This window comes from Lysinibacillus sp. GW823-FHT06C08 (assembly GCF_058795135.1).
The window spans coordinates 113,033-167,358 of the sequence record NZ_JBXAHN010000002.1; the positions used below are offsets into that span (position 1 = coordinate 113,033).

A 54,326-nucleotide genomic window follows, 5' to 3' on the forward strand; every position below is an offset into this window, starting at 1 on the left:
ATTACAGCTTTTCAAACCCATTATTTTTGGCCATCATTGGAACATGATGTTGGGGAAGTATGGAGGGTATTGAAAAATGGAGGAAAATTTATTGTCATCGCCGAGTACTACAAAATGAATTACCATATGGAGGCTTTCCAAACACCCGCAGCTATGAAAGAATTATTGAAACAAACCGGTTTCCAAACGGTATATATAAGTGAAAAAACAAGTAAAGGATGGCTATGTATTACGGCCATTAAATAATACATAAACGTGGGAGGTTATACGGTGAAAAGATGTTCATGGGTCAAGCTAGATCAGCCGTTATATGTAGATTACCATGATAAAGAATGGGGAGTACCCGTCTATGATGATCAGCATTTATTCGAGATGCTTTGTTTAGAGGGAGCACAGGCAGGACTTAGCTGGTGGACGATTTTACAAAAGCGAGAGGGCTATCGAGAGGCATTTGATCATTTCGATGCTAAAAAAATTATCCTTTATTCAGAGGACAAGCTTTTGGAATTACAGCAAGACACACGGATTGTGCGCAATAAATTAAAAATAGCTAGCGTTGTGACGAATGCGAAAGCATTTCTACAAATACAAGAAAAATATGACTCGTTTTCTGAATATATTTGGGGGTTTGTCGATCATCAACCAATCATAAATGAATGGCCATCTATGGCAGAGGTACCAGTGACAACAGATCGCAGTGATCGGATGAGTAAGCAATTGAAGAAGGACGGCTTTAAATTTGTGGGTAGTACGATTTGTTATTCATTTATGCAGGCTGTCGGTATGGTCAATGATCATATAACGGATTGCTGCTGTCGACAACAGGGGCTTGCGCATGAGCATTAAACATATCCAATCTCAGCTAGCCAAGCAAGCGACAATATTCCAGACGGGTGGCTTCCGTCCAACCCATGAGCTTTTAGAAAGTTGGATTGGCTATGTTGGATGGTCTTTACTAGAGGAGGATCGACCTTCGGATTTTCAACCGCTCGCTACATTATTTTTGAAAGATTTGCCCTATGTACCTCAAGCTTTACAGCCGTTTCAATTGGTAACTCTATTTGTCCATGAGAATATTTTCGATCATCTTATGGAGGATGATTTGAGCATCTATTTTGAAATAAGAGCCTACACCACCTTAGAAAACCTAGTACAGCGGGACTGGCAGCACGACCGTATTCGAGCCTTTCCTCTGCAGGTAGAGCATATTCACAATGATTATCCAGTATGGGATGGCGGGGGTATTCCTGCACAAATAGAAGAGGACATACTAAGATTGGAGCATGAAGACGGCCTTAATTATTTTGAAGACATCCTTGAAGAGATGTATCCGCAACACAAAATTGGCGGCTACCCGACCTTTTGTCAAAGTGGCTATGATTTTGGTGAAGATACACCTTTTGTCTTCCAAATTGCCTCAGATGCCAAGGCACAACTAAATATTGTGGATAATGGCAATTTTTATTTCTTTTATAATCCAACAGCACAGACATGGCGCGTCTATTGTGATTTTTATTAATATCGTTAACGCTTAGCCCTAAAATGGATTGTGATATCGATCATGTATTGAATGAAAAATAAACCTAGATACGCGCCTGTCAGTAGAAAAATGGGATTTAGGAAAACAGCATGAATCGTTGTCATAAAGACCACATCCTCCAGAATAATCTGCGTTATAGAAGTAGCGGCAATATAGCCAAAAAGAATGGCAGATACGACACCTAATGCATTGAAAACAAGGCGCATTTTATCACTTTTTTGCTGAAGATAGACCATGAGAGCAGGTATGACAATGATGGTAACCATTATGAATACGTTCATCAACACACATCCTTTTTTCTCAGGATGCCCTTGTTAGCTGTTACATAAACCAAAGATATAGAGGAGGGGAATAAGGTGAGACGGCAAGAAGGGGAGATGAAAAAAGTAAAGAAGGTGAAGAAAATGGAGCACAAAACAGTCGTCAAGAATGGTATAGGCTTTGGTTCTGTTTTAGCGATCACAATTTCATGGAGTGTCCATCATTCCATCATATGGGCAATCATTCATGGCTGCTTTAGCTGGCTCTACGTTCTCTATTATGCATTTACTCGCTAAACTTTAAAGCATACCTATCAGCTAAGTATTTGTTTAATCCAAAAGTTTATGGGGTACAAACAAAGTAACGTTCATAAATATTGACTAACAAGCATAAATAACAAAGTGCTCTTTTTCAAGAGAACAAACTTCAGTATGAACGTAGAAGAAAGGTTGATAGCATGACACATCAAGTAACGGCATTAAGTAATGTGAATGGAAAAGCTACGGGAGTGGAAGGTATTTTACAAAATGTAGCATTTATTTTATCGACGTTTACGGTCTCTTGCCCGCAACGGGAATGGAGCATTCGGTCAGATATTCGTAAACTCTTCCAACGTATGAAAAAAATGAACACCAAACGTTTGATTGAGTGTATCCAGCGTTTTGAGCCGAGAGCAGTCGTAGTGGAAGTGGATTATTTGGGCGATGTGTACCGAGGCAAACTGGAGCCCATTGTCAAAGTAATTATTAATGAATAAGACTATAAATTCTGCCAGGATTTAACCTGGCAGAAGATCAAATAAATAGTCCGTTTACATATATCTGAAAATATCAATTCCAGAATTCTTTAAGCAATTGTGCTTCTTCGTATGACAATAATTTGTTGGCAATCTATGATAATCGGAGAAGCTCCTACATCTGCTACTTCTAAGAATGTAGCACAGCATGTTTTAGGATCTAGGCTAATGAAAAAGACATCAGCTAAGCTAAAACCACCTACTAACACGACGTCTACAAGTGTGCCAATAGGCAGGCATTTTAATTGATGGCAAATACAGCCTTTACATTCGTTTTTGGAACAGCAATCTTTCTCAGGGCATTTTTCATCTTTGTGTTCGCATTTACACGTATGCTTACATTTTTTCTCACAGCATTTTTTCGATTCCTCTTTTTGTTGACCCCAGTTCATATAATGATTAAATCTACAATCTTGCATCTTTTAATCTCCCTTATGGTTAATTTTTAGTATTGGTCGCGCAACCCTTACACATCTAATCTATGAACAAAACAAATAGAGTTCTTGGTAATTTGCCCTTTGAATAGAAAAATGGAAACTTTGTCGTACATAACTAACCGTTTTTAGGGGGTAATACTAGATTTCTGCCTGTTAATATGAAGGTGAAAGGGAGCGAGTGTATGAAGAGAATGCTACAAGGTTTCTTTTTACTGATGTTCGCTATAGTAGTGATATCATGGCTGATTGTAGAAAAACAGCCTTTACCAATAGCCGTAAGTTTCTCTCCTTCTCCGACCTATGCGGAAGAGTTTAGTGAAAAATTACAAGAGACTAATTTTACACAAAAGATCATACAAGCGGTACGAAAGGCAGGATATTCACCAGATAGTACGGTAGGCTATTTGGTAGATTCTCCTAACCATCAAATCATCACCATCCAATTACACGATGGTAATGAAATAGAAAAAAGCACAGAAAGTGAGATTCAAACGATTATCCATGAGCTGGCCAAAGAAGAGAATATGGGAGCATTTATAGTGAATGTTCAGCTATTAGAAACAAAATAAGGAAAGCGGGAGACACATATTGCATGTGTCTCTTTTGCATAGAGGGGGCATGTTATAATGGAATGAAGAGGTGAAGGTCTATGAAAATATTAGTTTTGGGTGCAACAGGACGTGTGGGAAGACAAATTGTTGAGTTCGCGTTAAAAGATCAACTCGAAGTAACGACATTTGTCCGTGATCCCCATAAATTACAGCTAGACAATAAGAACTTACATATCTTTCAGGGAAATGTCTTAAATAAGAAAGATCTCGAACAGGCTATGGTGAATGTGGATGTAGTAGTAAGTGCATTAAATACAGATGGGAATGATACTTTATCTACTAGTATTTCGCTCATACTTGAGGTGATGGAGCAACAAAAGATAAAGAGAATTATTACGATTGGCACTGCGGGTATTTTACAAAGTCGAGTGTCACCTACGATTCTTCGATATCAATCAACGGAATCCAAACGTAAATCTACGTTTGCTGCTAAGGAGCATCAGTACGTTTTTGAACAATTACGCGTTTCCAATGTCGATTGGACGATTGTTTGTCCAACCTATTTACCAGATGGATCATTTACAGGAACCTATCGAGTGGAGCGCAATTTTTTACCTGAAGGCGGTAGTGAAATATCAGTAGCCGATACAGCCTACTTTGCCTACCAACAAATCTTCAGTAAGGAATTCGTTAAAAGTCGAGTAGGGATCGCCTATTAAAAGGAGAGTAGAAAAATGAGAATCATTCACATGCTCATTGGCCTGCTCATTACATGTATTGGGCTTGCCCTGCTAAATACAACGATGGATACAGCCATTCGAAACAGGATGGTGAAAGTATATGGCATTATCCTTATGTCTATTGGGGTGTTCTATCTTAAAAAAACGGCAAAATTGGATAAGTAATAGCCCCGTTAAGGAATTGGTTCTTTCAATTGACTGGGTTTTAATAGGAATAGTGGAAACTTATGCTTATAGGGTGAGAAAGTATTGGGAATTTTCCTTTTTATAGAAGGTTTGCTATACTTTATGTCGAATATATATCATTGAAGAGGTGATTGTATGGACAAAGAGATATCAAACAACTATCAATATCCTGAACACCTAGCCATTCAAGATGGAATCGAAAAGACAGAGTTATATGTCATAAAGATAACAAAGGAACAAGTGGATAGGTTGATTGAGGATATCGATCAAACATTAAAGGCGTCTACCTGACGTCTTTTTTATTCTGGGTTTGCATCATTCATAGTAAAGAATAGTCCTGCCCCGAAGTAATCAATACTGGAAAAGGTTCCCTCATTTATTGGTGAATCAAAACGTGCAGTTATTAGCTTTACTTCATAAAAAGTTATAAAATGGTAATAAATATTAAATAGTACATCCGAACTTTTAGAATGAAAAGAGTTAGAAGGACTTAATTTAAGGATTTTACCCTATATTTCTTTAGTACAGATAAAAAAATAAAATCAGTAGGCATAGGGGATTTTTCTAGGGAGAAGTAGACATTCACTCAAGTTAAAATGTACCATCGCTACGTCATTTCATAGCGCCTGTATAAAGCATTTTTTTCTTAAAAAAACTATAGGAATTTAAATACAAACAAATATTTTATCTAGATTATGAAAGGAGCTGAGCTGTTTTATGATTTATAAATTGGATAAAAGAGACTATTATAAAATAAAAAGGTTACTACAAACACCTGATCAGAAGAATGATTTAACATTAAATTCCATAATTAATGGTATGAACAGAGGGACAATTTATGTAGACAATCCGCAAGAACCCAATACAGCACTAATAGATGTAACAGGAATAAGCAGTATTTTTATTGGGAATGCGACTAATCAACAGTTTATTGATTCTTTACGTGATTTTCTTGATAAGGAATTAAAAATGGATACTTATGAATCGTGTGGTGGAACCTGGTTTATTGCAGTCATAAAAGATGAGATATGGGAACAAGTATTAGAGAATGTTATTGATGATAAAGAATACGAACCAGATTATGAGCTGTATTATCAATTCAATCCTGAGGCTTTCGTTTCTTTAAAAGAGCAATACAAACCTTTACCGGATAATTATCTTATAAAAAAAATTGATACCGAAGTCATTAAGAACGATCCAGATGGGATTCTTTCTGAAGTAGTAGAAGAGGTTTGGTATTCAATTGAAGACTTTAATACTCATGGACTGGGATATTGTATCATAAGGGATAATAAAATAGTAAGTGCATGTTTTTCTTGCTGTGTACACGAGAATAAACATGAAATTAGTGTTGAAACATACGACGAGAAACACATGAATAAAGGATTAGCCACTTTAGTGTGTTCTGCATATTTAGATGATTGTATAAAAAATGGACTAATACCCCAATGGTCAACGATGGAAACAAACCTTGAATCTAAACGTTTAGCAAAAAAATTGGGCTTTGAATTTGAGTCAAAACTAAAAACATTGGAGTTTGAATGGAAATGATCATGAGATACTCTTTATAAACTATGAAAGGATTATAATATTAAATATTCAGAATTTTTTTGCTGTAACTTTTAAAAATCAATCATATATCAGCAACATTGTCACGTTTGTTTCATTGGAATGGATTTGAGTCTCCAATACTCAAATAAATAAAATCTGTTTGTCATTAATCTATTTTTCCTCTGCACAATTTCTTCTTATTTATAGTTTATAGTATAAGTCGTCAGCGTTTTACAAAGTAGAAAGAATGAGGAAATTAGAGGTGAATAAAATGAAATTAAAAGCTTTTGCTGTAACTTTGCTTACTACGATTGTCCTAGGTGCTTGCAATGGAGAGAGTACTAATGACGATAACCCTAGAAAAGAAGTGGAGATGCAAAATATTAAGGAGTTGGTGAATGAATATAGCGGGAACAAAACAAAAGACGAATCTGCTTCAATCACATCAAACCAGCTGATTGTAACTGATAAAGAAGGAATTGAGTCAGCATATGCTTTGCCAGAAGACGAATTTTTTGTTTCTGTAGCTCCTTACATAAATGAAACTCACCCTTGTACTAACCATAGCTTGACGGGTTGCCAAGGAGAGCTGGCTAATAAGGATATAGCTGTCTATATTGAAGACTCAAAAGGTAATGTGCTAGTGAACGAAACCATGAAAACTCTAGCTAATGGATTTATTGATTTATGGCTACCTCGTGACCAAACGTATAACATAAAAATGGAGCACAAAGGCAAAACTGTAAAATCGTCATTTTCTACTTATGAAAGCGATGGCACTTGCATTACAACAATGCAATTAAAATAAAAAAAGTAGGGTTGTCCAAAAAGTCAGTGAAAGCTGATTATTTGTGGCAGCCCTTTACTATTTATATTTTTAAAATTATAGGTTTAGATTTTGCATTTAAGTTGCATTGTTTGGTATGTCAACACTAAACTGCACAAAAATTATAAGGTCTGTTGCTTGAATTCCACTGGGGTAAATAGCCTAGTGTCCCGTGAATTCGAATGTTATTGAACCAATGAACATAATCATCAAGTTCAAGAGCGAGCTGTTCAAGAGTAGAGAAATGTGCTCCGTTAGCGAATTCGGTTTTAAATACCTTAAACATCGCCTCAGCCACGGCGTTATCATAAGGGCATCCCTTCATGCTCAGGGATCGCTGGATTCCAAATGTTTCTAGGGCTTTTGAAATGAGCTTATTATCAAACTCTTTTCCTCGGTCTGTATGAAACATTTGTATGTCGTTCAAGTTACCTCTAATACTTACTAGTGCTTGATAAACCAGCTCTGCTGTCTTATTTGCACCAGTACTACGGCCAATGATTTCACGATTGAAAAGGTCGACAAATAAGCATCCATAATGCCATTTTGTTCCGACACGGACATATGTTAAATCACTCACGATGACAGCCAACGGCTCTTTTTGCTCAAATTGGCGCTGTAATTCATTTTTTATCGGCCCTTCATTACATGTTGAGTTATGCACCTTATACTGTGCTACTGTATAGTTTGATACTAGTCCAAGACCTTTCATTAAACGACCAATTCGACGACGTGATACGTGTTTTGGCTCTGGTAATTTACTTAGTTCTTTCTTGATTTTACGCGTACCATAATTATTACGGCTTTCTTTGAAAATACGAGCAATCTCTTTGGAAATCTCATTATCTTCAGTTTTTAGCGCACGTTTGCCACAAACTTCGGCATGATAGTAATACGTACTTTTCGGAATATTAAGGACGTCACACATTGCTGATACTGAATATTTGTGAGCGTTATTTCGAATCACATCTATTTTCGTCCCATGATCAGCGCTGCTTGCTTTAAAATATCATTCTCCATCAGTAAACGTTGATTTTCTTTGCGTAATCGAGCTAGTTCGTTATCTTCTTCAGAGGGATTATCTTTGGCAGCGAATGAACCGGTTTCTTGATGGTTTTTAATCCAACGGTCTAAAGCCGAAGGCGTTATATCGTACTCTCTGGCAATATCTGCACGGGATTTTCCATTTTCATAAAGTTTTACTAATTGCAATTTAAATTCAGATGTAAAAGTTCGACGTTGACGTGACATAGTAGCACGCTCCTTTAAGTTGGTAGTCTAAGTGTACTAGCCCTTATTTTTTATGTCCAACTTAGTGTAGCCGATTCAACCAAAAACCTACGAGGATAGGGGGTGTTGAGTGTGACGGGTTACAGCATCATACTCATAGTGTGACAACCAGAAAAAGGGTCTCTATTCAAATTAGAATCCTTATTTTATTTTGGTTGAAGAACTATGAATTATGTCAGTTATAACTAGCATCTTACCAAAAAACGATAGCCACTTGAATGTCCCCCTAATCTCGATAGCTACTGGACCTGCTCTTTTAATCCAAGATAATCATTGATGGCAAACAATAAATAATCCAATTCTCTCTTAGAGTGACGATTAGATAATTCACCTAGCAAGTTAACAGTTAATTGGCCTTCCGTTATTGTATCTGAATGAACCAATTCTTTTGTCGTGATCCCCATTATCTTGGCAAAGTGTTCAATGCGATCTGATTTTAAAGTACGTTCTCCTTTTAACATAAGTCCTACAAGTGATTTACTTACTCCTAATTGTTCAGCTAGCCATTGATATGATTTATCCTCAGCTTTCAACCATTTAATTACTTTGCTTATTACGATGTCGTTAGTTTTCATATCCTACTCTCCACCTATCTACAAATATCATATCATTCAATATTAAACATCCATAACATTTTTATTCAATCTATGCAACTAAATATTGCATCATTGAGAATTAAATATAAGTGGATAAGTTTATTAAAAAATCGGGTACTTTCTGAAATAAGGAAAGCGTCTTTCTTTATGGAAAGTTCTGAATTATAGAACAAAAACAATGCCCACAGAATTTTTAATCCAACTTTATTATAAATAATCATTCTTTTTTTAAACTACAATTTATATGGCTATACTAAGCTTGTTCAAATCTAGTAGGTTGTTAATAAAAATATATAAATTAATAATATATTATCTATCTTTAAGTATAATATAGTAATTTCCATCATATGTTAAATACTATAGCAATTAAAAGTAGTAAAAGTGAAGGTGGGTATCCGTGAAATATAAAATTATTCCAGGTCTTTTACTAATAATCTTACTATCAATTATCGGAGCATTAACAATAAGGGACAAACTATTTGCAACTGAACTAGAGAAAGGTTCTTATAAAGTGGATTCTTTTGAATCACTACCCAATAAGGAAATAACTTTATTAGAAGCATATGACATAGGGATGGACATAGCAAAAGAATACGATAAAAATTCGGAACTTATTTTTATGAATAGTGTGAATGATGGCAAAATAAATGGTTCAGATGGAAAAAAAGGAAATTGGCAAGGGTATATTACCTTACCTAACAAAAGACTAAGTATCATATTTGTTATCGAAAAGGGGAAACTGAAAAGTTACGATGTAATAGATAGTGATGAACAACTGCCTATTAAAGATGAAGATATAAAAGTAGATAGTAACGAGGTTGTAAAAAAAGCCATATCTGAATTTAAATTAGAACCAGGAAATGATAATTTTTTGAATGGTTATCATTTCCGTCTAATAAGAGATGAGAAAAATGTATTTTTGGGGGTGGGAGGTCAAAAAACAGGCAAGAGAGCAGAAATCTATTTCAATCCTAAAAACGGAGAGTATTTAGGAGGAATTGAAAAAAAATAAACCTTTACAGGAGGAATCAAATATGAAAAAGATTCCTATAATTTTAGGAATGTTATTTATTTTAGGAGCATCTATACTTTCAGAAAGTACTTTAGCAGCAACATATGTAAATCAATCAGTTACCGCATATGTAGCCGATCAGGGTAGTCTGACTTATCATGGTACTGTTCCAGTTATGTATAGTACTGCTGCAGTTCGCCCTAAAGTGTGTGGGAATGCATTATCGGGTACAAAATTTCCTGCTGGAACAATAATTACAACACAGGCCGGATTACCATTCCCTGACGCTCGTTTAAGAAGTACTTTCCAAGTTTACGATATGGGAGATGTTAAGTGTGTAAAAAATGTAACTCCTAATTGGTTTGATATCTTTTTTGGGACATCAGAAAATTATCAACATGCTATAAATTTTGGATTTAATACAGCGAGTTATAATACTAGTTCAACCTTATCAGCAGAAGATTTGAATTCGGAAGACATAAACAACACAGAAGAATTTATAAAAGAAGAAGAAAAAGAGGCTACAAATAATTAGTATTTGGTTGTTCTTAATGAAAAATTTTTGTTCGATAAGTGCATTATCAGCGAGTGTACCTTTACAGGACATACTCATGGTAATGCCTTTTCTTTTTAAGCTTATTGTTAACGACAAACTTTGTGTACACCGTACCTTGGCATTATGCAACGTTCAACCTTCAGGAATGTCCTATATACCGTATATGTAGCCTTGGAAAAAATAAAACTACAACATATTGAAAAAAATGTCCGATAGTGTAAAATTACACTTATGAGTGGTTTTCGTTATCAATATAATATGGGAGTATATATAAATTGAAGAGGTTTATTAAAAGTATTTTGTCTTTATTTCCAGTTCCTTTCTTATTTCATTTTTACGAATTTAATTGTCATCTTGCTAGGCAACAAGCTGATTTTTTGTTTCAGGTATTTCTAGTGTTCATAATTGTTGTAGGTATTTCATCGAGAAACATTAAATTGCCTTTGTTCATTGGCTTGAATTTTATTATGACCGTTATTTCTTTGATATTTGGCTATTTTTTCATAGATGATGATGGAGGTTGGTTTAAACCTTTTGGCAGAGATGCCGCCATTGTATTTGTTTCAATTATTTATATTCTAGGGCAATTAATTATAAGATTATTTAGCAGGCTAGTTCATACTAACAGCCGAAGTAATAAGTAAAGATGAAAAGAAAGGAAGTAATTCTCCTGGATAGATCTCTTTTTCAAAGGCTGCTAACAAAGTATTGTTTTTTTATTATATAAACTATTTAATTTAGCTAAATAATAAAGTATGTGAAAAAGTTACTTAAACTAAAGGAGAGCTTTAGTTTAAGTAGAAATATGCTTTTGATCTTTCACATTCGGGCCAAATCCTATAATAGGAGTTGTGTTTTTTTAGTAAACTCTCTTTAAAAGTGGTTTTGCATACTTGAAAGATTTTGTGCAGTAACAATGTATCAATTCGATATGTAAAAATAACCAACTAGTAGATAAATGAATATATATAAAACCGTTATATATAAATATATTGCTGTTGAGCCTTTATCATTTCTAGCTTGAAATAATACTACAATTGAAAGAATTACTACTAGTATAAAAGGGATTATTTGCCAGTTGTGAAAGCGAAATGGTTATAGGCTGCTTTATTATTTCAGTCATATTGCCTCCGAAAAAGAAAGAATTCAATTCATTTTATCAATATTTTAGTTAAGTGATACCAGTAAATTCTGGGAACCGAATATAGCCTTGCAAGGAGCAAAATAGTACTGAACAATTTGAACACATCATGCAATAGCTTATAGTCATATGAAGTAAGTTATATTCTAGGTAAAAGGATTCCTAAGTTTCTCTCAGACTTAGAGATAGACATCTAAGGGAAGCTTCTTTATCTATTATCAGACTGTATTTTGCTGTTCATTTAAAATTTTGAAGTATTGTGCCATACTAGAGAATTAATTTGAAATAAATAATCTGTTAATTTCTAAAATTCTAAATTGATGTATTTGTTGTATATATTTCTTTATTGCGTGCATGCTATAAAATGTTATTTGCAGGTGTATGGAAATCACAAAATTAATTTAGAAAGTAGTGGATTTCCTTTGAATTAAATAATTTCAAATCCTATATATTTTGCAAACGAATTACAAATAATTACAAAACTTAAGACAGGCAACAATAACAATATACTATGATGGAACTGCGGGAATACCTCCATAGATGTAGAAATAGGAGCAACTATTTTTTTTTACTCTAATTATTGAAAAATTAGTTAATCAAACAAACAACAACCAAATCTAAAATTTTTAGATATAACCACTAAAATTCTCCGCTTCCCATTCATGAATAGCATGCTGTTCTGTCTCCAACACCTTCTCCATATAAATGATAGTCGTTTCTATCTTTTTATGACCGAGGGATTTCATAATTCTATACATATATGGAAAGTATATTTTCCAGCTAGCCTTTTGTCCGAACGATAGTTAAAAATGACTGGAGTATCTATCTTATGTAAAACCTCAATCCTTTTGACATGAAAAGGAGTAGTTAAGGGCCAAATAATCACGAATGATTTTAGGATGTCCGCCATTTTCAAGACAAAGTTTACTCGCAATTTTAATTTCCTTCTGATTATAGTGAGATTGCGCACCAATTAAAAATATGCCTGACAGTATCAATAATGTGCCAATCGCCAAAACATATTTTATGACTCTTTTCAATACACGTACCTCCATTTCAAAAGTAATCGGTATCCCTAGTATATGTTGAACGATGAAAGCAATATGTTAATTGACTTATTGTATACACTTGTATACAATATTTTTAAATCAGCGTATACGTTTGTATACAAAAGGAGTGTTTAATGAATGAGAGGTTCAGGTTTTAGAGAGCATATGAAGGAAGGTCATCATCGAGGTGGTCGTCACAGAGGAATGGAGGGAACGGCATCACGTGGAGCAAAAACGTTCCGAAGAGGGAGAGCCATTGCCTTTTTAGAAACGTTAAATGTGAAACGTGCAACGATTAAACAGCAATTAGAAAAGCCCGAGTTTCAATCCATTCAGCAAATTTTAGTAGGTGAGTTAAAGGCCATTGATATGGTGATCCAAGAATTTAGCCAGCTGTTTGATATACATGAAAGCGAAACAGTAGAAACTGCAGTTGATCATTCACAGATAGAAGAAGGAGATTCTGTGCATGAAAAAAGTGAATAACTATATTGATACGGTATTTGCCCAGCAGGACCCCATTCTTGAGAATGTTATAGCTTCCATTACGGAACAAGGTATGCCAGCCATTTCTGTTTCTCCTTCATCAGGAAAGCTATTGACGATGCTCGTATCGCTTACAGGGGCTCAGGATATTTTAGAAATCGGTGCATTAGGTGGTTATAGTGGCATCTGTCTAGCGAGAGGAATGGCAGATGAGGGCGCATTAACCTCACTAGAATTAGAGGAAAAATATGCACAGTTAGCTGCACAAAATCTTGCCAATGCAGGCTTTGCTGAACAAGTGACCTATCTCACTGGGCCTGCCCTTGAAAGCCTTGAAAAGCTTGTAGCTGATGGAAAACGCTTTGATTTTTTCTTTATTGACGCGGATAAGGAAAATTACGAGCATTATTTAGCATATTGTATAAAACTAGCAAATACTGATGCATTAATTGTCACGGATAATGTATTAGCAGCGGGTAGTGTTGCAGACCCAGAAGTGACACCAAAACGATATACAGCCATCATGAAGAAATTTAATCGTCTGGTGGCGAACCACCCACAATTGGAGTCAATTCTTTTACCTATTGGGGATGGCATAACCGTTTCTAAGGTAAAAAAATAATAAAGATTAGTCCTCCTTTATGGTAAAGTATGGTTAGTAACTGAAAAAGGAGAGATGCGTTTGAAACAAGCGTTAGTTGTGATTGATGCACAGCAAGAACTGATAGAAGGTAATCAGGAGGAACAAGCTGTTTATCGCAAAGAAGAATTACTAGAGACCATCAATAAGGTAATTAAAAAGGCTATCGAGGAAAATGTTCAAATTATTTTTGTTCGTGATCAAGATGTGGCTGGTGGAGAGGGAGATGGCTTTCAAGTACATAAAAAAATCCATGTTCCAATATCAGCTGTCTTTTTTGACAAACTCGCTACCAATGCATTCTACAAAACTGGGCTGCTGGAGTATTTAAAGGATCATGACGTGCAGCATTTGGTAATGATGGGGTGTAAAACCGAGCATTGTGTGGATACTGCCGTCAGATCAGCCACTGTTCACGGCTTCGATGTCACAGTTGTCGCTGATGGACATTCGACGAACGGCTCCAAGCATTTAGTACCAGAAGCCATGATCGCACATCATAATGACATATTACACGGTCATTACAATGTTGACCATTTCTCGCTGGTGCGTCATTCAGACGAAGACTTATTTGAACCTAGCCATTCAACCTACCGCTAACATAATAATGACCAAGAATTTTAGTTCTTGGTCATTTCTTATACGTTCTTGATGATCAAACTACTACATAGAAGACGTTATGATAGAGCAAAAGCTTGTCCAAAAGGATGGAGTTTTTTCAGAAATGGAAAGCAGTAACACATTTTTTGCTCCAAAAAGTGGAATACAAGCTATGCTTAATCCTTCTTATTCATAGGGCCACTGTGCGAGCAGTGACCCTAAGTATCAAGTCAGGAGGTGTAAGGCTAAAATTAGCTTTACACTATTATATGTATGTGAAAGTAACTTCGAAAGTTAGTTATCTGCCTGTTCGATAGATTATTTTTTTGAATGGCGACTAAATCGGGCACAATATGTCGGATGACTCAATTCTATTCTTGCTATTGTTGTGAAAAGGGAGGTTATTCAAGTGGATTCATGCACACGACTGAATGAAGCGATTGCCTATATTGAGGCCAATTTGACCAATGACATTGATATGAAGGAAGTGGCAAGTAGAGCGTATTGTTCTGAGTATCACTTTAAACGAATGTTTTCTTTTCTCGCAGGCATCTCGCTCTCCGAATACATTCGTCGGAGACGTTTGACACTGGCCGCTCTTGAATTGTCGAACGCCTCTTTGAGAATCCTCGATATAGCAGTTATGTATGGTTATAGCTCAGCAGATGCTTTTACAAGAGCCTTTCAGCACTTACATGGGATTACACCTTCAGAGGCGAGGCAAACTGGCCAAACATTCAAAGCTTTTCCACGGATGACCTTCCAATTGACCATCCAAGGAGGAATTGAAATGAATTACCGACTCGAGCAAAAGGAAGCTTTTCGCATCGTTGGTTTGATGAAACGCGTACCGATTATTTTTCAGGGAGAAAATCCGGACATTGTGAAATTGGCGCAATCCCTAACAACCACAGATATTGAGCAACTTAAAAAGCTGTCTAATGTGGAACCTAAGGGCATCATCCAAGCTTCTACAAATTTTTCAGAGGGGCGAATGGAGCAAAAGGGAGAACTCGATCATTATATTGGCGTGGCTACTACAGCAACAATCCCTGGGCGCTTTTGCCAACTTGCTGTCCCAGCGAATACATGGGCTGTCTTTACAGTGGTCGGACCTTTCCCGCAAACACTTCAGGAGACGTGGGGCCGCATTTATGCTGAGTGGTTTCCATCTTCCAGCTATGAACAGGTTGCTGGCCCTGAAATTGTCAGTCTTGCGAGCACCGATTTTTCATCACCAACCTTTACAAGTGAAATATGGATACCCATTCACAAAAAAGAGCCTCTTGCATAATGCATGGCTCTTTAATGTATTTTTGTTCCATTGGGTACATGCTGATCAGGTGTTAACAGGATGACGTCTCCCTCACCTGGCACTCCACCAATGACTAACACCTCTGACTTAAAACCGGCAACGCGGCGTGGGGGGAAATTAACAATTGCTACGACTTGCTTTCCGACCATTTCCTCTGGCGTATAACGTTTTGTAATTTGGGCGGAAGACTGTTTAATACCGAGCTCTTCACCAAAATCGATGTTCATTTTTATTGCTGGAACACGTGCTTTTGGTAGCTCCTGTGCTTCCAAGACCGTACCAACTCGTAGATCAAGCGCTGTAAAATCTTCAAATGTGGCCATTATTCAACTCTCCTTCATGTCAACTATATTATCATGCTAACATTATGTGGGAAATTATTCAAAATAAAAAAGAAGAGCACATAGAGTGCCCTTCTTTTCTTAACGACGATGCTCTACCAGGTCAATAGCTCCTAACACAATATGAGCTAAACCAAAGCCAAAAATGGTGTTGGCCACCATTTTATTAGAGCCATGCTTTTGCTTCATGGCATATCCTGCCGCTGTGACAGCCGACCCGAGAATAGTTGGGATTAAACCTTCACGAACATTATTCATAAAATTGATCCCTCCGTCGTATGATTCGGTATAAGTTTCATACCATACTTACTATGAACGTTTGCAGCGTATCCTATACGAATAAATAATAGGTTGAAAATATACGGCTGTCATTTATTGTTGAATAGGTGCTACTTTTATTTGATCGACCATAAATTCGTTCTTCGTATGATCGAATTTATAGGTAATGTGGAAATCAGCCACATTTATAGGAAAGACACTAGCCGCAAGGGTCAATTTTATCTTTTGATTTTCTAAATAGTAAATCGTTATCCCACCAAAACCTAGTTCATCCTGCTGTAATTCTAGCTCTGGATCGACATGATAGTCCAAGTGATATTCCTTGCCCAGTGCTTGGCCCGTAATCGTTAATGTTTCATGATCCTTTTTCACAACGTTTGACTCAATATGTTGAGCAACAATTTCCTCATAATGAGGGACCTTTATTTCTTGTAAGTCCTGATCTACTATATGAATATCATAATTATCTAGCCCAGTTCCTCTGCCAGTTTGAATGATGATAACAGCTTCTTCTTTGCCATCCTCCGTCATATCTATGTAAAACACTTGTGGCTCGGTTCCTGTATCACCAGGGTTGTTCCAATTAAAGTCCTTCACCTTCCCATTAATCTCTAGCTTTACGCTCTCTCCATTCTTATACAGTTTTACTTCTTTATGGTCAGAGGCCCCAATTAATGTGGCATCTATATGTGTTGGGCTGTGGGCTTCCTTCGAAATTCGTTCTTCTGTTGGATCATCTTTTTGATCTGATTGGCATCCTGAAAATATAACTGTACTTAACAATAGCAATGTACCAATTTCTTTTTTCAATCGTATCTACACCTTTCTTAATCTTTGTAAAATCTATGTCATTTATCACAAATAGCTGCAAGCAATAATGGGGAAGAAGCCGATATACATAAGCGAACTATTACTACAGAAATTTTTTCTCCCTCTACAAAGTGGGCTTAGTAGAAAACAACAAGACGACTTCGTACATTACAATAATTTACAAAATAAAGCAAATTCCTCTTTATATTATATAGTTGATGTAATAAATATGAAAATTTTGGATTTATTGAAACGAAAATGAAGCCTCAATCGTATACTAAAGTAAAGGGGGGCGGAAATGAAATATGTAGGCATCGGAACAATATTGTCCATCCTAGGTGTAGTATTTTCAATCCTAATATGGGGTACAGAAAAAGCGCATTTACTTTCTGGATTGGTAGGTGGAATATTCATAATATTCACTCTGTTGGTGTCAGGTTCGATGGGGAGTGGGGATAGAATGCGGGCTAATTTTGCAACAGCAACAAAAGAAGATAGGGACGAACGCAATCATATGATGAATAATGCTTTATTGTTAGCATTACCAAATATTATTGTCGCTATCTTTGCGTATTATATGTGATCATACCAGCTCAATTGAAAGGATGATGTGTACCTTAGATAAAGAAAAAGATTTTTATTCAGAAGCATCTAGATATACACTTGCAGTTGTTCTCTTCACACTCATCATTTGGGGCATCTATGATTGGCGAAACGCAACACCCAATGGTTTTCAATTTTTATTAATAAATGAAATTGTTATCACTCTTGGGATTACACGCTATATTTTGAAGAAACGAGATCAAAAAAGAAAGCGCTCTTAATAATCTTTACATAGATAATCAATAAAAGTGTCACATCTACCCTAGGTGTGGCTTTTTTTGTTGCATTTAATAAGTAAAAGTACATTTGCAATAGAGAGGTGGTACTATGCAATTAACAGATGGTACACGGACGTTTGAAACGGATATAATTGATGAAGCTGCTAGAAAAAAGGAACGTGATGAGCAGGAGCGGGAGATGCTTAATGCCTTTGCACGCTATGCATATCTTCGATACAAGCAAATACGGGATAAGGTCAATCCCCGTAAATGCAAATACATGTATATCCATCAAGTTCGCCAACAATTAACTTCACCCGCTAGACTGCAACGTGTTTGCAATCTTGTAGGCATGACGGATGAAGAAGTACTTTATATTGTAGAATTTGTCCGCAAGTATTTGAAATACGTCAAATAAAAGCCTCATCGTTGAATGGGGTTTTTTTACATAATTTCTAGGGAGAATTGTTTCTCAATACCCCACTCCATATAGTATGATGAACGTGGATAAAGGAGTGAAGCGATTTTGAGATTCATTAAATGGTTAGTTGTTTTTATTATTCTCATTGGTATAGTTGGCTATGGTGTATTACATTTTGGCACGAAATTTGCGTCCGAAAAAATTGTCAATACACTTTCAACAGAATTAGAGAATAGTGGACAAATGGAAGAAATAAAAAATACGATTGAAAATGATCCGGAGTTAAAAGCCTATATGGAAGAGGCGAAAACGGTTGATAGTAGTACGTTACCGTTTACATCAAAAGAAGATGCTACGAAAGTAATCATTCAAAAGGTTGGCATTACAGAGCTCAATGATATTCGTGTGAAATTACAAGATGGCTCCATGACAAAGGAAGAAGCATTGCAACAGGTAGAAGGAAAATTATCAGATGAAGAAATAGCTGCATTAAAAGTTATTATTTATAAAGAACTGTACGAATAAACAAGGCCGCAAAATGGGCAGTTAGCCTAGCAGAGGCACTTACTAAATGGTAAGTGTCTTTTTTGCTGTATATGTATGCAGAAGGCCATTCTCTGAAAACGACCACAAATTTTAGTGAATTAGAAAAATTGTCCCCTTTTACAGCATGCCCGTTTATATAGATAGTACAGAGATTAATTGTAGGGGAGAGGGGTAGCTATGATCTACAGAGTAGTAAAGAACGAAAATTTTGTCGTATTGGACAAGGGCTTTTTAAATGATGATCAATTAAGTTGGAAGGCAAAGGGTTTACTTGCCTATATGCTGTCATTACCAGATGATTGGGATTTTTGTCTGACTGATTTAGCGACACGTAGTAAATGCGGACGTGAAGCAACTGCTAGCATTATCAATGAACTGATTTTGGCAGGTTATCTTCAAAAGGTGCAGGAGCGAACAAAGGATGGGAAATTCAGCAAGGTGGAATTTGTCGTTTTTGAAGTATCAAAACGTGCTGCCCGTCCGTCAACGGGTTATCCGTCAACGGACGCACCACAAACGGAAAAGCCCACACAACTAAATAATAAATTACTAAATAACCAATTACTAAAAAATAAAGATGATGATCAACAATCACATACAGCCGACTACTTTTACGAACAACAAGGCTTTGGCTCACTGTCGGCGTATATAACGGCAAAAATTCATTCCTGGCTTACCATTTTTTCAGAGGAAATCGTCATTCATGCGATGAAGCTAGCTGTAGAACACAATGTATTGCGCTGGCGGTATGTTGAGAAGATATTGCGAAATTGGCATCATAAACAACTAAAGACCATGGCAGATATTGCTTCAGATCAAAGGCGCTTTCAGGCCAAGAAGATAAAAGTGACGGACATTCCAGCCAATAGACGTCAAGAGATTATTCCGCAGTGGTTTCATCATCGTCATGAAGAGGAACGGCCACAGCAGCCAACCATTAATTTTGAAGCAGAACGACAAAAAATATTAGCGCTGCTCGAAAGTGGTTAAACGTCCTAATTTTCGGCATACCATAAAGGCTTCACAGATGAAAAGTAAGCATGATCCTCCAAAATTAGCTGAATTCTGGCTAATGCATCGTCAAACGATTGCGGATCATATTGGCGTGTCCAAGCAATAGTTGCAATGACATTCATCGCGGCATATAAGGCATAAAGGCGCCAAAACTGATCATCTGGTGGCTGTGTGAAATACCCATTTATTTGCCCGACGCAATAGGGGACGCTATGCCGTCTACTAAACAGGGGTAGATTATAAAAATCATGATAGGGATCGCCGGCATCATAGCCATTGAAATCAATAACCCCATTGAAGCTGTTTTGGTGACAAATAATGTGACCAAGATGGTAATCATCATGAAGCAGCGTAATAGGACGTTGTCTTAATAGCGGCCAATGTTCTTCGATAAAGCTCAATAATTTAGCTTCTTGCGGAATTTGATAAGAATCCTGTTGATAGGATTGTAAATAATTGGTAAATTTCTCTTTTTGTAACGTCTCCCATTGGACAGTTTTTGGAGCTTTCACCTGATGAATTTTTCTTAATTCTTTCCCAGCCGCAAGACCGAGATGGAACTGCTCTGTGTCCGAAAGGTGAGGAATGATTTCATCCGCAGGGGTGCCTATTAAATAGCTCATAACCATCGTTGAAAGATCGTTGTCAGGGAGGACCATATATTCAATGGCCTTATGTGTTTGAACTCCCTGTAGCTCTAAGTCCTGCAGCAAAGTAAACTCAATCCACCTTTTGTCGTGGTGTGCGAGATCGGATAGCCGTACAAAATAAGGTGTATCATCAACTGTTACAACATATTTGGTATCAGAGGAATAACCTTTGTCGATTTTATTAATAGCAGTGTAACCTTGTAAGCTAGTTAATCGATTCATGATATTTTCTACAACCATTTTATCTCTCTCCTTCCATCAGTTTAGAAGATACAAAATACTATATGGAGCTGTCCTTTGTCAATGTACCTGTTGAAGTGAAATGATCATTTATTCATCATTTTAAATAATAGTCATGAGCACAACTAACTAGAAAAAATGGTGTAGCTTGCATTTACTAGAATAAGTGAATGTTATTCTCTTCAATCATTCACGGTCATTAGCTTGACATGTGTAGCAGCAAAAAAGGTGAAATAGAGCAGTCACCCATTCAGCCCCATCAGTCAACCATGGCAAATAGTTAGAATATCGCACTATAACTAGTTGTTGATTCTCCCCTAAAATCGACATAACTAATGAATAACATGGTTGTCATTCGCAAAAAAATGATAGGAAAGGGTGGTGCATAATGAGTTATGTTATTGAAATGCAAATAATGTCAGGTTTACCGAATCAGCCGCTCACCGCCATCAAATACGTGGTAGCACATGAATCAGGTAACAGCACAAACACAGGTCCAAACGCATTAGAAAATGAAATTGCCTATATGAATAGAAATAAAGCCAATGCCTTCGTTTCTCACTGGGTAGGAGGAGGTGGACGCATTGTGCAAATAGCACCCGTTAACCGCGTCCAATATGGTTGTGGACCAAAAGGGAATCCGTATAGCTATGCTCAAGTAGAGCTAGCGCGGACTTCCGATAAGGAACAATTTAAAAAGGATTATGCGGCTTATATTTGGTTATTGCGCAAAATGGCTATAGAAGCAGGGGTACCAACTATTTTAGATGGTACTGGCAACGGCATTAAATCCCATCGATGGATTGCCGATAATTTGGGCGGCACCACACACAAAGATCCGTTTGCCTATTTAATGAGTATGGGTGTTACCGAAGCACAGTTCCAACAAGATATAAAAAATGGCCTGGAGGAGGAGTTAACCGTGTCACAATATAATGAGTTGAAGCAGGAAATAGAGGCTTTAAAAAGCTTATTAGCTACTAAAGCCAGTTTACAATCCGACCGAGAAGTAGGCGCATCTTACAAAGAAGCATGGGATTGGGCCATTCAAGAAGGTATTATCCGAGGAGATGGTAGTAAAAATATGAATCCAGCAGGCGTTCTCACGCGGGAGCAAATGGCTACTATGCTCAAACGATATTACGATAAATTTGTCGATAATAAATAACTATGCTATAATATAGAAAGGATAAAGTTCGTTGAAACAGCGTGCTTTATCTTTTTTTTAGATTTTTAGAACTTTTGTCGAAATAAATAGAAGAGAGGCGGGGGTTAGGATGTTAACAAAAATAAGAAAAGTAAAATTTGAGCAGGAACGAAAAAATCCGTTATATAACGTAGTCATGGAGTGTCCAGAGGGAAAGCAATTATATGTCAAATTTGATTATACTTATAAGACTAAAAACTTCTGGCCATTAGAAGTAAATTATAATAAGAAAAATTATGGTGCTAAACTGGCATGGTATACAAATGAAGTAGAAAATATGACAGTTGCTGCATTTTTAGAGAAAATTGCTAATAAAATTAATAAAAAATATCAGTTCGAGTTAAATCAACACTAAAAAAGCAGCATCCTTCAGGGGAAGCTGCTTTTTGCTTGTCCATTATTTTGTTGTAATATAGACCGTTAATTTGGCTTCATCAAATGTTACCTCTGCGCCAAGAGCTTGACTTACAAAACGTAAAGGTACCATTGTTGTTCCTTGATAAACTTCAGCAGGGTGACTAAGGTTAATGGTAGATGTCGTTCCATTTGCATCTACATAAGCAGTTTTGTTACCTACGCCGATGACAATTTTCTTGCTGTCCTTCGTCGCAGTTACTTTTTTAGTAGCACTATCATAAGAAACTGTTGCACCAAGTGCTTCAAAAATCGGTTTCATCGGTACCAATGTTGTGCCATTTTTCATGTAGGCGCTTGGCGTATAGCTTTGTTTTACATTATTCAAATAAACGGCTACTTTTGTCAATGCCGGTGCTTGTATTGCTGTTGTCGGCTGCGTATAGTTGCTTTGACCACCTGAGGAAGAACCACCGCCGCTATTCCCATTATGATAATGATAGCCTGTACAAAGACCTTTTGCCTTTGACTTATCAGAACAATTATGCCCACCATTGCTATCGAGACGCCCTGGATGCGCATCAGCAATCGAGGTAGTAGTGAAGAATAGTGTAACCATCGCTAAAAACAAGACCAGTTTTTTCATATGTATCCTCCTATTATCAAAATATGTAATTATTATACTATATAAAAGTAAAATTTGGAATGTTTTTATAGTAAATTAGTATTAAAAAACAACACAAAATGGAAGGTGCTAACAGATCAATTATTAGTGCCAACTTGATTTAAACAAAGTTAGTTCATTTTAACTTCTCTATTTTTTGTAAGAGGCGATGGAGGACAGCGGTAAAGATTCTAAAATAAATTTATCCATAATCCATTTTTTTATTTAAAAAAGCACTCATCCATATTGGATCAATGCCTTTTAGTATGATTCATTAACATCTTACATATTTCCGTTTAAAACCAAGCTTCCCTCGATCGAGTTCCTTTTGAATGTTTTCATACGCATTCAATGTCGTGCTTTTTTTATTGTCACGCTTCATTTCCACAGGACCAACTGCCTGCGCTGTTGCCACTGCCTTTTCGTGAAGGGGTACATAGGAAATCGCGACTGTGTAAAGAAAATTATTCATCGCAGATTTTGTTCGTTCGGGTGCAGTATGAATCGTATTATTCACAACATCTAGCATCCTCGCTAATTTGCCCTCAGAAAACTCGCTATCTTTGCGATTTCCTAAAAGCCAGCAATAGCAGCTCCAGCCCGCTGACATTTTCAGTTCCTCACCACTTGCAATCCATGCATCTGCTACCTCTTGTGCAATAGGGGATTCCGCTAAAGTGACTGCCACTACATAATCAGATAGCATATAAAAATAGGCAGAATCCATCCATCGATCAAAATCAGCCGCCGTCATCGTTTTTGGATCTGCAATGATACCCGCAAAGTACATCGCATCATAGTTGCCAGTAGCATAAAGCTCATCTGCTAAAGCCTGATCGATTTTAATTTTTTTAGCAATCGGCTTCATCGCTCCAGTTGCCACGCCAAAAACCGGCTCATGTGCCCCATTCGACATATACATTTTCTTCGTACGTTCTTTGCCTAGCTTCTCCAGCTCCTGCATGACCATTTCTGCATTCATAGAAGCACTTCCTTTTTATCTAATTTCAACGCCATCCCTTATTATCCTATATGGAATGTCCTTTTGTCATGGTTGAACTAGTTTGTCTGGAGAAGGAGATGCTGCTTATGCTTTCCGCGCGATTAGAATAAAAAATACCCTATTCAAATATAGTTGAATGGATTTAAAGCCTATTCCAAATAAACATAAATTGTGCTGCATCCGCTTCAAGAGCTAGTTGGTGATACTCGGTCGATTCATCCTCAGAAATTAAGCGACCTTTTTGAACATTTAAAATGGCATGCTTAACAGAATCGGGATGTTCAACGGAATAGTGGGAATCCTTTAGAAGTGTCAGGGCAGATCGACATTTATGCTTATCAATGCGTTCATTTTTTCCTTTGAAATATAATTTTATAAGGTAGGGGATGTCATCGATGATTAAACCAAGTTCTGGGTTTGAACGCACGATTAAGTCACCACAAACCCAATTAGATTTACCTGGTTCAAACCACTGCACATTTTTGTTTTTAAAAAATTTTAAATAAGCTTTAATCGCTTCTTGATAATTTTTCTGCCGAGCAGGGAGGGCATTGTCTATAATATCGAGAAGGTAGGAGTCATTAAAATGATGCTCATGGTATTTTTTTAACCCCTCGCGTAACGCTTTCCAATAATCCTTAATTGGATGATAATCACCCTGATATTTAATATCTTTCACAAACTTCGTCTTGGCGGCACTTCCCTTCATTGTGAAGTCCGTAAATTGTGTTAAGCCAATAGATGGCTTTGTCAAAATCGTCATTTTCACATCACCCTTCCTTCAAAAAATTACAATGTTATAGATTAGTATTATATTGGAATGGCTAAATTTATATGCTTGCTCAAAGCCTGATGAGCGCTAGCATTGAGAGGTTCTACAACTATAGAAAAATCATTGTTTTGAAAAAGGATGTTTAGATAGGATAGAGCTGGGAATATAAATAGCGAGCTAGTCAATAGCTCAAAAAATAATTAGGAGGAATAGAAAATGGCTAACAAGCAAAACAATCGCAACAGAAACAACAATGAAAACATGACTGTCGAAGAAGCGGGACGTAAAGGCGGAGAAGCTACCTCCAAAAATCATGATCGTGATTTTTATGAAGAAATAGGACGTAAGGGCGGCGAGGCTACGTCTAAAAATCATGGACATGAATTTTATCAAGAGATTGGTCAAAAGGGTGGAAAAGCTACAGCTGACAACCACGGCGAGGAATTTTATGAAGAAATAGGTCGCAAAGGCGGCGAGGCTCGCAGCAAACAGCGTAGTACCAACACCAACAGTAACCAAAATCGCCGAAGTAACAATAATCGCTAATTTCGTTAAATAAAATAAAACCCTTCACACACGAGGCGTTTGTAGTTTTTACTACAAGCGCCTTTTTTTGTTGAGCATTTCCTCTATATGTACAGGATGAATTGGTTGAATTTATATGATTTGTAGTATATATTTAATCCGCTTCTATTATAGTTACATGAGAATGTTTGCAGAGGAAATGAGGACGGTTCATGACAAAACAACTTAAAGAGAAAGAACTATATGAAATCATCAACTCCGTTGTGCAGGCTGTTGGCATGACGATGACCATAAAGCTGGACCACTCAGGCGTAAATATGAGTTATAACTTTATTGGGGATTATGTGGGCTTTGATGCTGAACGTTTAATTGAGGCAAAGAATGAGTTGCAATATCCACCATCACTAGAAGTGTATGTAAAAACAATGACCTTACATGAACTGGGTCATGCGGTGGATCGTGAAGCATTACAATCCTCGCTTCCACGTACTATCGAAATTTTTACAATGAAAAAACAACATAGCTTACAGGAAATTTATCTTCATGAGCATCTGTTATCTATGTTGCTGGAAGAACATGACATGAATATTCAATTTGAGCAAACAGCATGGGAAAATGCTTGGGCTCTCAATTGTAAACATCACTTCGTATGTGATAAGGAATTTGATTATATAAAGCAGCATAGCCTAGCGACCTATAAAAAAATATATGAGCAAGATTTACAGGCATATCACCATCTTTTGAACCAGCCAGTACCTCAATTAGCATAGCTACAAATGATTATTTCATACCTTTCCAAGAATGAGATCAAACCAATTAGGGCAATGTAATACTACTTGGAGGTGATCATTTTGACAAAGGGCAAGCAATATAAACGTCAGTCAGAGTTGGCGGAATTAGCGACAGATTTAAGTCCAGATGATTTAGATGTGCGTGAAGATAATGCGTTAACAAAAGAACAAAAGAAAAATTCAAACGATACTCATTGTTCGAACGAATCATCATCACGTAAATCTCAATCATAATTCACACACCACAATCCATTCGATTGTGGTATTATTTTTGTCCGTCATTTCACCATAAATAGACGAAAGCCAGAGAAGTTGAACTAAATCGTCACATAAAATAATAGAGAGCCATTCATTCAGAATGGTTCCTAAAACGACCTTTCCTCTTAAGAGGTAATGGGGAATTTTACATATGTTAAGAACTATCATTTTTTTATCAACGCAATGTTATAATCTTTATAATGGAAGAGGGGGGTGTGGTAAAAATGGAATTTTTTATTATATTTATTGGCATCATCGTAGTCGTCAGCATCATCAGTAATGTTAGCAAAAAATCTAACGAATCCAATGAGCAAATACATGAACTACATTCAACAAACGATTTACATGGGCATCATGCACATACTACTATTCAGGAGAACCATCATTGTGCTGACAATAGTTCAACAACTCCTGATTCGTCATGCGGTCCTTCAGGGGACTGATCAATGAGTTGAATGGAAGAGCATTAAAAAAGCCTAATGATACACAAATATCATTAGGCAAATTCATATTTATAATTGATGTGCTTGAATGGACTGTCTTTGATGTAGTTTTTTCATCGCAAGTCGAGCAATAGGCTGTGCTAATAAAAGTTCAATCCAAAAGGCCACAGCAAAATTCCTTGGCCAAATGTGAAGAAATTGTTGAAAAGGCTCTAAGCTAATTTGCTTGGTGCCTACCCAAGGACCAATGATTGATAAAAAAATAGACAATACCGTTACATTTAATAATGTATCCAATAGCACGCGTGCATTGAACCCATCTGTTGGGCCTATTATAACAGGCATTATTTTTCCAACTAAGGGACCCGCAACAGCTCTCACTAATAAAATGACAATGACCCACATAATAGGAATAATTTTAAGTGTCTCCATATATACAGCTATACTAAAACCTCGCTCTAGCCCAACAATAATGGGTGCAATGGTATTGACAGAAATAACTGAAATAATCAATAAAAATAAAATACCCTCTTTTGCGTTTTGTGGTAGCCGATCTTCTTTGTACATACTTATCCTCTCCATTTTCAATATTTTCAGATGGCAGAGATTTGTGAAACAAGTCGGCTTGTACACTATGCGTGAGGGCAATATTTGATATAAATTCGCCCCATTACTGCGCATTGATACAATAAGTATACCAGTTAGTTTACAGTTAAACAAATAGAAATTATGAATAAAATGATGATATAGAGGTGGAATGAGCATAGCGAATATACAGCAATATGTTAAGCTGAGAGCGATTGTCCTGAACTACTTCTTATTATCTATGCCCGTAGTTTTTCCTTGTGGTTGAATGTGGATCAACTTTCTGTTAGCAGCCTTCAAAGCTAAATAATTCCTTCCGACTAACTAACCATAGATTATTACCATCATAAGGTTGTAAAATAAGGGATAGATACAGAGAGAATTTGGAGGGAAAAGATATGATACGATTTGAAAATGATTATGCAGAAGGTGCCCATCCGCAAATTTTGCAAAAATTAGTGGAAACCAATGAAGAGCAATCACCGGGTTATGGGATGGATGAGCATTCTGAAAAAGCTAGAGCGTATATCAAAAAAGCGATAGCGGCTGAGCAGGCAGACGTTCATTTTTTAGTTGGTGGCACGCAGACGAATACAACTGTAATCGCCTCCATCCTACGTCCTCATCAAGGCGTTATTGCTGCAACTACAGGCCATATTGCTGTCCATGAGACGGGGGCAATTGAAGCGACCGGTCATAAAGTGCTTACTTTGCCTAGTGATGATGGCAAACTAACAGCCGCACAGGTTAAAGCATGCTATGACGCACACTGGCAAGACAGCACACATGAACATATGGTACAGCCGGGCTTAGTGTACATATCTCATCCAACAGAAAATGGAACAACATATAGTAAAGCTGAATTAACCGCATTAAGTAAAGTTTGCAGGGATTGTGGATTGCCATTGTTTCTAGATGGCGCTCGTTTAGGCTATGGTTTAGTAGCACAGGATAATGATTTATCTTTAGCAGATATCGCTCAGCTTTGCGATGTATTTTATATAGGTGGTACAAAAATGGGGGCATTATTTGGCGAAGCGGTCGTAATCGTGAATCCTGCCTATCAACGAGATTTTCGCTATATGATCAAACAAAGAGGTGGGCTACTGGCAAAAGGTAGATTACTAGGTCTTCAGTTTGAAACATTATTGGAGAACCATCTTTATTTGGATATTGCCCAACATGCGGTAGAGATGGCCATGCTCATTCAACAGGCATTTATCAATAAAGGCTTTGCATTACGCTATGATTCGAAAACCAATCAGCAATTCCCGATTTTGCCGAATGATTTACTAAAGACATTAGGCGAAAAATATTCATTCTCCGTTTGGGAAACATTCGATGAAACACATACAGTTGTTCGCTTTTGTACAAGCTGGGCGACAAAAAAAGAAAATGTGGAGCGTTTAATAAAGGACATTGAGCGTTTAGCATAAGGATTAAACTGCACTTGGACTCCCAAGGTGCAGTTTTTTCCTATTATTCCATAATTATGGCTATAATGAGAGTAGAGAAAGGTGGGAGTGTAGGATGAACTACGTAGCATTACTAAGAGGGATTAATGTAGGTGGACATAATAAAATAAAAATGGCTGACTTAAGGGAAGCTCTTATACCGCTAGGATTGCAAAACATTCGTACCTATATTCAAAGTGGAAATATCCTTTTTGAATCGACCGAATTAGAGGAAGTTTTGCAGAAGCAAATTCATGAAACAATCCAAATGAATTTTGATATGACAAGTACAGTCATCATTAGAACCGCTGAGGAACTTCAGCATATCGTCGACAATTGCCCATTTTCTCAGCAAGACATCGCTGAAGCAAGTGCCACAGCAGTTGGGGAAAGCCTACATGTTGCCTTTTTACCTGCTACCCCAACAGAAGAAAATCGTCATAAGTACTTATCATATGAAAATGATCAAGAGCGTTGCGTCATCATTGGCAGAGAGGTTTATCTTTTATTTCACAAGAGCATCCGCAACGCCAAACTTAGCCAACAATTGCCCAAGCTCGAGATGCCCGCAACGGTTCGTAATTGGAAAACTATCCTGAAGCTTACGTCAATGTTTGAATCATGAAACGGGCTCAATTAAGTTATTTCATTTATCCAATTACCTACTTTATCGTAAGAACGATCAATCAATGGAGGAAACAAGCATCTATTACATGGGGCGAAAACGTGACAATGATGATAATTACGATGGTCATCATATATCTCTTTATTTTGCTGTGGAATTGGTCGAAAAAGCCGTACCAATGGGGGAAGAAAAATAATAAGGAAACATAAAAACGGGAGCAATTTTCACTTCTTTTGAAAGGATGCTCTCGTTTTATTTTTTTAGTTGTGTTAATAAATAAGTAAACGATCATATAAAAAAGCTGTAGCGAGGTTATTCGCTACAGCCAAGAATTGGTTGACCCTTTGAGGTTTTCCAATGTATTATAGCATAATTAATTATTTCTTGCATAGGAGGGGGAGGATTGAAGTGTTTGCATTGTCACACGCCATCAATCTTCCACCATTAACTATCTATCGAGGAGGCATATACCTCGTTATTTATCTTTCGCATACTCGCTATCTTACTTAAATTTCTCCGGCTTAGCTACTTTAATGGATGCAGCTTCCCCACATTTTGTGCAAAACGTTAAAATAAGTGGAGATCCAGTAGCCATAATTGAACCGAACGGCCGTATATTTCCTTCACTCGTGAAACTGCCAATTTGTCCTGAGGCAAAGGCATCGTTTCCACATGCTTTACAATTCATTTTATTATTTTCCATATAAACACCTCTTTATGTAATATATGTAAATATAACATAAAAAAAGATGGCGCAGGTAATCAATGAGCTAGTCTTTTTAGTTTAAAAATAAATAGTTTAATGTTAAACTATTCACCGAAAAGAAGGAGTGGGTTGCTCTTTTTTGTTATAAGGAGGAATTAAATATGAATCGTGTACAAAATAAAGTAGCATTAGTAACAGGTGGCGCATCAGGAATTGGTTTATCAGCAGCAACCTTATTAGCCAAGGAAGGCGCAAAAGTGGTTATTGCTGATTTCAATATAGAGGGTGCTCAAGAAGCAGCACATTCTTTAGTGAAAGAAGGTTACGAGGCTTCAGCGATTTTCCTTGATGCAGGGGATGCTTCTTCAATTGAAGCGGCAGTGAACTTCACGGTGGAACAATACGGTACATTAACCGTATTGTTTAACAATGTTGGTTTAACAAACTTGCAGAAGGATTTAGATGTTGTGAATATCGACTTAGATGAATGGGATCGTTTAGTCAATGTGAATTTAAAATCCATTTTACTTGGAAGTCGTTTTGCGATTCCACATATGCAAAAGGCAGGTGGGGGCTCCATAATTAACACAGCTTCCATGGCTGCATTCGCTAGTGACCAAATCCGAACAGCCTATGGTGCTACAAAGGCAGGAGTGGTAAATATGACTAAAAACATTGCCACTCAATATGGGAAAGATAAAATTCGCTGTAATGCGGTCGCACCAGGTCTCATTTTAACACCAGCAGCAAAAAATAATATGCCAGATGAAATGCTAGCGATCTATTCTAAATTTAATGCCCTACCATACCATGGTGAAGCAGATGATATCGGTCACGCAGTGGTATTTTTAGCCTCGGACGAATCAAAATTTATGACAGGTCAAACAATGCAAATTGAAGGTGGCCATTATTTAGCAAACCCAACCATTGCAGACACAAATAATTGGTTAGCTACTCTTAAATAAGCTCTCAAAAAAGAGGTTGTCCTTCAATGGGCAACCTCACTTTGAATGTTGTTTGTCTAGCTTCAATTACATTTTGGGGGTTTGCAACCCGAACTGTGCCCATTCCTCTTTGGCAGGACCGTAAATGCCTGGAACAGGTAAGCCGGCTTGTCGCATGAGCACAGTCATTTGTCCACGATGATGACTTTGATGTTGCAATAAAAATAATAAAAGAGAGCCGTTAGGGATGGATTGACCAATAAATTCAATCATTTCATTCATGGTCTGGTCTGTCCATTGTGTTTTTACTGCTTCAATAAAGGAATTACTCGCTTGATGATAACTATCTGCAATCAATTGAGCTGAAGTGGGAACAGGATAATCCTCTGCTGGTGCCTCGAAGGTTAGATCGGTATTGACGGAAATAATTCGAATAGCTGTGACAGTATGCCAAGCGATACGTCCTAAAGTCCAATGTTCAGCCGTTATTGCTTGATGAAGCGATTCATCGGTAAGCTGGTGGAGTAAATTTTGCGTAGCAGTAGCTTCAAATGTCCAAGATTGTAAAAAATGCTCTACTGTTTGAAACATAAAATAACCCTCCTAAAATGAAGTCTTCCACCTAATTATATAGTTTTTAAGGTTGAAACATTTTATTTTTTCATCTATTTTGTTCCCAATAGAAAAGCAAAATAAAGTACGGCATAAACAGAAAGTGCGGTGGAAGTAACGATATACATTGTCCATTCACCAATCGTCAGTTTTCTTTTCCATTTTGTTAATTTAAGATGTCTGCAATACACCATACTAGAAATAAGTATAACTAGAAATGATAGTTCCTTTATGGATTCTAAAAGGGTAATCAAATCATCAGCTCCTTTAAACTGTTGCAATATATGAGGCGAGCTGTAGGAACATGACTACACACAACGGCATAACCGCCAGTAGCTGGATTTAAAAAAGTGCGCCTCTATACAAGATAGAAACGCACATTCTTTTACTCTTCTCGAATGACCATAAATACACCGCTAAAAATGAAAAGCGAGCCCAACCAAAATGAAAGACCAATCGTCTCCCCTAAAAGGAGCCAGCCTAAAAATGTACCAACAACGGGCTGAAAGAAGAAAAATAAGCCCCCACTAGAAGCATTCATTAGTTGAAGCCCTTTATTCCACAATAAAAAACCACCAGCAGTTGAAACAATACCTAAATAGAGCAAGCCACCTGAAATTGTTGGCTGCACAACAATGGATAAATTCATCTCTTTTAACCTTGGAATGACAAATGGCGTCAATAGGATGACGGCAATGAAGGAAGAATAGGTTGTCACCACAATTTGAGAGTAATGACTTGGAACTTTTTTTACTAGAACAGACATCAATGCCCATGTTAAGGCAGCGAGCAATAAGTAGAGTCCACCTAATTGTTGGGTACTATCAATTCCGCCATGGCCTACAATGACACCGACACCAATCGTTGCTAGGATAATAGACAAGCATTTTTTTAAGGTTATGTCTTCCTTCAAAATGACACGTGCAAAGACAACCATAAAAGCAGGTGTTGTAGCCGTAATAATTGCACCCATTTGTGCAGTGGAAAGCATGGTACCTATTTCTTGAGTAACAATCGAAATCGTATTGCCTATGAGACCGACAAGAAAAATAAGGAGCCAATCCTTTTTGGCGATTTTCCAAGATTGTTTCGTTATAATGCCAATCAAACCAAGTGCCAAGACGGCAATTACATAACGAATCCAAACAAGCTCTAACGGTGGCACGACCTCCACCACAACTTTGACAACTACATACATAGCGCCCCAAATGCTCGCCGCAAGCGATAAAAAGAAGGCGCCGATTAGTTTATTTCTCATGTTTTTTCCTCCGTTTTCATAGTTACCTATGTCCTTAACGGAGAAAAAGTGCTTCTACCGTTAAGGAAGAAGAAGTGCTGGAACGTCCTGTTCAAATAATGGAGCATACATCATTTAGATCACACCATCCTATTCATATATTTTTATCAGTATAAAGGAAAAGTCTATAATTTCATAGAAGCTATTCCAATTGAGTAGCTACGCTAATTTCGAGCTGTTCTAAATAACGATACAATACTAAAAACAGACCCTATGAATCCACAAACGAAGAATATATAAGCTACCAGTAGGGACATAGCTTCCAAGTGATCGGTAAAGATTTTATAGGCTCCTACTAAAAATAATGCTAAGCCACTAATGAAACAAATGAAATTCCTATTTTTAACAGTCATAACATTCTCCCTAAACATTAGATTGGCGAATGAAGCTCGATACACGATAAAAAACAATAAAGGAGGAGTGGCATCAATAAAACTAAAATAGCTCCTATCCCATAAACAGAAATAACAGGGATCATGACTTTTTTCATGAAAACCCCACCTAATGTGAAACTTGATTGTCAGCCATCACAGCGGTTCTTTTTATCACCATTTTACTAAAGATTGAAGCAAGCACTTGTTGAAATAACATCCCAAACACGACAGGCATTGCTACTTTACCTGGGAAGTATGTTGTGGCCACAATGACCCCGACGGCAATATTTCTCATCCCTCCAGTATAGACAAAGGTAGCCATATGTGAATAGTCTTTTAGCAGATAACGACCAATGATATAGGCGAAAACATAGCCTGAAACAGCAAGCAGAAACACTAATAATATAACGAATAATAGGTGTAGATTAAAATCTTTCAAGTATGGGGCAATCGCACTGCTATTAATTAAAATAACGGCAAATAAACATAGCTTTGAAAAAGGCGCAAGCTTCTTTCCAATTTTTTTTGGTATTTCTCCCTTTGACCATTCATTTACCAATATACCTACAATCGTCGGTAAGACAATCATTAAGAGTAAGCTAAGTATAAGCGATAGAACGTCTAGTTCAATTTTTTCACCCGACACCAAGAAGAGAATGAAAGGGAGAATAAATGGAGAAAGTAGCGTATCGATTAAAATGATCGATAAGCCTAGCGGTAAGTTTCCTTTGCAAATATTGATCCAAATAACACTTGTAACGCCTGTTGGAAGTGCAACCGCTAAAACAAATCCGACCGTTAACAAATGGTCGTCAAAGATAACAGTAGATAAGAAATACGCCCATAACGGCATGAATAGGTGAAGAAAAATAATGGAGAAGATAATAAGTCCGGGATGCTTCACAAAGATTTTTACATCTTTAAATTTCATATGTAAGCTTCCTGAAAATGTCATGAATGCAAATAGCCATGATACGAGGAATAATAAGCTTTGTCCTATGCTTTCTAATAATACACCTAAAATTAAACTTAATGGTGTCAAGATCGCAATGTATTTTTGGAGAAATACATTTAATTTTTCTAACATCAAAAGACCTTCTTTTTCATCTGATTTTATAACTTTATGTTAATAATAACAAGAAGAATAGGGGGATAGGTAAATAAAAAAGCAGAAGGTCCGATAGCACTCGGTCAAATGAAAACGAGCGCTAATCCTTATTACAGAATCTCGCCCGATTAGGGGAGATGATTAGTATATTTCTTGTTTAACGATTGCACCCTATAATACGGTTCACCTTAATGTAGCTTTCTGTATGTGTCCTTACTAACGAATTATCGCTATTTTCACCAAGACAACGTATAATAAGTGAAGCAGAAGAAAAAGAAATCATTTTTCCTCTAGTTAAAAAAAGAGGTGCAATTATTTGAAACAGTTTGAAACAGCATTACCTGAGCAGTATGAAACATTAAAAAAACAGGCCAATTATACATCTAGCTGGCGAGAGCGTTTAGATGCAGTCGAAAAGTTATCGGCTTATCAACATGACAATATCATAGATTTATTAATAAATCGTATGCAGCATGATACTGTCTACAAGGTGCAGGTAGCAGCATATGAAGCACTTGCGGCGCTTGGCGAGGACGTAGAGAAGCCATCTCCTGCACGTTTTGATATTATCAAAGGAACAGATAAAATTTTCCTGCGTGTTAAAAAGAGCTTGCCGAAGGACCATACAGTGGCAGACTTTGCGGATAAACTAAAACGTATGCGTTTAGATGTCTTTGATGCGTATGAAGGCGACAAAGGTGAACAATTTATGAACTGGTTAGAGGAACGTTGGGCAAAACTGTAATCTGTAGTATTGCGATTTATGAAGGAAAGTCATTCTCTCCGCTTGTAGAGAGAATGGCTTTTTCTTATCTTACGCTGCGGTTCATCTAAAATGATTATGAAGACACCAAACAACAAGAAACATACTCACTATCCCCCAAGCAGTGGAACTCCATATCCACCAAATGACGGAATTAGCTTTTAACGAATTTTCCTCGTTTTCCCTATTTGCTTTTATAAAAGTGACCTTACTTTCCATCCCTTTTTTCATAGAAGTGAGAACTACAAATCCAATTATTATGAAACCAATAGTTATCCAAAGTAATAGGTCCAATTTTACACTCCCTTTGAAAATTTTTCTTAAAAGAATGTTCTTCAACAATCTAGCCTGATTGTAGAAGAAAAGATTCTGCCTATCAACACAGAATTTTTAAGTAAACTTTATAAATTTCAATTTTCTTGTCTCATGTGCATCATTTCTTTTGATATTTGTCTAAATTATAGTCGAACAGCCCCTTCAAAATGAAAGGAGCTGTTCGTGGGGGGGCATAGTTGTGAAATTCTGTATTAGTGTGGAGCTTTTGTTTGCAGTAATTGGAAGCCCATATAAATAAATAGTATTCCTGTCGCCTTATTTAGAAGGCGTCCAAACTTTTGATTGCCTCGTAATTTTGTCGTCATATACGAGGAGAAGTACGCAACAACTAAACACCAGACAAGTCCAGTTGCTGTAAAAGTAAGGCCTAAAAGGAGGAATGGAATGGGCCCAGATGCGTGAACATCAATAAATTGCGGGAGAAACGCAATGAAAAATAAGGAAACCTTTGGATTCGTCAAACTTGTAAATAGGCCCTGTATATAAATTTTTCTTAAGTTTAGTGTCCCTGTAGATGCCTCAAAATCGATCGTTGACTGATCGCGTATCATCTTTATCCCTAAATAAGCAAGGTATATAACACCCATTACCTTAATGATTGTAAATAATACAATTGATTTTGTCAGGATGAGTGATAGACCAAAAGAAACCAATAACGTATGAATTAGGGAGCCAGTAATAATTCCAAAAACAGAATATACACCCGCTCTTTTCCCTTGGGCAATACTTCGCCCAATAATATACATTGTGTCTGCACCAGGAACTAGATTTAATAAAATCCCTGTTAATAAAAACATTTCATAATTAATAATACCAAACATGTCAGCACCTCTTTCTCTCTATTTTAGGGTGCCCTTATTGATAATAAAGGAAATGACTTAAAAATAAAAGGATTTATTGATGTGAAAATTTACCTGAAAGTCTAACGGATTTATCAAATATTGACTTGTTTTTTATCAGTTTCCTTTGTGAAAGGAATCCGTACAATCCCGACGATCAATAAAATATTGCCTGTCCATCTTAACCATAAATAATAGGGATGATCCTTTAACAGAAACAGTGAGGTAAGGATAATAATCATCCCAATCCCAATGAGCAGCTTTATATAAACGGGTATTTTTGACATGCACCCACCTCCTTTTATAAAAACTATTTGAATGTTAGAAAAGTCGAGAGGGAAAATCATACTAAATACGTAGTAGCCCATAACAGAGTTACTACATGTTTCGGTTTTATACTTTATTTCGTTTAAAAATAAGAATGAGGATATTTAATAGAATCGTACTTACTAATAAGAATAGGACAGCCAGTACGGAACTTCTTGTAATATCCATAAGGGCACTCCAATCCTCAATCTTCACAAGATGGAAATTGTAAAATAATTGGAAACTAATCGAAATAGCACAAGCACTTAGACTTAATATGCTTATCGCTAATCTATAATGTTGGATTTGTTTCGAAGTAGCTGAAAGACTAGCAATGGGTAACAATATGGCTATTAATCCAAGGACTAGGCTTCCCACATTTAGCATACTCATCATGGAACAGTTCCTCCTTTATAATTTGAAAACGAAAATAGGGAGGGTAATGTTTCAATATATGGTAAATTTTATGTTTACTAAATCTTCCTAATAACTTATGTAAGCCCTATTAAACATATGAAGGGTCACTTTGGTTAGAAGTGACCCTAAGTAACAAATCAGGAGGTTGTTAAACTAGTTTAGCTTAACTACTACTATATATATGATGAGTTCACTTAGTATATCTAGTTGATTGCCTCTTCAGTAGAAATTAAAACTATATTGAAGAAAAATTATTTTTTTAAGCATAAAAATAGTTATTGGAGAACGCGTATTTTCAGTAAAAATCAATAATATCCATACAAAAATAAATAAGGGAGCAAATAGGAGAAAAAGGTAAAATAAATATTCCATCCGTTTTGGTAGATGACCCTATCAAAGAAAACAAATATCCCTTCTAAAAAAGTGGTGAGCAAAGTCATTAATAGAAGAACCAAAAAAGGTTTGTTCACTTTTTTTATGAAATAGATACAGTAGCAGGATAAGACAGGATATATGTCTACATCAAAAGGTAGTGCAGCGAAACTTTTTTGTTGGGGAAAAGGTAGCACCTCCCAAAAATCGAAATAAAAGCCGAGAGCATTCATGAGATAAGCCACGACGCTAAAAAATGGAGCCACTAAAAAAAGCAATATTTTATCTTTTTTGTATAGATGCATGAGACAAATCGTCCAAGGAATTAGAAAAACTAAAAATAAATGTAAAATCATCTTTTACCCTTTCATTACTACCTAATCTAATATTTATTAGTATTACTGCAGAACCGTAGAAACATACAGATGTTGGTGATGTGGTATATAACAAGACGTGAAAAATATTTTATTGATGTGGACAATAAAGAGGGCGGGAGTTGAACAAAGTGAGTGGAATTGATAAACGAAATCGATTAAGCGAGGAGCCATTTACGTATCAAATTACTAAAAAAGGGACTGTCGCTATTTATTACGAGGGGAAACAAATTAAAGTGGTTAAGGAAAAAGAGGCAGAGCATCTTTTAGCAAAAATCCATGAAGCGGAACAACAGACAATAGAAGTTCAATTATTATTAGCGAAAATGACAGGTAATTTTAAAAGAGGTAATGAAAAATTTGGTAAACGTAAAAGGAAGTTTTAGCTATGGAGAATCAAAATTTATGTGACAAATAATTTTTCGATATAATATTTATGCAATTTTTACATCCAATTATTGTATTTTATTTTCCTTTTCAAGGCATTGATCTAGGCGCTGATCGTGATTTTTTATACTTCATCATCCACTTATAAAAATACAAACGATTGTTATGTCCAATTATAGGGGACTTCGAATGGAGTGCTTTCTTCTGAATTTGAATATTTTGTTAATCATTCGCTCGTTTTACCATTTCTGTGGTAATTCATGTTATTCTATATTAGAATAATAAATATGGAGGCGGTAATATGTATTACAGCAATGGTAACTATGAAGCTTTCGCACGTCCTAAAAAACCGGAGGGAGTAGATGGAAAATCTGCTTATCTCATTGGTTCGGGCCTAGCCTCGCTGTCAGCAGCATGTTTTTTAATTCGTGATGGCCAAATGAAAGGTGAGAACATTCATATTCTGGAAGAGCTAGATATTTCAGGAGGCAGTCTTGATGGCATACTTAATCCGACGAGAGGATTTATTATTCGCGGTGGTCGAGAAATGGAAGATCATTTTGAATGCTTATGGGATTTATTCCGTTCCATTCCTTCCTTAGAGGTAGACAATGCTTCTGTGTTAGATGAATTTTATTGGTTAAACAAAGAGGACCCCAATTATTCAAAATGTCGTTTAATAAAAGATAGAGGTCAAAGACTTGAAGATGATGGCAAGTTTACTTTATCGGATCAGTCATCTGAGGAAATGATTAAATTATTCTTTACACCTGAGGAAAAGTTAGAGGATAAAAAAATTACAGATGTTTTCTCAGAGGAATTTTTTGAATCGAACTTTTGGCTGTATTGGTCCACTATGTTTGCGTTTGAAAAATGGCATTCTGCAATGGAAATGCGCCGTTATATTATGCGTTTCATTCACCATATTGGTGGATTACCAGATCTATCAGCATTGAAATTTACAAAATATAACCAATATGAATCGTTAGTGCTACCGATGATAAAATATTTAGAAGGTCATGATGTTGATTTTCAATATAATACGGTAGTAGAGAATGTTTTGGTCGATAAAGTGGGCGACAAAAAAGTAGCTCATACATTAGTTTTAAGAAAAAATGGTGTGAAAGAGAATATTGAGCTAACAGAAAATGAATTGGTATTTGTGACAAATGGTAGTATTACGGAGAGTACAACATACGGGGATAATTATACGCCAGCCCCTGTCAATAAAGAATTAGGTGGAAGCTGGTCACTGTGGAAAAACATCGCTGCCCAAGATACTGACTTTGGACGACCAGAAAAGTTCTGTGATAATCTTCCAAAAGAAAGCTGGTTTGTTTCCGCCACTCTAACGACTTTAGACGATCGTGTGGCTCCTTATATTGAAAAAATTAGTAAAAGGGACCCGTATGCAGGCAAAGTAGTAACAGGAGGTATTGTCACAGCTACAGATTCTAATTGGATGCTAAGCTATACGTTAAACCGACAACCTCATTTTAAACATCAACCAAAAGACCAATTAGTCGTTTGGATTTATGGTTTACTATCAAATAAACCAGGTGATTTTATTAAAAAAAGCATTACCGAATGTTCAGGTATTGAGATAGCACAAGAGTGGTTGTACCATATGGGTGTACCGGTTGATGAAATTCCAGACATCGCACAAAATTCTTGTAACACGATTCCATGCTATATGCCTTACATCACCTCTTATTTCATGCCAAGAGCCATGGGGGATCGTCCATTAGTTGTGCCAGAAGGGTCTGCTAATTTAGCCTTCATTGGCAACTTTAGTGAAACTGTAAGAGATACCGTTTTTACTACTGAATATTCAGTAAGAACTGCGATGGAGGCAGTCTATCAATTATTAAATATTGATCGTGGAGTTCCAGAAGTATTCGCATCTTCTTTTGATGTTCGCACATTATTAGCTTCAACTGCTCGCTTATTAGATGGCAAAAAACTAACAGATATTGATGCGCCATTTATTTTAAAACAAATTGGTAAATTAGGAATTCACAAAACAAAAGATACAATTATTTATGACTTACTGAAAGAAAGTGAATTAATATAGACAAGTGATATTGGCTGAAGTCAGCTCCGAAAATACGTATTGGGATAAAAAGCTCGGATGGCTAGTTCCTATTCAGAGGAAAATAGGTTCGTTGTTTATGCACAACCACTGTTTTATCGAGAGGGCTATAAGCTGCTAGATGAAGCGATTAACAAAGTGAAAAATTTGTCGAATGTTGCTCAAAAAAGACAATACTTACAGCCGTACTTTACTGATGAAATGATTAATTTAATTATTATGAGAAATGTAACCTATACAGATTTGTCTCCATATACAACAAGTTATAATTATTATTATCCGAAAGTAACAAATATGTATATCTATCGTAGCGAGAGTTTACCTAATCAATCTAAGTACGTTTCACAGCAGATTTTAATCACGAAGAGAAATAATCAATGGGTAATAGGTTCTTTGAGCGAAAATATGTATGAGCCGATGCCATATAACGAAATAAACATCAAAAAAGTCGCCCTTTCGTATAGGCGACTTTTTGATTATATGCATCAGAAGGGCTGTGTGCAAGTTTTTCATTGCTTGAGAGAGAGTTCTCTACAACTCAAAGCGCATCGTATGGTTCATATCCTGAAACCCAAGTTTTTCATATAAAGCGATAGCTCCTTTATTTCCAGACAGAACGTTCAACTCCAAATAATCCAATTTGCGAGTATCAGCCCATTTTTTCGCTTCTAGCAGTAGGGCCGTTCCGATTCCTTTACTTTGATATCGCTTTCCAACAATGACATCAATAATAAAAGCGTATTTGTATTCAACCATGCATGTATAACGAGGGGTCGTCATTTCCTTTAGTAATAAAAACCCTACGATTTCTTGATCTTTTTCAGCGATTAAAATATCGGAATCATCCTCGATAATTGTAAAACGAATAAAATTAACATCTTGTTTAGTAGGTCTGATATATTTAGGTTGTAGAATGGACATTTCTAAAAAGAGCTCTTGGTATAACACCTCTATTTGTGGAATGGCATCAAGTGTGGCAATTTTTATTTCCATAGTAATATACCTCCGTTTGTGTTTTACTAATATGGAATATTTTACATGATTGGATGAATAATAGAAAGGGGAGAGAGTATGAGATTATGGCATGTAGATTTAATAGCCTTCCTACCAAAAGGGCAGCTACTTTCTCAATGGCGAGAATTAAACAGTATATTTGCCAAGGAAGATAAGCATATACTCATTAATTATATATACGAATATCCTAAAGACGACTTGTTTATTTATACGGAAATGGTCATTGCTGAAATGAAGAAGCGTGGCTATCAAATTAGAACATTTGAAAAGATGAATAAATACTTTGAGGCGTTGGGGGCAGTCGAGGCAAAAACACCTTTCAAGCAGCATCATAATAGGGAATATCTTGACATTTGTTTTTATAATTTAAAAGAGAAGTATATACGTGGTCAGAAAGATTATGATGAGGACAAGTACCATCAATTATGTATGTTTGTAAACAGCAATCATGTATAGGGAAGGCGGAATGGTCATGCTACAGGCGATTATTTTTGATGTAGATGGGACAATTTTGGATACAGAACAAGCGATTTTACAGTCGCTGCAAAGGACATTGCGTGAGGAAACAGAAAAAGAGTATGCTTTGGATGAATTACGGTTTGCCTTAGGTATTCCAGGGAAGGACACATTACGACAGCTAAACGTTGATGATCTAGAGACGGTTCATCAAAAATGGTCTGCAGCTGTACTTGATTTTTCACAGGAGGTTTCGGTCTTTTCCAATATGGAAGCAGTCATCCAATCTTTAGCAAGTAAACCATTACAGCTCGGCATTGTTACATCGAAAACAAGACAAGAAGTAACAGATGAGTTTGATCCTTTTAAGTTAAGTAATTATTTCACGCAAATTATTAGTGCCAGTGATACGGTGCAACATAAACCTCACCCAGAGCCTCTTATAACCTGTCTGGAATTATTGCAAGTAGCCCCTGAAGACGCTATTTATATTGGGGATTCGATATATGATCTGCAATGTGCAAAACAAGCAGGAGTGAAATTTGCCCTTGCCCTGTGGGGGGCCAAAACGACTAAGGGGTATGAAGAGGCAGATTATGTTTTACAGGAACCAACGGATATTTTAACCATCATTTAGAAAAAAGGTGTATCTACTAGTGATACACCTTTCATCATTAATCCCAAATTTTCGGAATCATTACGTTCGCTGATCGTAAATAATCCAATAATTGCCCCGTATGAACTGACTCATGGTAGGCAACCCTCAGCAACATATCTCCCAAATCTCTTATGTATCCTACATCTGAGCGGTCAATTTGAATACTTGTTAAATCCTCATTCGCGAATGATTGAACCGTTTCCATAAATTCAAGTCGATAAGGCTCTGCTAATAATAGTTCTGCTTCAACAGTGGTGTAAGGCTGGTTTTCAAATGGGGATTCATAATTAGCTAGACTACCTTTATTTTTTATTGCCTGGTAGTAATAATGTTCACTTTCAAGCACATGTCGTATCATCTCGATGCAAGACATTGCCTCAGGATCGGGCTTCCAAAGTAACTTTTCTTGAGGGATAGATGTCCATAGCTTAATACTACGTCTACGCACCTCCTCGAAATTTAATACAAGTAGATCAATTGCGTTCATATTCTTCCTCCATTCGCAAGTATAATAAAATTATACACGAATATACGTTCTGTTGGAAGTTATTTCTACCACCTAGAGGCCGATTTTTCAATTGTTTATGTAAAAAATCTATAAATTTGGCTTGCGCTCTTTTTTCTTCATCATCTGATTGACTCGTCTATTATGTTGAAGATATTTTCTGACGTGACGATTGGCAAAAAATAATCTGTGGTACCGATCACCTTGGTCTATTTCCTCAAACCAATCATTCTGTCGTAGTCTTTCCATATTGCGATCGATTTTTGTTGTATGAAAAGTGGTAGAACCATTCAATGCATTTGCTAAAAAAGCTAACATGGCTTCACAACCAATCATATGGAAAACTGTTAAACGAATGGAATGGAATGGAATTGCCTATTCAATGACCGAAAAATGGGAGGGGCACTCATGGAGAGTACCCCATAGTAACAAATCAGGAGATGCCTTGTTAAACGCTTTTCGCTTAACATTACTATTTATATGATAAGATAACTTGGTTTTATAGACCTTCGTAACGCTCCCACCATAAAAAAACAGATTTAGATAAATGAAAAAAATTAAACCAGGCACCGATTATTTAGGCGTGCCTGGTTTTTTGTATGAATAAGGGTGAAACTGTTTATGTAATAAGTGGGTGCCAATAAAAATACTGCTGACACCGATAATTCTTACTACTACACTTTGGAGAAATTGCTTGTCGTCTACCGTGATTACGATGAACAAGAGACCCATCGTTAGTAATGCAGAGCCAATGCCCCCTTTTATTATTCTCATAAAGATGTTCGGTTTATCATGCTGCAAAAAAACGAATCGCTCCTTTCTGAAAAGCAAAAGGATCACTAGGCTGGTTTAAGTGACCCTTTCATTATATTGAAGGGATTTTTTTAGGTGCTAAAGGGATGTATTAGTATCCACCACTCATAAAACTAGCGCCAACGATAATTAAAAGAATGAAAAGAACAACGATTAATACAAAAGCTGAACCGTTGTAGCTGCCGCCATTGTCGCCGCCATAATAACAACCGCCGTTGTTCATATTACCTACATTTCCGCTGTATCCGTATCCCATTGAAAATCCCTCCTTTCTACAACCTATAATATGCGGAGGGGAGGGAAGAGAAATGGTATTTACCCTATACTAGCTTATTTATTTTCAAGAATATCATAAATAGAGGGAAATTTCTTTGTTTGTCTAGTGAGACAAAAGGAAAAGAGGGGTATTCTCACTCCTTGTATGGTCGCTCCTTTCTAAAAAGAATCCGCATCTCGGGTTCTTTTTTTAATAAGGGAACGATCTAAATGTGTCTTAGTGTTCAAAATATGGAAGGAAATATTCCTAAATATAACATTTAATGTTGATTTTTTTACATAATATGTTATTTTAATATAGGTAATATAGTACCAAATAATAACTATATTGCCAAAAAAACTACATAGGACTATAGGAGGATATAAAATGAAGAAAAAATTTACATTCAATCACTTGTTAATTGGGGTTAGTACAATGGCCATTTCGTTAGGTGGATTACAGGCGGAAGCATCGGCAGCAGAAAAAACGCCGTATAATGTATTACAAATGAAACCCATTGGCATAGAAATGTCGAAAGATGAAATGGTGCATTCGACAATGGCTGAAGAAACATTATCCTATGAAGAACGTTTAGAAATGGGAGATTTTTCACAACGTCCAGCACCAATTATGGAACAGATGGATACACAGCAATTGCAGGAGCAGTACTCGATGGCAGAGCTTAATAATATGAGCAATCGTGAGCTCATCCATACGCTTGGCAGTATCCGTTGGTACCAAATTACAGACTTATTCCAATTCAATGATGACACAAAAGCTTTTTATCAAAATGAAGAGCGCATGCAAGTAATCATCAATGAATTAGGTAATAGAGGAAGTTCGTTTACGAAGGATGATTCAAAGGGGATCGAAACATTTGTTGAGGTACTGCGTTCTGCTTTTTATGTAGCGTTTTATAATAATGAACTAGGTTATTTAAATGAGAGAAGTTTCCAAGATAAGTGTTTACCAGCATTAAATGAAATAGCCAAAAATCCAAACTTTAAACTTGGTACAGATGAGCAAGATAAAGTTGTATCTGCCTATGGAAAATTAATAGGTAATGCTTCTAGTGATGTGGAAACCGTTCAACATGCTACGAACATTTTAAAACAATATAATGAAAATCTTTCTACCTATGAAAGTGAGAATTCAAAAGGACAAGCTATTTACGATATAATACACGGCATTGATTATGATTTGCAGTCTTATTTATATGACACTCGTAAAGAGGCCAATACAACGATGTGGTATGGGAAGATTGATAGCTTCATAGAGGAAGTTAATAACATTGCCCTAATACATAATGTGACGGATAGCAATAGTTGGTTAATTAATAATGGCATTTATTATGCAGGGCGTTTAGGGCAGTTCCATAGCAATCCTAATAAGGGTTTAGAAGTCGTTACACAAGCGATGCAGATGTATCCCTATTTAAGTGAAGCTTATTTTGTGGCAGTAGAGCAAATTACGACAAATTATGGTGGACGTGACTTAAACGGAAATACGGTTGATTTACAAAAAGTACGTGAAGAAGGAAAAAAACAGTATCTACCGAAAACATATACATTTGATGATGGATCAATTGTATTCAAAACGGGAGATCAAGTAACGGAAGATAAAATTCAAAGATTATACTGGGCTGCAAAAGAGGTAAAGGCACAATATCATCGTGTAATCGGGAATGATCAAGCACTAGAGCCTGGTAATGCTGACGATATCTTAACCGTTGTCATTTATAACTCTCCCGATCAGTACCGATTAAACCGACAATTGTACGGATATGAAACAAATAATGGTGGTATTTATATTGAAGAGACTGGAACATTCTTTACATATGAACGTACACCTGAGCAAAGTATTTATAGCTTAGAAGAGCTGTTCCGTCATGAATATACGCACTTTTTACAAGGTAGATTTGAGGTGCCTGGTCTATTCGGGACGGGTGATATGTATCAAAATGAGCGACTAACATGGTTCCAGGAAGGGAATGCAGAATTTTTTGCAGGGTCAACACGTACAAATGACGTTGTGCCTCGTAAGAGCATTATTAGTGGATTGTCACATGATCCATCACAACGCTATACAGCTGAACAAACAATGTTTGCGACATATGGTTCCTGGGATTTTTACAATTATTCATTTGCTTTACAGTCTTATATGTATACTCATCAATTCGATATGTTTGATAGAATTCAAGATTTAATTCGCGCGAACGATGTGAAAAATTATGATGCCTATCGTGACACTTTAAGTAAAGATTCACAGCTGAATATGGAATATCAAGCGTATATGCAGCAATTGATCGATAACCAAGAAACATACGAAGTACCACAAGTAGCAGAGGATTATTTAATGCCGCATGAACCAAAAGCGTTAAACGAAGTACAGCAAGAAATTGTCGATATTGCACATGTGAAAGATGCAAATATGACGAAACACCAGTCTCAATTTTTTAATACGTTTACACTCGAGGGAACATATGTAGGTAGTGCAACACAGGGTGAATCTCAAGATTGGAAAACGATGAGTAAGCAAGTAAACCAAATGCTGGAGCAACTGTCTCAAAAAGAGTGGAGCGGCTATAAAACAATGACTGCGTACTTTGTCAACTATCGTGTAAATGCGGCAAACCAGTTCGAGTATGATGTAGTCTTCCACGGTGTTTCCACTGATGACGGAGAAACGCAAGCACCAATTGTACAGGTAAATGGTCCATATACTGGCATGATCAATGAAAAAATTCAATTTAACAGTGATGGGTCAAAGGATACGGATGGAGAAATAGTTTCTTATCTTTGGGATTTTGGTGATGGTGCAACAAGTGAAGCAGCAAATCCTACTCATGTATACGAAAATGAAGGAACTTACAAAGTGACGTTAACCGTGAAAAATAATAAGGGACAAGAAAGTAAAGGGCAAACAACTGCCACTGTACAGAAAGGAGGACAAACAGGGCAAGAACATGCGATGACCATTCCATTTAATAAACCAATAAAAGGTAGTTTGATAGAAAACGATACAAATGTCTATCAATTTGACATTACATCGCTAGAAGAAATAGATATTTCTGTCGTAAATGAAAATCAAATTGGCATGACATGGGTGCTTTATCATGAATCTGATAAGGAAAACTATGTAGCGTATGGACAGGAAGATGGACAGACAATAAAAGGTAAGTACAATGCGAAACCAGGAAAGTACTATTTATACGTTTATAAGTTTGATGATGAAAATGGAACATATACCGTTCAAGTACAAAATAGTACAAAAACGGAGATAGAACCAAACAATCGTCCAGAAGAAGCCACTATGCTTCCATTTCATACACCACTAAGCGGTAGTTTAATGGAGGATGATCATACGGATGTATACGAATTCAATGTTACATCTCCTAAAGAAATAGATATATCTGTTTTAAATGAAAACCAAATTGGCATGACATGGGTGCTTTATCATGAATCAGATAGCCAAAATTATGCGTCTTTTGGACAGGAAGACGGAAACATGATAAACGGTAAATTGAATGCAAAGCCTGGAAAGTATTATTTATATGTTTATAAATTTGAAAATGAGAACGGAACATATACCGTTCATGTACAGTAATGAATTGATAGAAGGCAAATAACAGTATAGAAATATGCTGGCCAAACGGTTGACAAAGCCATCGAGAGTTCACACTCTTGATGGCTTTTATAGCATAAGTTAAAGGGCGGCGACACATAAGGTAGGCAGCTCGACTCGCCGTAGTGGTGACATCGGCTATACGTTTTTGAGCTCTACATATTAAAAGATAGTCGGTACCATACCTCCATCCATACGAATCGGAGAGCCTTTAAAGGCGGAAGCATAGGGACTACAAATAAAGGTAGTGATTCTCCCGATTTCAATGGGTTTGATAAACCTTTGTATTTCCGATTGAGGGAGGTTTGTAGTCATAAATTTGTGCTCTTTCTCGGTAAAGCTCATCTCTTGATTAGTATACATACTATCAATGATTGCATACACATTCTCAGAAAGTGTTGGGCCAGGCATAATTGTATTGACGGTAACCTCTGTTCCTTTTGTTAATTGAGATAGGCTTTTCGACAAAGAGAGGAGCATCGTTTTTGTCATACAATATTGAGGCATTTGCCCAGAAGGCATAATGGCCTCTTCACTCGCGATAAAAATAATGCGGCCGAACTCATTTTCTAGCATTGTAGGTAAGTAAAATTTACATAAACCATTAGCCGCCAGAACATTCGTACGGAAGTATTTTTCCCATATCTCATCGTCAACTTCTTCATAGGACATCATTTCATAAATACCCATATTGTTCACGAGTATATCTATATGGGGATACTTTTCGAATAAAGCTTCTCTTTGCTGGGTATCTGCAAGATCGGCTGTGGCATTTTGAGGAGACGTAGATGGGTAAGCTGACTTTATTTCATTTACAATGCGTTCTACCTCATTATAATTTCGCCCATTAATGAGTACATGAACACCTTCCTTGGCTAGCTCAAAAGCAATGGCTTTCCCTATACCTCTCGTTGATCCAGTAACTAAAGCTGTTTTATTGTTCAATCCCATATCCATACGCTATTTCTCCTTTATTATTATAGTAATTTAAACATTTCTTTCTATATGTTTAGTACGCCAATTTGCTGGTGTATCACCTTCCCAAAGGCGGAAGGCGCGGTAGAACGAGTTTTGATCTTCATAGCCAATTAAGAAGGCAACCTCTTTAATATCAAGAGTGGGGTCTGCTAAATATACCTGTGCCTGCTCATGTCTTACTTTAGTTAACAGATGCTTAAAGCTCGTACATTCGTCTGAAAGCCGACGCTGTAAAGTACGGTCGCTCATCCCTAACTCGCTGGCAACCGTCTGAATGTCTGGGCGTCCTCCCATTAAGCTGCGTTTCATCATCCACTTGACCGTCTCGGTAAGCGTATGGCTTTGTTGGTGCTCGCTCAACGATTGATCTAGAAGCGGAGTCAGCATCTCTAATAGCTCCAAATTATATGAAGAGAAGGGGTGGTCTAAATCCTCTCGATGTAACGTCAACCGGTTCCATTTTGTACCTATCTGGATACAACAACCGAAATAGGCTTCAAGCGTTTGTATATCACCCATTGAATGTGAAAATTCAACGCATTTTGCTGTCAAGGGACTATCCGTTCCTCGCCGTCCAAGCTCAAGAAGAAATGCCAGTGTGATGCCAACAAGCATCGGCGGACCCGACTGCTCCCTATCTGACCATTGCAGCTCGATTGTACAATTCTCTCCCTCCTCAGTAATACGGAGGCTCTCAGGCGGGCACAATTGTTTGTAGCGTGCCATTCTCTTGAGAGCATCACGGAAATCACGAGCATGGTAAGCTGCCAAGACTGTTGGTGGGTAATGATTGCTATCAAAGCTAGTTGCCAGTTGGATGATTCCTTTAGCCATATCGTCAATGTGATCGGCATATGCCTGCCAAATCGCGTAATATTGTGCTAGCGAAACAGTTGGTTCAGTCATCAAAGTGATAGGTAATTGTGCTTTTCGGATGACATCGTGGGGGGCTATCCCTAATTGACGGAGCCCCTCCCAAAATCCTAACGGCATTTTAATACGAGTAGAGGTATGTAACGTCAATGTATCAGGCTCCTTTATTCATTTATTGTCTTTAAGAAGTTGCGTTTAAACGGAACAGTATATATAGTATCTTTTTCATCACGCCATGTAACTAGCAAACACTGACTACCAACTTGCAAATGGCGCCAAATTTTTTTGAATGACAAGGGGGGCATTACTTTTCGAAAATAACCGGTACATATATAGAAGAATCAGAAGGAATTTAATTGTCATCAATTTATTTTGCTACTAGGAACGGATATACATTGTGTACCATAATAATTTCTTTTTTATAAACATCCTTTTTTTCTTAAAGTGTTTAAGTAAAATCAAAATTTTATTAGGTACAGCTTAGCAATATTGGTATAAAGTTGTAAATATAGGAAATTGATATAGATATTATTAAGGTATTGAAAGGTTGTAGCTTTAAATGAAAAAAAGTTATTTATTATTATTATTTTTAGTTGTACTGATGTATGGATGTTCTAACGGAGTAAAGGAGACACCTACTGCTAAAGTTGAGGATGCTGAAAAAATAGTAACAAACGATCAAGAGAGGCAAGTGGTCAATCGTCAATTATACGAAAAACTATCTGAAGCAGTTGAAACATTAGGTTATACATATGACATGCATACTTTTGCAGAAAATGAGCATGATAGAGGAGTTTTATATGCGGAATTAGTCGATTTTGATAATGATGGTGTTAACGAGGTTTATACATTCATGAAAGGAATTGACTACCCATTATCCGCCTATCCTCATCGTAATAAAGATAATTACATACAAGAAATTTGGACGGGAAATGCTAATGGAGAAGATGCGTTGCTATCTTTTTCAAGTGAAATTGATAAATTAGTATGTTCCGCTTGTGACATGAATGTTTCTTTAGTAAAGGGGAAGGATGGTCGTACTTTCCTTAAAATGTTTTCCTATCAAATGAGTCAAGGTATTGCTAATAACAACATATGGGTTTACGCAAAGGACCCCAAAAAATCAGAGATGGAATTAGTAGCGTCCGGTAATTTCGGTCATAATAATGAAGGCGATCTATTTTATACATTAAATGATGAGGAAACAGATCGAATGACGTTCGAAGAAGAGTTTGCACGATATGATGGAGAAGAACGTCCCATACTGATTAGTAATTTTGCTGAGAAAAATTACGGTTTTGATGCTTCAAGTCCAGCCACTATTGTTGGAAAAACCCTTGCAACTCTTTCGCCGAGTGTAAATAATATTGTGGGCAAAGATGAATTACTTGAGAAGGATAAAAAGAAAGAAATTGTTGATGCATTAGATGAATTTAGTAGTATGAGACGCATTAATCATCATGATCCGCAAATCGTTATGTCTTTAGTGTTAGACGTTGTCCAGAAGTACAATATTGATCATGAGTATTCGGAAAATGGCGAAATGGTTTTCGATGGAGCTATCGTTCAAGCGAAATATAAAGAAGCATTCGGTGTTGAACTTGCTATAGATAGTATGAATTTTCCATCGAGAGATAGCCAAGACATTGTAACCTATGAGTTAGGTAAGTTTTATATCTATCCAACTGGCTTTTATTTCGATTCCATTCATCGTAATTATCAGGATGTCTATAAAGTATCAAATGATGTATATTATGTAACATTTCTTGACTCTGAATTTAATAGCTTAGATTATTCCTTAACAAAAGATGTGACGGTCACTTCTGAGGAAATGTTTAAGAAGGACATTGCAAGTTGGCCAATGGATGCTCGGGTATGGCTAAAGCCAGATATACAAAGATATGCGGTGGTTAAATATGTGGATGGAGAACCAAAAGTTCAATATATGGGCGTACAAAATTTAACAGATAATCAATTACAAACGTTTTAAATCGAACAAGTTTTGATACAGTTCTTCTTATCATTCCGACAAGTGAATTATGATACTATAAACTAATAGCATGTATGTTGGAGGGATGATAGTGAAAGCAGAAAAACGTTTAAGGTTTTGCGAAAAAGGACATCGTTTTTACAAAAGCACAGATTGTCCAAGCTGCCCGACCTGCGATAAAGAAAATAAGCCTACGAGTGGTTTCCTTTCAAAACTGAGTTCTCCTGCAAGAAATGCTTTAATTCACGAGGGGATTGATACCTTGCATGAACTATCCAAATACACCGAAAAAGATGTATTAAAAATTCATGGAATTGGACCAGCGTCAATCCCTATGATGAGAGCTTTATTGGAAGAAGAGGGACTATCATTTAAGCGTGAGGGAGAAAACTAAAATGACAAATAAAGAACTATCAGTTGAACAACGCGAGGAACTATTGCAAACATTGCAAGCTCGATTTGAGAAAAATATGAATCGCCACGAAGGCCTTCAGTGGACAAATATACAGGCTAAGCTGGAAGCGAATGTAGACAAACTGTGGTCGCTCCATGAAATGGAAGCAACTGGCGGAGAACCAGATGTCGTTCACTATCATCCAAATTCGGATGAATATATGTTTTATGATTGTTCGGCAGAAAGTCCAAAAGGTCGCAGAAGTGTTTGTTATGACCGAGAGGCATGGGAAGCAAGAAAAAATCATAAACCCGAAACGACCGCAATGGATATGGCAGCAGAAATGGGGATTGAGCTTTTAACGGAAGAACAATATCGAGAGTTACAGCAACTAGGTAAATTCGATTTAAAAACGTCAAGCTGGATTCAAACCCCTGAAAAAATCCGTAAACTGGGCGGGGCTATCTTCTGTGATCGTCGCTACGACACAATCTTCCTCTATCATAATGGGGCAGATTCTTATTATGCAGCTAGAGGTTTTCGAGGATCACTAAAGGTTTAAGTGGAAAATAATCATGAAAAAACAATTTTCTCTAGGTAATCAATTGACTTGATTACCTGAGTTTTTTTAGAAATACACGCAAACATATAACGAGCCAAATAATTGTTTTTGGTTTTTTTTACTTAGTACTAGACAAATGTGATTTTTTATTATACAATGATATTAATAAAATCGGTGCTAAAGAAACAATGAATTCACATATTACAAAGAGTAATCGTGTTTTTTTGATACTTTTTGCAATATGTGAATTTTTTCTTTAACGATGTAAGATTTTATTTAATACAATTAATGGAGGTCATTTAAATGACACAAGGTACAGTAAAATGGTTTAACTCAGAAAAAGGTTTTGGATTCATCGAAGTAGAAGGCGGACAAGACGTTTTCGCACACTTCTCAGCTATCCAAGGTGAAGGTTTCAAATCACTTGAAGAAGGCCAAAAAGTAGAATTCACAATCGAAGATGGTCAACGTGGACCACAAGCTGCAAACATCGTAAAACTTTAATATTTGCATGCTTTCAATACCCATTATCGGGTAATAATAAAACCAGGCGCTCATTTATAATGAGTACCTGGTTTTTTTCTATGGATTACATAAGAGCCCTTCAATGGCATGGGGTTTTATTACATTTATATTTTTTTGATTACTTCCACACTATTTATCCCATGATAAAGATAGATGGGGGGTGTTGGTTCATGGATTATGAATATACAGTGAAGTTCCACTTTAACGAAAATCGCGAAGAAGAATATAAAATTAAAACTAATATTGGACAAGAAACTTTTACAGAAGAAGTTTTTAATGGGTTCAACGAGAAACCATGGTATACCTTTACGGAAACAGAACATTTTAAATCGATATTAATAAATACGAAAGACGTTTATAAGGTATCCATCGTGCAACAGACTATACAATTTGATTAATTTTATGTCGAAGGCCACATCCCATGTCGGAGTGGCCTTTTATCATGGCGTTTAGTTTAGTAGTGGGGCAGAAAAAAATAAAAGAGTCACCGGAAAGTGACTCATAAAATAGATAGGTGTATGGATTATTGTTATTACCAGTATTGGAGGATTTATTGTTTTCACGGGACGGATTAATAGGCTGATCCCTATTAAAGATATTAATATGAATTATACAGGAAAGCAGCTCCAACGATTATGAGAAGTATGAATAGAACAACGAGAAGTGCAAACCCTGTACCATTCCCGTAGCCTCCACCGTTACCACCATAGTATCCAGACATAATGATAAACCTCCTTTCGATAATTTATAATATGTATGCCTAACCAGATGATTAGCGATAAATGTCATAGGACACATCAGAAAAAAATTAAAAGTTTAATTCATGAAGGAGAAATTGCAATGGATCCAAAGGGAAACAGATGATTTTTTGAATTATGAAGAGGAAGGGTGTGGGTATTTTTAACGGAGACTAAGTGATTAACATACATTTGTAAGCTGTATGAAAAATCGACGATCAAAAAATGCAAGCGCACGAGCACCTGCTTTGGATAGGGACTACATCCATTTGGACCATCATTACATATTCATTTTTCGCCTTTTTTCTTTTCTTGCATAATAGGTTCTAAGGATGGCATTAAATACAGAAGTGGAAATGATTATATACCACGGAGCCCCAATCTCCCCTGTCGTAATCCGATCATAAATTCCCCAAACCATTACAGTAGCCAATAAAAACACAGCCGTATATCTTTCTGATTTTGGATAAATTTTATACTTTTTATAGTCATGCTCACTAATGATTAACCACCTCTTTCATTTTTTATGGGACTATATTCTATTTGGGGAACCACTAAAATACAAGCTGATGAAGAATGCCAAAAGGAAGCATATGGCTTTTATTTAACCTAATAATGGAATATTAAGTGATTATAAG

72 protein-coding genes and 2 pseudogenes (1 of these 74 cut by a window edge) are annotated in these 54,326 nt (G+C 36.6%); 43 read left to right on the forward strand and 31 right to left on the reverse strand.

Annotation, left to right across the window (positions count from 1 at the left end; all coding sequences use genetic code 11):
- The 3 genes in view from AC1Q6O_RS08155 to AC1Q6O_RS08165 are tightly spaced (at most 24 nt apart) and all read left to right on the forward strand, a layout consistent with a single transcriptional unit that may run on beyond the window.
- Positions 1 to 246, forward strand: the 3' portion of a protein-coding gene (locus AC1Q6O_RS08155; RefSeq protein ID WP_492401042.1) for a class I SAM-dependent methyltransferase. It extends 351 nt beyond the left edge of the window; 246 of the gene's 597 nt are visible here — the last part of the coding sequence; its start codon lies beyond the left edge, outside the window; the stop codon is at positions 244 to 246.
- A 24-nt stretch (positions 247 to 270) separates the two neighbouring features.
- Complete coding sequence (locus AC1Q6O_RS08160) at positions 271 to 846, forward strand: DNA-3-methyladenine glycosylase I (protein ID WP_090001701.1); 576 nt, start codon at positions 271 to 273, stop codon at positions 844 to 846.
- A complete protein-coding gene (locus AC1Q6O_RS08165) occupies positions 836 to 1,519 on the forward strand; it encodes a DUF1963 domain-containing protein (protein ID WP_090001699.1) in 684 nt (227 codons plus the stop codon). The genes AC1Q6O_RS08160 and AC1Q6O_RS08165 overlap by 11 nt, the downstream gene beginning before the upstream one ends.
- 5 nt (positions 1,520 to 1,524) lie before the next feature.
- On the opposite strand, the gene AC1Q6O_RS08170 is transcribed toward AC1Q6O_RS08165, so the two are convergent.
- Entirely contained in the window at positions 1,525 to 1,821 is a 297-nt protein-coding gene (locus AC1Q6O_RS08170) for a hypothetical protein (RefSeq protein ID WP_008179789.1), read from the reverse strand.
- Between the two features lie 75 nt (positions 1,822 to 1,896).
- Here AC1Q6O_RS08170 and AC1Q6O_RS08175 point away from each other — a divergent pair, with 75 nt between their 5' ends.
- Both AC1Q6O_RS08175 and AC1Q6O_RS08180 read left to right on the forward strand, forming a co-directional pair.
- Positions 1,897 to 2,097, forward strand: coding sequence for a hypothetical protein (locus AC1Q6O_RS08175; protein ID WP_043990650.1), 201 nt, complete (start codon positions 1,897 to 1,899; stop codon positions 2,095 to 2,097).
- Between the two features lie 161 nt (positions 2,098 to 2,258).
- Positions 2,259 to 2,558, forward strand: a complete 300-nt coding sequence (locus tag AC1Q6O_RS08180; RefSeq protein ID WP_008179784.1) for a hypothetical protein — start codon at positions 2,259 to 2,261, stop codon at positions 2,556 to 2,558.
- Between the two features lie 89 nt (positions 2,559 to 2,647).
- Here the strand turns inward: AC1Q6O_RS08180 and AC1Q6O_RS08185 are convergent, their stop codons facing one another.
- Positions 2,648 to 3,016 (reverse strand): hypothetical protein, encoded by a 369-nt coding sequence (locus tag AC1Q6O_RS08185; protein WP_089984729.1) that lies wholly within the window; start codon positions 3,014 to 3,016, stop codon positions 2,648 to 2,650.
- Positions 3,017 to 3,216: 200 nt separating this feature from the next.
- On the opposite strand from AC1Q6O_RS08185, the gene AC1Q6O_RS08190 reads away from it, so the two are divergent.
- From AC1Q6O_RS08190 to AC1Q6O_RS08215, 6 genes are all read left to right on the forward strand, one after another.
- Entirely contained in the window at positions 3,217 to 3,603 is a 387-nt protein-coding gene (locus AC1Q6O_RS08190) for a hypothetical protein (RefSeq protein WP_089984727.1), read from the forward strand.
- An 80-nt stretch (positions 3,604 to 3,683) separates the two neighbouring features.
- Positions 3,684 to 4,304, forward strand: a complete 621-nt coding sequence (locus tag AC1Q6O_RS08195; protein ID WP_008179778.1) for an NAD(P)-dependent oxidoreductase — start codon at positions 3,684 to 3,686, stop codon at positions 4,302 to 4,304.
- A 15-nt stretch (positions 4,305 to 4,319) separates the two neighbouring features.
- Positions 4,320 to 4,490: a hypothetical protein gene (locus tag AC1Q6O_RS08200; protein WP_492401043.1), complete on the forward strand. Its 171-nt coding sequence runs from the start codon at positions 4,320 to 4,322 to the stop codon at positions 4,488 to 4,490.
- A 156-nt stretch (positions 4,491 to 4,646) separates the two neighbouring features.
- Positions 4,647 to 4,802: a hypothetical protein gene (locus AC1Q6O_RS08205; RefSeq protein WP_008179775.1), complete on the forward strand. Its 156-nt coding sequence runs from the start codon at positions 4,647 to 4,649 to the stop codon at positions 4,800 to 4,802.
- Between the two features lie 426 nt (positions 4,803 to 5,228).
- A complete protein-coding gene (locus tag AC1Q6O_RS08210; RefSeq protein WP_239355052.1) occupies positions 5,229 to 6,062 on the forward strand; it encodes a GNAT family N-acetyltransferase in 834 nt (277 codons plus the stop codon).
- Between the two features lie 271 nt (positions 6,063 to 6,333).
- Positions 6,334 to 6,870 (forward strand): CueP family metal-binding protein, encoded by a 537-nt coding sequence (locus AC1Q6O_RS08215; protein WP_170844062.1) that lies wholly within the window; start codon positions 6,334 to 6,336, stop codon positions 6,868 to 6,870.
- 140 nt (positions 6,871 to 7,010) lie between these two features.
- Here the strand turns inward: AC1Q6O_RS08215 and AC1Q6O_RS08220 are convergent.
- Positions 7,011 to 8,139 (reverse strand): annotated as a pseudogene (locus AC1Q6O_RS08220) (IS3 family transposase).
- A gap of 278 nt (positions 8,140 to 8,417) precedes the next feature.
- A complete protein-coding gene (locus tag AC1Q6O_RS08225; RefSeq protein ID WP_089984717.1) occupies positions 8,418 to 8,753 on the reverse strand; it encodes a helix-turn-helix domain-containing protein in 336 nt (111 codons plus the stop codon).
- Between the two features lie 418 nt (positions 8,754 to 9,171).
- Between AC1Q6O_RS08225 and AC1Q6O_RS08230 the strand changes: the two genes are divergently transcribed.
- A complete protein-coding gene (locus tag AC1Q6O_RS08230; protein WP_089984715.1) occupies positions 9,172 to 9,786 on the forward strand; it encodes a hypothetical protein in 615 nt (204 codons plus the stop codon).
- Positions 9,787 to 9,808: 22 nt separating this feature from the next.
- Positions 9,809 to 10,321, forward strand: coding sequence for a DUF8837 domain-containing protein (locus AC1Q6O_RS08235; protein ID WP_139150934.1), 513 nt, complete (start codon positions 9,809 to 9,811; stop codon positions 10,319 to 10,321).
- A gap of 1,788 nt (positions 10,322 to 12,109) precedes the next feature.
- Here the strand turns inward: AC1Q6O_RS08235 and AC1Q6O_RS08240 are convergent.
- Positions 12,110 to 12,241: a hypothetical protein gene (locus AC1Q6O_RS08240; RefSeq protein WP_258954896.1), complete on the reverse strand. Its 132-nt coding sequence runs from the start codon at positions 12,239 to 12,241 to the stop codon at positions 12,110 to 12,112.
- Between the two features lie 81 nt (positions 12,242 to 12,322).
- On the reverse strand, positions 12,323 to 12,523 hold the full coding sequence (locus AC1Q6O_RS08245; protein ID WP_036125393.1) for a hypothetical protein: 201 nt from the start codon (positions 12,521 to 12,523) through the stop codon (positions 12,323 to 12,325).
- 147 nt (positions 12,524 to 12,670) lie between these two features.
- Here AC1Q6O_RS08245 and AC1Q6O_RS08250 point away from each other — a divergent pair, with 147 nt between their 5' ends.
- The 4 genes from AC1Q6O_RS08250 (at position 12,671) to AC1Q6O_RS08265 (ending at position 15,552) form a co-directional block, all read left to right on the forward strand.
- On the forward strand, positions 12,671 to 13,018 hold the full coding sequence (locus tag AC1Q6O_RS08250) for a hypothetical protein (protein ID WP_008179767.1): 348 nt from the start codon (positions 12,671 to 12,673) through the stop codon (positions 13,016 to 13,018).
- Positions 13,002 to 13,640, forward strand: coding sequence for an O-methyltransferase (locus AC1Q6O_RS08255; RefSeq protein ID WP_089984711.1), 639 nt, complete (start codon positions 13,002 to 13,004; stop codon positions 13,638 to 13,640). Before AC1Q6O_RS08250 ends, AC1Q6O_RS08255 begins: the two co-directional genes overlap by 17 nt.
- Positions 13,641 to 13,700: 60 nt before the next feature.
- Complete coding sequence (locus AC1Q6O_RS08260; RefSeq protein ID WP_090001687.1) at positions 13,701 to 14,258, forward strand: isochorismatase family protein; 558 nt, start codon at positions 13,701 to 13,703, stop codon at positions 14,256 to 14,258.
- 409 nt (positions 14,259 to 14,667) lie between these two features.
- Positions 14,668 to 15,552, forward strand: coding sequence for an AraC family transcriptional regulator (locus tag AC1Q6O_RS08265; protein WP_043990647.1), 885 nt, complete (start codon positions 14,668 to 14,670; stop codon positions 15,550 to 15,552).
- Positions 15,553 to 15,563: 11 nt separating this feature from the next.
- Here AC1Q6O_RS08265 and csaA read toward each other — a convergent pair whose 3' ends face one another.
- From csaA to AC1Q6O_RS08280, 3 genes are all read right to left on the reverse strand, one after another.
- A complete protein-coding gene (csaA, locus tag AC1Q6O_RS08270; RefSeq protein ID WP_008179754.1) occupies positions 15,564 to 15,896 on the reverse strand; it encodes a chaperone CsaA in 333 nt (110 codons plus the stop codon).
- Positions 15,897 to 15,995: 99 nt separating this feature from the next.
- Positions 15,996 to 16,172 carry a hypothetical protein gene (locus AC1Q6O_RS08275; RefSeq protein WP_008179752.1) on the reverse strand — a complete coding sequence of 59 codons (177 nt, stop codon included), beginning with the start codon at positions 16,170 to 16,172 and terminating at the stop codon, positions 15,996 to 15,998.
- A 114-nt stretch (positions 16,173 to 16,286) separates the two neighbouring features.
- Positions 16,287 to 17,003, reverse strand: a complete 717-nt coding sequence (locus AC1Q6O_RS08280; protein WP_089984706.1) for a hypothetical protein — start codon at positions 17,001 to 17,003, stop codon at positions 16,287 to 16,289.
- A 298-nt stretch (positions 17,004 to 17,301) separates the two neighbouring features.
- Here AC1Q6O_RS08280 and AC1Q6O_RS08285 point away from each other — a divergent pair, with 298 nt between their 5' ends.
- The 5 genes from AC1Q6O_RS08285 to AC1Q6O_RS08305 all read left to right on the forward strand — a co-directional run bounded on the left by AC1Q6O_RS08285 (position 17,302) and on the right by AC1Q6O_RS08305 (position 19,781).
- Positions 17,302 to 17,586 (forward strand): DUF5316 domain-containing protein, encoded by a 285-nt coding sequence (locus AC1Q6O_RS08285; RefSeq protein ID WP_239355053.1) that lies wholly within the window; start codon positions 17,302 to 17,304, stop codon positions 17,584 to 17,586.
- Positions 17,587 to 17,608: 22 nt separating this feature from the next.
- A complete protein-coding gene (locus AC1Q6O_RS08290; protein WP_492401044.1) occupies positions 17,609 to 17,827 on the forward strand; it encodes a hypothetical protein in 219 nt (72 codons plus the stop codon).
- Between the two features lie 106 nt (positions 17,828 to 17,933).
- The gene (locus AC1Q6O_RS08295; RefSeq protein WP_008179743.1) at positions 17,934 to 18,242 is read left to right on the forward strand and encodes a hypothetical protein; all 309 of its coding nucleotides are present in this window, start codon (positions 17,934 to 17,936) and stop codon (positions 18,240 to 18,242) included.
- A 108-nt stretch (positions 18,243 to 18,350) separates the two neighbouring features.
- Positions 18,351 to 18,770, forward strand: coding sequence for a hypothetical protein (locus AC1Q6O_RS08300; protein ID WP_008179741.1), 420 nt, complete (start codon positions 18,351 to 18,353; stop codon positions 18,768 to 18,770).
- A 198-nt stretch (positions 18,771 to 18,968) separates the two neighbouring features.
- Complete coding sequence (locus tag AC1Q6O_RS08305) at positions 18,969 to 19,781, forward strand: DnaD domain protein (protein WP_089984704.1); 813 nt, start codon at positions 18,969 to 18,971, stop codon at positions 19,779 to 19,781.
- A 5-nt stretch (positions 19,782 to 19,786) separates the two neighbouring features.
- On the opposite strand, the gene AC1Q6O_RS08310 is transcribed toward AC1Q6O_RS08305, so the two are convergent.
- Positions 19,787 to 20,695 (reverse strand): phosphotransferase family protein, encoded by a 909-nt coding sequence (locus AC1Q6O_RS08310; RefSeq protein WP_239355054.1) that lies wholly within the window; start codon positions 20,693 to 20,695, stop codon positions 19,787 to 19,789.
- A 388-nt stretch (positions 20,696 to 21,083) separates the two neighbouring features.
- Between AC1Q6O_RS08310 and AC1Q6O_RS08315 the strand changes: the two genes are divergently transcribed.
- Together AC1Q6O_RS08315 and AC1Q6O_RS08320 are read left to right on the forward strand one after the other, a co-directional pair.
- A complete protein-coding gene (locus tag AC1Q6O_RS08315) occupies positions 21,084 to 21,863 on the forward strand; it encodes an N-acetylmuramoyl-L-alanine amidase (protein WP_008179735.1) in 780 nt (259 codons plus the stop codon).
- A gap of 109 nt (positions 21,864 to 21,972) precedes the next feature.
- Positions 21,973 to 22,257: a hypothetical protein gene (locus AC1Q6O_RS08320; protein WP_008179733.1), complete on the forward strand. Its 285-nt coding sequence runs from the start codon at positions 21,973 to 21,975 to the stop codon at positions 22,255 to 22,257.
- 42 nt (positions 22,258 to 22,299) lie between these two features.
- Here the strand turns inward: AC1Q6O_RS08320 and AC1Q6O_RS08325 are convergent, their stop codons facing one another.
- From AC1Q6O_RS08325 to AC1Q6O_RS08335, 3 genes are all read right to left on the reverse strand, one after another.
- Entirely contained in the window at positions 22,300 to 22,902 is a 603-nt protein-coding gene (locus AC1Q6O_RS08325) for a copper amine oxidase N-terminal domain-containing protein (protein ID WP_089984699.1), read from the reverse strand.
- Between the two features lie 292 nt (positions 22,903 to 23,194).
- Positions 23,195 to 23,902, reverse strand: coding sequence for a DNA alkylation repair protein (locus AC1Q6O_RS08330; protein ID WP_008175150.1), 708 nt, complete (start codon positions 23,900 to 23,902; stop codon positions 23,195 to 23,197).
- Between the two features lie 163 nt (positions 23,903 to 24,065).
- A complete protein-coding gene (locus tag AC1Q6O_RS08335) occupies positions 24,066 to 24,686 on the reverse strand; it encodes a hypothetical protein (protein WP_008175149.1) in 621 nt (206 codons plus the stop codon).
- Positions 24,687 to 24,956: 270 nt separating this feature from the next.
- Between AC1Q6O_RS08335 and AC1Q6O_RS08340 the strand changes: the two genes are divergently transcribed.
- From AC1Q6O_RS08340 to AC1Q6O_RS08355, 4 genes are all read left to right on the forward strand, one after another.
- A complete protein-coding gene (locus AC1Q6O_RS08340) occupies positions 24,957 to 25,241 on the forward strand; it encodes a KGG domain-containing protein (protein ID WP_008175147.1) in 285 nt (94 codons plus the stop codon).
- A gap of 191 nt (positions 25,242 to 25,432) precedes the next feature.
- Positions 25,433 to 25,990, forward strand: coding sequence for an integrase (locus AC1Q6O_RS08345; protein ID WP_239355056.1), 558 nt, complete (start codon positions 25,433 to 25,435; stop codon positions 25,988 to 25,990).
- Between the two features lie 72 nt (positions 25,991 to 26,062).
- Entirely contained in the window at positions 26,063 to 26,245 is a 183-nt protein-coding gene (locus tag AC1Q6O_RS08350; RefSeq protein ID WP_230584799.1) for a hypothetical protein, read from the forward strand.
- Between the two features lie 248 nt (positions 26,246 to 26,493).
- The gene (locus tag AC1Q6O_RS08355) at positions 26,494 to 26,712 is read left to right on the forward strand and encodes a hypothetical protein (RefSeq protein WP_043989883.1); all 219 of its coding nucleotides are present in this window, start codon (positions 26,494 to 26,496) and stop codon (positions 26,710 to 26,712) included.
- A 69-nt stretch (positions 26,713 to 26,781) separates the two neighbouring features.
- On the opposite strand, the gene AC1Q6O_RS08360 is transcribed toward AC1Q6O_RS08355, so the two are convergent.
- Complete coding sequence (locus tag AC1Q6O_RS08360; RefSeq protein WP_089984697.1) at positions 26,782 to 27,279, reverse strand: DUF2798 domain-containing protein; 498 nt, start codon at positions 27,277 to 27,279, stop codon at positions 26,782 to 26,784.
- 416 nt (positions 27,280 to 27,695) lie between these two features.
- Here AC1Q6O_RS08360 and AC1Q6O_RS08365 point away from each other — a divergent pair, with 416 nt between their 5' ends.
- The 3 genes from AC1Q6O_RS08365 to AC1Q6O_RS08375 all read left to right on the forward strand — a co-directional run bounded on the left by AC1Q6O_RS08365 (position 27,696) and on the right by AC1Q6O_RS08375 (position 29,572).
- Entirely contained in the window at positions 27,696 to 28,733 is a 1,038-nt protein-coding gene (locus AC1Q6O_RS08365; RefSeq protein WP_043989882.1) for a threonine aldolase family protein, read from the forward strand.
- A gap of 94 nt (positions 28,734 to 28,827) precedes the next feature.
- Complete coding sequence (locus AC1Q6O_RS08370) at positions 28,828 to 29,376, forward strand: DUF1697 domain-containing protein (protein WP_346038083.1); 549 nt, start codon at positions 28,828 to 28,830, stop codon at positions 29,374 to 29,376.
- Positions 29,366 to 29,572 (forward strand): hypothetical protein, encoded by a 207-nt coding sequence (locus tag AC1Q6O_RS08375; protein WP_171364765.1) that lies wholly within the window; start codon positions 29,366 to 29,368, stop codon positions 29,570 to 29,572. The genes AC1Q6O_RS08370 and AC1Q6O_RS08375 overlap by 11 nt, the downstream gene beginning before the upstream one ends.
- 306 nt (positions 29,573 to 29,878) lie before the next feature.
- Here AC1Q6O_RS08375 and AC1Q6O_RS08380 read toward each other — a convergent pair whose 3' ends face one another.
- On the reverse strand, positions 29,879 to 30,079 hold the full coding sequence (locus AC1Q6O_RS08380) for a hypothetical protein (protein WP_008175136.1): 201 nt from the start codon (positions 30,077 to 30,079) through the stop codon (positions 29,879 to 29,881).
- A 164-nt stretch (positions 30,080 to 30,243) separates the two neighbouring features.
- On the opposite strand from AC1Q6O_RS08380, the gene AC1Q6O_RS08385 reads away from it, so the two are divergent.
- Positions 30,244 to 31,047 (forward strand): SDR family NAD(P)-dependent oxidoreductase, encoded by an 804-nt coding sequence (locus tag AC1Q6O_RS08385; RefSeq protein ID WP_008175135.1) that lies wholly within the window; start codon positions 30,244 to 30,246, stop codon positions 31,045 to 31,047.
- 66 nt (positions 31,048 to 31,113) lie between these two features.
- Here the strand turns inward: AC1Q6O_RS08385 and AC1Q6O_RS08390 are convergent, their stop codons facing one another.
- From AC1Q6O_RS08390 to AC1Q6O_RS08400, 3 genes are all read right to left on the reverse strand, one after another.
- On the reverse strand, positions 31,114 to 31,617 hold the full coding sequence (locus AC1Q6O_RS08390) for a DinB family protein (protein WP_107921908.1): 504 nt from the start codon (positions 31,615 to 31,617) through the stop codon (positions 31,114 to 31,116).
- A gap of 406 nt (positions 31,618 to 32,023) precedes the next feature.
- Positions 32,024 to 32,896 (reverse strand): DMT family transporter, encoded by an 873-nt coding sequence (locus tag AC1Q6O_RS08395; RefSeq protein WP_008175131.1) that lies wholly within the window; start codon positions 32,894 to 32,896, stop codon positions 32,024 to 32,026.
- Between the two features lie 540 nt (positions 32,897 to 33,436).
- On the reverse strand, positions 33,437 to 34,396 hold the full coding sequence (locus AC1Q6O_RS08400; RefSeq protein WP_492401045.1) for a bile acid:sodium symporter family protein: 960 nt from the start codon (positions 34,394 to 34,396) through the stop codon (positions 33,437 to 33,439).
- Positions 34,397 to 34,733: 337 nt separating this feature from the next.
- On the opposite strand from AC1Q6O_RS08400, the gene AC1Q6O_RS08405 reads away from it, so the two are divergent.
- On the forward strand, positions 34,734 to 35,162 hold the full coding sequence (locus tag AC1Q6O_RS08405) for a HEAT repeat domain-containing protein (RefSeq protein WP_008175129.1): 429 nt from the start codon (positions 34,734 to 34,736) through the stop codon (positions 35,160 to 35,162).
- A gap of 81 nt (positions 35,163 to 35,243) precedes the next feature.
- Here the strand turns inward: AC1Q6O_RS08405 and AC1Q6O_RS08410 are convergent, their stop codons facing one another.
- The 5 genes from AC1Q6O_RS08410 to AC1Q6O_RS08430 all read right to left on the reverse strand — a co-directional run bounded on the left by AC1Q6O_RS08410 (position 35,244) and on the right by AC1Q6O_RS08430 (position 37,806).
- The gene (locus tag AC1Q6O_RS08410; protein WP_043989880.1) at positions 35,244 to 35,474 is read right to left on the reverse strand and encodes a hypothetical protein; all 231 of its coding nucleotides are present in this window, start codon (positions 35,472 to 35,474) and stop codon (positions 35,244 to 35,246) included.
- 233 nt (positions 35,475 to 35,707) lie between these two features.
- Positions 35,708 to 36,337 (reverse strand): LysE family translocator, encoded by a 630-nt coding sequence (locus tag AC1Q6O_RS08415; protein WP_008175125.1) that lies wholly within the window; start codon positions 36,335 to 36,337, stop codon positions 35,708 to 35,710.
- A 113-nt stretch (positions 36,338 to 36,450) separates the two neighbouring features.
- A complete protein-coding gene (locus tag AC1Q6O_RS08420; RefSeq protein ID WP_008175124.1) occupies positions 36,451 to 36,642 on the reverse strand; it encodes a hypothetical protein in 192 nt (63 codons plus the stop codon).
- Between the two features lie 106 nt (positions 36,643 to 36,748).
- Positions 36,749 to 37,057, reverse strand: coding sequence for a hypothetical protein (locus AC1Q6O_RS08425; RefSeq protein ID WP_346038080.1), 309 nt, complete (start codon positions 37,055 to 37,057; stop codon positions 36,749 to 36,751).
- A 326-nt stretch (positions 37,058 to 37,383) separates the two neighbouring features.
- Positions 37,384 to 37,806 carry a CBO0543 family protein gene (locus tag AC1Q6O_RS08430; protein WP_492401046.1) on the reverse strand — a complete coding sequence of 141 codons (423 nt, stop codon included), beginning with the start codon at positions 37,804 to 37,806 and terminating at the stop codon, positions 37,384 to 37,386.
- Positions 37,807 to 37,955: 149 nt separating this feature from the next.
- On the opposite strand from AC1Q6O_RS08430, the gene AC1Q6O_RS08435 reads away from it, so the two are divergent.
- Both AC1Q6O_RS08435 and AC1Q6O_RS08440 read left to right on the forward strand, forming a co-directional pair.
- Positions 37,956 to 38,210 (forward strand): hypothetical protein, encoded by a 255-nt coding sequence (locus AC1Q6O_RS08435; RefSeq protein WP_008175120.1) that lies wholly within the window; start codon positions 37,956 to 37,958, stop codon positions 38,208 to 38,210.
- A 302-nt stretch (positions 38,211 to 38,512) separates the two neighbouring features.
- The gene (locus tag AC1Q6O_RS08440) at positions 38,513 to 40,285 is read left to right on the forward strand and encodes an oleate hydratase (protein WP_008175118.1); all 1,773 of its coding nucleotides are present in this window, start codon (positions 38,513 to 38,515) and stop codon (positions 40,283 to 40,285) included.
- A 549-nt stretch (positions 40,286 to 40,834) separates the two neighbouring features.
- On the opposite strand, the gene AC1Q6O_RS08445 is transcribed toward AC1Q6O_RS08440, so the two are convergent.
- Positions 40,835 to 41,296, reverse strand: coding sequence for a GNAT family N-acetyltransferase (locus tag AC1Q6O_RS08445; RefSeq protein WP_008175116.1), 462 nt, complete (start codon positions 41,294 to 41,296; stop codon positions 40,835 to 40,837).
- Positions 41,297 to 41,374: 78 nt separating this feature from the next.
- Here AC1Q6O_RS08445 and AC1Q6O_RS08450 point away from each other — a divergent pair, with 78 nt between their 5' ends.
- Both AC1Q6O_RS08450 and AC1Q6O_RS08455 read left to right on the forward strand, forming a co-directional pair.
- A complete protein-coding gene (locus AC1Q6O_RS08450) occupies positions 41,375 to 41,773 on the forward strand; it encodes a pyrimidine dimer DNA glycosylase/endonuclease V (RefSeq protein WP_008175115.1) in 399 nt (132 codons plus the stop codon).
- Positions 41,774 to 41,789: 16 nt separating this feature from the next.
- The gene (locus AC1Q6O_RS08455; protein ID WP_107921911.1) at positions 41,790 to 42,410 is read left to right on the forward strand and encodes an HAD family hydrolase; all 621 of its coding nucleotides are present in this window, start codon (positions 41,790 to 41,792) and stop codon (positions 42,408 to 42,410) included.
- Positions 42,411 to 42,447: 37 nt separating this feature from the next.
- Here the strand turns inward: AC1Q6O_RS08455 and AC1Q6O_RS08460 are convergent, their stop codons facing one another.
- The 4 genes and pseudogenes from AC1Q6O_RS08460 to AC1Q6O_RS08475 form a co-directional block, all read right to left on the reverse strand.
- Positions 42,448 to 42,918, reverse strand: a complete 471-nt coding sequence (locus AC1Q6O_RS08460; protein WP_090001681.1) for a DinB family protein — start codon at positions 42,916 to 42,918, stop codon at positions 42,448 to 42,450.
- 108 nt (positions 42,919 to 43,026) lie between these two features.
- On the reverse strand, positions 43,027 to 43,272 hold the full coding sequence (locus tag AC1Q6O_RS08465; RefSeq protein WP_492401047.1) for a hypothetical protein: 246 nt from the start codon (positions 43,270 to 43,272) through the stop codon (positions 43,027 to 43,029).
- A gap of 237 nt (positions 43,273 to 43,509) precedes the next feature.
- Positions 43,510 to 43,710 (reverse strand): hypothetical protein, encoded by a 201-nt coding sequence (locus AC1Q6O_RS08470; protein WP_492401048.1) that lies wholly within the window; start codon positions 43,708 to 43,710, stop codon positions 43,510 to 43,512.
- A 130-nt stretch (positions 43,711 to 43,840) separates the two neighbouring features.
- A pseudogene (locus AC1Q6O_RS08475) lies at positions 43,841 to 43,930 on the reverse strand (YjcZ family sporulation protein); the annotation flags it as partial.
- A 462-nt stretch (positions 43,931 to 44,392) separates the two neighbouring features.
- Between AC1Q6O_RS08475 and AC1Q6O_RS08480 the strand changes: the two are divergent.
- The gene (locus tag AC1Q6O_RS08480) at positions 44,393 to 47,611 is read left to right on the forward strand and encodes a collagenase (RefSeq protein WP_492401049.1); all 3,219 of its coding nucleotides are present in this window, start codon (positions 44,393 to 44,395) and stop codon (positions 47,609 to 47,611) included.
- 180 nt (positions 47,612 to 47,791) lie between these two features.
- Here AC1Q6O_RS08480 and AC1Q6O_RS08485 read toward each other — a convergent pair whose 3' ends face one another.
- A complete protein-coding gene (locus tag AC1Q6O_RS08485; protein WP_090001675.1) occupies positions 47,792 to 48,586 on the reverse strand; it encodes an SDR family NAD(P)-dependent oxidoreductase in 795 nt (264 codons plus the stop codon).
- Positions 48,587 to 48,616: 30 nt separating this feature from the next.
- A complete protein-coding gene (locus tag AC1Q6O_RS08490) occupies positions 48,617 to 49,600 on the reverse strand; it encodes an AraC family transcriptional regulator (protein ID WP_090001723.1) in 984 nt (327 codons plus the stop codon).
- A 439-nt stretch (positions 49,601 to 50,039) separates the two neighbouring features.
- On the opposite strand from AC1Q6O_RS08490, the gene AC1Q6O_RS08495 reads away from it, so the two are divergent.
- From AC1Q6O_RS08495 to AC1Q6O_RS08515, 5 genes are all read left to right on the forward strand, one after another.
- Positions 50,040 to 51,470, forward strand: coding sequence for a DUF4238 domain-containing protein (locus tag AC1Q6O_RS08495; protein WP_090001673.1), 1,431 nt, complete (start codon positions 50,040 to 50,042; stop codon positions 51,468 to 51,470).
- 91 nt (positions 51,471 to 51,561) lie between these two features.
- Positions 51,562 to 51,864: an RNA polymerase alpha subunit C-terminal domain-containing protein gene (locus AC1Q6O_RS08500; protein ID WP_043989877.1), complete on the forward strand. Its 303-nt coding sequence runs from the start codon at positions 51,562 to 51,564 to the stop codon at positions 51,862 to 51,864.
- A gap of 1 nt (position 51,865) precedes the next feature.
- Positions 51,866 to 52,426, forward strand: a complete 561-nt coding sequence (locus tag AC1Q6O_RS08505; protein WP_089984672.1) for a DUF4256 domain-containing protein — start codon at positions 51,866 to 51,868, stop codon at positions 52,424 to 52,426.
- 303 nt (positions 52,427 to 52,729) lie between these two features.
- The gene (locus AC1Q6O_RS08510; protein WP_008175097.1) at positions 52,730 to 52,930 is read left to right on the forward strand and encodes a cold-shock protein; all 201 of its coding nucleotides are present in this window, start codon (positions 52,730 to 52,732) and stop codon (positions 52,928 to 52,930) included.
- A gap of 191 nt (positions 52,931 to 53,121) precedes the next feature.
- Positions 53,122 to 53,349: a hypothetical protein gene (locus tag AC1Q6O_RS08515; protein ID WP_043989875.1), complete on the forward strand. Its 228-nt coding sequence runs from the start codon at positions 53,122 to 53,124 to the stop codon at positions 53,347 to 53,349.
- A gap of 200 nt (positions 53,350 to 53,549) precedes the next feature.
- Here the strand turns inward: AC1Q6O_RS08515 and AC1Q6O_RS08520 are convergent, their stop codons facing one another.
- The gene (locus AC1Q6O_RS08520) at positions 53,550 to 53,672 is read right to left on the reverse strand and encodes a YjcZ family sporulation protein (protein ID WP_080709324.1); all 123 of its coding nucleotides are present in this window, start codon (positions 53,670 to 53,672) and stop codon (positions 53,550 to 53,552) included.
- Positions 53,673 to 54,326 lie beyond the last annotated feature (654 nt).

Bases quoted from the DNA above. Each gene is read 5' to 3' on its own strand.
- AC1Q6O_RS08165 (WP_090001699.1), top strand. From the start codon at position 836: ATGAGCATTAAACATATCCAATCTCAGCTAGCCAAGCAAGCGACAATA.
- AC1Q6O_RS08170 (WP_008179789.1), bottom strand. From the start codon at position 1,821: ATGAACGTATTCATAATGGTTACCATCATTGTCATACCTGCTCTCATG.
- AC1Q6O_RS08180 (WP_008179784.1), top strand. From the start codon at position 2,259: ATGACACATCAAGTAACGGCATTAAGTAATGTGAATGGAAAAGCTACG.
- AC1Q6O_RS08185 (WP_089984729.1), bottom strand. From the start codon at position 3,016: ATGCAAGATTGTAGATTTAATCATTATATGAACTGGGGTCAACAAAAA.
- AC1Q6O_RS08190 (WP_089984727.1), top strand. From the start codon at position 3,217: ATGAAGAGAATGCTACAAGGTTTCTTTTTACTGATGTTCGCTATAGTA.
- AC1Q6O_RS08195 (WP_008179778.1), top strand. From the start codon at position 3,684: ATGAAAATATTAGTTTTGGGTGCAACAGGACGTGTGGGAAGACAAATT.
- AC1Q6O_RS08200 (WP_492401043.1), top strand. From the start codon at position 4,320: ATGAGAATCATTCACATGCTCATTGGCCTGCTCATTACATGTATTGGG.
- AC1Q6O_RS08205 (WP_008179775.1), top strand. From the start codon at position 4,647: ATGGACAAAGAGATATCAAACAACTATCAATATCCTGAACACCTAGCC.
- AC1Q6O_RS08210 (WP_239355052.1), top strand. From the start codon at position 5,229: ATGATTTATAAATTGGATAAAAGAGACTATTATAAAATAAAAAGGTTA.
- AC1Q6O_RS08215 (WP_170844062.1), top strand. From the start codon at position 6,334: ATGAAATTAAAAGCTTTTGCTGTAACTTTGCTTACTACGATTGTCCTA.
- AC1Q6O_RS08225 (WP_089984717.1), bottom strand. From the start codon at position 8,753: ATGAAAACTAACGACATCGTAATAAGCAAAGTAATTAAATGGTTGAAA.
- AC1Q6O_RS08235 (WP_139150934.1), top strand. From the start codon at position 9,809: ATGAAAAAGATTCCTATAATTTTAGGAATGTTATTTATTTTAGGAGCA.
- AC1Q6O_RS08240 (WP_258954896.1), bottom strand. From the start codon at position 12,241: ATGTATAGAATTATGAAATCCCTCGGTCATAAAAAGATAGAAACGACT.
- AC1Q6O_RS08250 (WP_008179767.1), top strand. From the start codon at position 12,671: ATGAGAGGTTCAGGTTTTAGAGAGCATATGAAGGAAGGTCATCATCGA.
- AC1Q6O_RS08255 (WP_089984711.1), top strand. From the start codon at position 13,002: ATGAAAAAAGTGAATAACTATATTGATACGGTATTTGCCCAGCAGGAC.
- csaA (WP_008179754.1), bottom strand. From the start codon at position 15,896: ATGGCCACATTTGAAGATTTTACAGCGCTTGATCTACGAGTTGGTACG.
- AC1Q6O_RS08275 (WP_008179752.1), bottom strand. From the start codon at position 16,172: ATGAATAATGTTCGTGAAGGTTTAATCCCAACTATTCTCGGGTCGGCT.
- AC1Q6O_RS08285 (WP_239355053.1), top strand. From the start codon at position 17,302: ATGAAATATGTAGGCATCGGAACAATATTGTCCATCCTAGGTGTAGTA.
- AC1Q6O_RS08290 (WP_492401044.1), top strand. From the start codon at position 17,609: ATGATGTGTACCTTAGATAAAGAAAAAGATTTTTATTCAGAAGCATCT.
- AC1Q6O_RS08295 (WP_008179743.1), top strand. From the start codon at position 17,934: ATGCAATTAACAGATGGTACACGGACGTTTGAAACGGATATAATTGAT.
- AC1Q6O_RS08305 (WP_089984704.1), top strand. From the start codon at position 18,969: ATGATCTACAGAGTAGTAAAGAACGAAAATTTTGTCGTATTGGACAAG.
- AC1Q6O_RS08310 (WP_239355054.1), bottom strand. From the start codon at position 20,695: ATGGTTGTAGAAAATATCATGAATCGATTAACTAGCTTACAAGGTTAC.
- AC1Q6O_RS08315 (WP_008179735.1), top strand. From the start codon at position 21,084: ATGAGTTATGTTATTGAAATGCAAATAATGTCAGGTTTACCGAATCAG.
- AC1Q6O_RS08320 (WP_008179733.1), top strand. From the start codon at position 21,973: ATGTTAACAAAAATAAGAAAAGTAAAATTTGAGCAGGAACGAAAAAAT.
- AC1Q6O_RS08325 (WP_089984699.1), bottom strand. From the start codon at position 22,902: ATGAAAAAACTGGTCTTGTTTTTAGCGATGGTTACACTATTCTTCACT.
- AC1Q6O_RS08330 (WP_008175150.1), bottom strand. From the start codon at position 23,902: ATGAATGCAGAAATGGTCATGCAGGAGCTGGAGAAGCTAGGCAAAGAA.
- AC1Q6O_RS08335 (WP_008175149.1), bottom strand. From the start codon at position 24,686: ATGACGATTTTGACAAAGCCATCTATTGGCTTAACACAATTTACGGAC.
- AC1Q6O_RS08340 (WP_008175147.1), top strand. From the start codon at position 24,957: ATGACTGTCGAAGAAGCGGGACGTAAAGGCGGAGAAGCTACCTCCAAA.
- AC1Q6O_RS08345 (WP_239355056.1), top strand. From the start codon at position 25,433: ATGACAAAACAACTTAAAGAGAAAGAACTATATGAAATCATCAACTCC.
- AC1Q6O_RS08355 (WP_043989883.1), top strand. From the start codon at position 26,494: ATGGAATTTTTTATTATATTTATTGGCATCATCGTAGTCGTCAGCATC.
- AC1Q6O_RS08360 (WP_089984697.1), bottom strand. From the start codon at position 27,279: ATGTACAAAGAAGATCGGCTACCACAAAACGCAAAAGAGGGTATTTTA.
- AC1Q6O_RS08365 (WP_043989882.1), top strand. From the start codon at position 27,696: ATGATACGATTTGAAAATGATTATGCAGAAGGTGCCCATCCGCAAATT.
- AC1Q6O_RS08370 (WP_346038083.1), top strand. From the start codon at position 28,828: ATGAACTACGTAGCATTACTAAGAGGGATTAATGTAGGTGGACATAAT.
- AC1Q6O_RS08380 (WP_008175136.1), bottom strand. From the start codon at position 30,079: ATGGAAAATAATAAAATGAATTGTAAAGCATGTGGAAACGATGCCTTT.
- AC1Q6O_RS08385 (WP_008175135.1), top strand. From the start codon at position 30,244: ATGAATCGTGTACAAAATAAAGTAGCATTAGTAACAGGTGGCGCATCA.
- AC1Q6O_RS08390 (WP_107921908.1), bottom strand. From the start codon at position 31,617: ATGTTTCAAACAGTAGAGCATTTTTTACAATCTTGGACATTTGAAGCT.
- AC1Q6O_RS08395 (WP_008175131.1), bottom strand. From the start codon at position 32,896: ATGAGAAATAAACTAATCGGCGCCTTCTTTTTATCGCTTGCGGCGAGC.
- AC1Q6O_RS08400 (WP_492401045.1), bottom strand. From the start codon at position 34,396: ATGTTAGAAAAATTAAATGTATTTCTCCAAAAATACATTGCGATCTTG.
- AC1Q6O_RS08415 (WP_008175125.1), bottom strand. From the start codon at position 36,337: ATGTTTGGTATTATTAATTATGAAATGTTTTTATTAACAGGGATTTTA.
- AC1Q6O_RS08420 (WP_008175124.1), bottom strand. From the start codon at position 36,642: ATGTCAAAAATACCCGTTTATATAAAGCTGCTCATTGGGATTGGGATG.
- AC1Q6O_RS08425 (WP_346038080.1), bottom strand. From the start codon at position 37,057: ATGATGAGTATGCTAAATGTGGGAAGCCTAGTCCTTGGATTAATAGCC.
- AC1Q6O_RS08430 (WP_492401046.1), bottom strand. From the start codon at position 37,806: ATGATTTTACATTTATTTTTAGTTTTTCTAATTCCTTGGACGATTTGT.
- AC1Q6O_RS08440 (WP_008175118.1), top strand. From the start codon at position 38,513: ATGTATTACAGCAATGGTAACTATGAAGCTTTCGCACGTCCTAAAAAA.
- AC1Q6O_RS08445 (WP_008175116.1), bottom strand. From the start codon at position 41,296: ATGGAAATAAAAATTGCCACACTTGATGCCATTCCACAAATAGAGGTG.
- AC1Q6O_RS08450 (WP_008175115.1), top strand. From the start codon at position 41,375: ATGAGATTATGGCATGTAGATTTAATAGCCTTCCTACCAAAAGGGCAG.
- AC1Q6O_RS08455 (WP_107921911.1), top strand. From the start codon at position 41,790: ATGCTACAGGCGATTATTTTTGATGTAGATGGGACAATTTTGGATACA.
- AC1Q6O_RS08460 (WP_090001681.1), bottom strand. From the start codon at position 42,918: ATGAACGCAATTGATCTACTTGTATTAAATTTCGAGGAGGTGCGTAGA.
- AC1Q6O_RS08465 (WP_492401047.1), bottom strand. From the start codon at position 43,272: ATGATTGGTTGTGAAGCCATGTTAGCTTTTTTAGCAAATGCATTGAAT.
- AC1Q6O_RS08470 (WP_492401048.1), bottom strand. From the start codon at position 43,710: ATGAGAATAATAAAAGGGGGCATTGGCTCTGCATTACTAACGATGGGT.
- AC1Q6O_RS08480 (WP_492401049.1), top strand. From the start codon at position 44,393: ATGAAGAAAAAATTTACATTCAATCACTTGTTAATTGGGGTTAGTACA.
- AC1Q6O_RS08485 (WP_090001675.1), bottom strand. From the start codon at position 48,586: ATGGATATGGGATTGAACAATAAAACAGCTTTAGTTACTGGATCAACG.
- AC1Q6O_RS08490 (WP_090001723.1), bottom strand. From the start codon at position 49,600: ATGCCGTTAGGATTTTGGGAGGGGCTCCGTCAATTAGGGATAGCCCCC.
- AC1Q6O_RS08495 (WP_090001673.1), top strand. From the start codon at position 50,040: ATGAAAAAAAGTTATTTATTATTATTATTTTTAGTTGTACTGATGTAT.
- AC1Q6O_RS08505 (WP_089984672.1), top strand. From the start codon at position 51,866: ATGACAAATAAAGAACTATCAGTTGAACAACGCGAGGAACTATTGCAA.
- AC1Q6O_RS08510 (WP_008175097.1), top strand. From the start codon at position 52,730: ATGACACAAGGTACAGTAAAATGGTTTAACTCAGAAAAAGGTTTTGGA.
- AC1Q6O_RS08515 (WP_043989875.1), top strand. From the start codon at position 53,122: ATGGATTATGAATATACAGTGAAGTTCCACTTTAACGAAAATCGCGAA.
- AC1Q6O_RS08520 (WP_080709324.1), bottom strand. From the start codon at position 53,672: ATGTCTGGATACTATGGTGGTAACGGTGGAGGCTACGGGAATGGTACA.